The organism is Actimicrobium sp. GrIS 1.19, from assembly GCF_035984655.1.
GTDB lineage: Bacteria > Pseudomonadota > Gammaproteobacteria > Burkholderiales > Burkholderiaceae_D > Actimicrobium.
Genome location: NZ_JAXCHT010000001.1, coordinates 1 through 56447, shown reverse-complemented (window position 1 = coordinate 56447; position 56447 = coordinate 1). Strand labels below are relative to the sequence as shown.

Sequence of the window (56447 nt, the reverse complement as noted above, 5' to 3'; positions counted from 1 at the left end):
CATCACCACCGGTTCCGGTGTGCCGATCCTGCGTGCCTTGCAAACCAGCCGGGATACCCTGTCCAACGTGGCCATGCGCGAGCAGGTCGAGGAAGCGGCCAACAACGTGCGCGAAGGTGTTGGTTTGGCGCGCGCGTTGTCGGCCCGCAAGCACTTTCCGCCGATGCTGATCCACATGATCCGGGCCGGCGAGATTACCGGCGAATTGCCGGCCATGCTGGAGCGCGCTTCCAACGCGCAGGAACAGGATCTGGAGCGACGTGCGCTGACCATGGCAGGCTTGCTGGAACCCGCGCTCATTCTGGCAATGGGGGTGGTGGTATTACTGATCGTGCTGGCGGTGCTCATGCCGATCATCGAAATCAATCAACTAGTGCGATAACCATGTCAATCAACAGAGCAGGAAAAACCCCATGAAGCGCCGGCTACCGTTAATTGTCAGTGTTCTGCTGTTCATTGCGTTGTGCGCGTCGGCGACCTATTGGACGCTGCAATTGATGACCCCGCCGCAGCGTCCCGTGGCCCCGGTGTCGCAAGCGATCAAGACGGATGTGTCACTCGATGTCGCGGCCGGCCTGTTCGGCGGACGGATGGCCAAAGTGGCGCTGGCCAGCAACTACCAGTTGCGCGGCGTGGTGGTTGCGGGGAATGCCGCCGAAAGCGTCGCCATTCTCGGCGCCGACGGCAAGCCCACGCAGGCCAGTCGGGTCAACGCCGAAGTCATGCCCGGCGTGATCGTCAAAGAGGTGCACGGCCAATACGTTCTGCTGTCCGAAGGCGGGATGATCAAGCGTGTCGAGCTGCAGGAGATCGCCAAGTCAACGATGCAGTTGCAGCCCTCGGCCGTACCGCCGCAACTGTCGCAGCCGCCAGCGCGGATGGAAGTCGTACCACAGGCGCCGCTGCCGGCGCGTGTCGCCCCGTCACAGCCGACCACCATGGTCTTGCCTGGTCAGGCACCGATGGCGCCGATACCGCCGAGTGAAGTGAATGGCCAGCCACTGATGAATCCGCAGCTGGCCAACCAGCCGCCGCCAAATCAGCAGCCACAGAATCAACCCGTCCCGAATCAACAACCGCCGATTCAGCAACCCCAGAATCAGCAGCTGCCGACACAGGCGCCACCGCCACGCCAGAATTAAAGGACGTAGCGCGACAAGTCTTCGTCAATCGCGAGTGCACCCAGACGTTCGTCGACATACGCGGCGTTGATCTTGACGGTGACGCCCCCGCGGTCGCCAGCATCGAATGACATGTCTTCGAGCAGTTTCTCCATCACCGTGTACAGGCGCCTCGCGCCAATATTTTCTGTTTTTTCATTGACCGAATGCGCTATCTCGGCCAGTCGCCGGATGCCGTCGTCGGCGAACTCGATGACCAGGTTCTCGGTCGCCAGCAGGGCCTGGTACTGCTTGGTCAGGCAGGCATCCGTGCCGGTCAGGATGCGTTCGAAATCGGCAATCGACAGCGACTCCAGCTCGACCCGGATCGGAAATCGCCCTTGCAACTCGGGGATCAGGTCCGATGGCTTGGCCAGATGAAAGGCGCCGGAGGCAATGAACAGGATGTGATCGGTGCGAATCATTCCGTAGCGCGTGTTGACGGTCGTGCCTTCGACCAGTGGCAACAAATCGCGCTGCACGCCGGCCCGCGATACGTCGGCCCCACCCATGTCGGAGCGGGTCGCAATCTTGTCGATTTCGTCGAGGAATACAATGCCGTTTTGTTCGACATTGGCGATGGCTTTTTGCTTTAGCTCATCTTCGTTGAGCAACTTGCCAGCTTCTTCCTCGATCAGCAGCTTCAGGGCGTCCTTGATCTTCACCTTGCGCGGTTTCTTGCGGGTGCCGCTCACGCCCGAAAACATCGATTTGATCTGCTCGGTCATTTCTTCCATGCCGGGAGGGGCCATGATTTCCATCTGGGGCCCGGCTTCGGCGAGTTCGATTTCAATCTCGCGGTCGTCCAGCACGCCCTCGCGCAGCCGCTTGCGGAAGGTCTGCCGCGCAGTGCCTCCCGCCCCCGGTTCGCCGTCCGGCGTTGCCGTGGCATTCGGATGAAACCCGAAATCCCGCGCCGGCGGCACCGGAATATCGATGATCCGGTCTTCGGCGGCATCTTCGGCGCTGGCGCGCACCTTGCGCATTTCCAGTTCGCGCGTTTGTTTGATCCCGATATCGATCAGATCACGGATGATGGTGTCGACGTCGCGTCCGACGTAGCCGACCTCGGTGAATTTGGTGGCCTCGATCTTGATGAACGGCGCATCGGCCAGCCTGGCAAGACGCCGCGCTATTTCGGTTTTTCCGACGCCCGTGGGCCCGATCATCAGGATATTTTTGGGCGTGATCTCGTGGCGCAGCGGCTCGGCAACCTGCTGACGACGCCAACGATTGCGCAAGGCAATCGCCACCGCCCGCTTGGCCTTGTCCTGCCCGACGACATGCTTGTCAAGTTCAATGACGATTTCTTGCGGAGTCATGTTCATGGTTGGTCCAGAAGTGAAGAAGAGCGCGAGTTACTCAAGCGTCTCGATGGTGTGGGAGAGATTCGTGTAAATGCACAGCTCGCCGGCGATGGTCAGGGACTTTTTGACGATGTCGAAGGGCGACAGCTGCGTATTTTCGGCCAGCGCCTTGGCGGCAGATTGTGCGAAAGCACCGCCCGATCCGATCGCCCCAATGCCGTCTTCCGGTTCGAGCACGTCGCCATTGCCGGTGATGACCAGCGTTGCGTCGCGATCGGCGACCAGCAACATGGCTTCGAGGCGACGCAGCATGCGGTCGGTACGCCAGTTCTTGGCCAGTTCGATGGAGGCGCGCATCAAATTGCCCTGATGCTTTTCCAGTTTTGCTTCGAACAGTTCAATGAGCGTGAACGCGTCAGCTGTTCCGCCGGCAAACCCGGCCAGAACCTTGCCATTGTGGAGCTTGCGGACTTTGCGGGCGGTGCCCTTCATCACAATATTGCCGAGTGTGACCTGTCCGTCGCCACCGAGCGCGACCAGATTGCCGCGCCGTACCGAAAGTATGGTCGTGCCGTGAAATTGCTCCATGGATGCGTCTCCCAATTCGATGGTGGCGACGCTGGCAACGATTTGCCTGCGTCGCACTACGAATAACTGAAATGGGGTTGGCCGCCGCGAATGCAAGCAGGGCGCCGGGAGATGTGCTTATTGCTTGCGAGGAAGAATGCGGGCGATCTCGCGCAGTCCCATGACATTGAACAAGGCAGTGACAAGCTGATTGACGTTGTGCAACTCGATAACGCGATCGTCACCGATTAGCGGGGCCAGGCCGCTGAGCAATTGACCGGCCGCACTGAAATCAACCCGGGTCAGACGTGAGCAGTCAATGATCGCCGGATTATGTTGCTTCGCGAAGCGCGTAATTTCGTCAATCAGACCGGTTTTTCCATCGACCACGGATGGCATCGAAAACACGTTGGGCGGTGGCGCTTGATCGAAGTCCGTGTCGATGACACTCGTCACGGTTGACTTCGGCATGATGAACGCGGGAGGGGAGACTTCGAACGTGACGCAATAGTCGATGCTGGCCTCTTCGAAATCCTGCTGGCGATTCAGGAGTTGCAGAATTTCGAGCAACAGCAACCAGGGCGCTTCCGTTTCATCACGGCGACCGACTTCGAGGGTCGCACGGACCTTCGTGGCAAATTCGCTTGCACTGATGAGCATCAAGTCGCAACCGGATCGTTGCAGCTTTTTCAGGGCCGTCAACATCAAGGCGCAGCCTTCGGGCGTCACCTCGCCGATGCGTGAAAATTCGAGTCGCAGGAGCGGATTCGTTTCACCGAGCTTTTGCGCGCGGTCGAGCTGTTTTTGAATCGATTCGTCAAGCTTGCCAGAGAAAGCGACAGTCGTGCCTGCGCCAGCGGTGTTGCCCCGGGGGTCGTTGGCGCCGTCCTGCGTTGGCGTTACCCAGGTCGGCGGCGAGGTTTCGAACTTTGCGGCGTACCGTAAGGCGAGATTCTCGAAAGAGAGCTGTTTGTCGGTGATCTGGTACAGATCGAACAGCATCCACCAGGCGGTGACGGTGGATTCGCCGAGGTCGCCATCGTCGATGGCGCCCAGCAGCATCGCCTCGACCATTTCATTTTGATCGTTGGCGAACAGGATCGCCGCTTCATCGATGACAGGCGCGGTTTCGGTCGCCGGAATGGCTGCATCCTTGGGGTTGTAATCGCCGCCAAGCATGAAATCGGTCGACATGCCCATCGCAGGCAATGTCGCCAGAAAGGCATCGCCGGGTTCGGTTGTCGTGGTGGATTTTGCAGCCTTGGAAGGCTGGGGTGTAGCGCCGCGGCCTGGCACCGACGGCGATCCGGCTATCGACTGTGGCCGGGACAATTCGGATGACATTTCCGATTCGATCTTGTCGATCTTCAGGGCAGTTTCGCGTGCGGCATCGCGTTGGACGATCTGGGAACTTGCTGTGCGCTCCGCATTGGCCGCAGTGTTACTGCGGGCGGGGCGATCTTCAGGGCGCCGACGGGGCGCATCAATTTCCGACAGAGGCGCGTCCTCTCGTCGATCTTTCTTGCCAAGAAACGAAAAAATCCCCACGGTTTTCCTGAAAGTTGAATGCCAGGCTGTGATCAGCGAATGCTGAACACATATCCAGCAGCCTGTCTCGGCCACGATATCACATTGCACGCAGGCATTTATTTTATCGCCCCTGCGTGTCGCCCAAACTTCGCATCGGCATGGCGTGGCGCCTGGTTCAAATGGCGCTTGTCAGTCCAGCGCTATGACATGCCCTACCGTAAGCCGGTTCAGTCGCCGTACAACTTTTGTTTCAATTCGCGTCGTTGCTGGGCTTCCAGCGACAGCGTTGCAGTTGGTCGTGCCAACAAACGGGGAATGCCGATCGGTTCACCGGTTTCTTCGCACCAGCCATACTCACCGCCATCGATGCTCGCAATCGACTGTTGTACTTTCTTGAGCAACTTGCGTTCACGGTCGCGGGTACGCAGTTCAAGCGCATGTTCTTCTTCGATGGTTGCGCGATCGGCGGGATCCGGGACCAGTACTGTTTCACGCAAATGCTCAGTGGTTTCGCCAGCATTTTTCAGCAGATCTTTTTCAAGTTGCTGCAAACGGGCTTTGAAAAAAGCCAGTTGCGCCTCGTTCATGTAGTCCTTCTCGGACATCTTGAGAAGCTGGGCTTCGGTCAAGATTGCTCCGTCAGCAGGCACAGATGTGTTGGTTTTCGGTGTTTTAGTTGCCACTTCGATTACTTTCGAGACTGCAGTGCGATGAATTTTATCCTCAAATCCGCCACTGGCGTTGTTGCTGCTCAGTGATGTGCGGGTTCGTGGTGCTTTGGGACTGGCGGCGGACGGTGGCGTGCTTGCGCATTTCGCGCCGGTGCCGGGTTTTCCGCCAGTCTTCGTACCGCTGGCGCTGCTTGGTCTGGAATCCGGCGCGGTGCTGTACACGTCCCCCAGACTTTTTTGGTTCCTGCCAACTGCTTGTTTCTCCAGCCTGGCGACACATTCGCCCGATGCATTCTCAGACCCTGCCGCGACCGGCGCGGCATGCGATGTCTTGGAGCCTGATTTTACAGCCGGAGTTTCAGCTTTAGCCTTTTTCGCGGATTTCGTAACGGTTGCGTTCATGGCCCTTGTCCTGAAAGAATGCCGACGCATTGCTTCAAACGGCTTTTACAGCGCCACTGCCCGGCTAATGATGGCAAATATGCTAGCTTTGGCCTAAATTTTCCACACGTAGTTTATACCAAACATTGTTCGAGGCCGCGAATAAAAATGTCCTCGGGTAAATTCGAGCCAATAAATACCAATTTGCTTTCGCGCTTTTCGTCGGCGCCCCACCTTGCACCAATGTCGCTGCCCATCATTTGGTGAACACCCTGGAAGACCACCTTGCGCTCGGCGCCGTCCATTGCGATGACGCCCTTGTACCGCAACATGCGTGGTCCATACACCTGGACGATCCCGCCGAGGAAGTCATCGAGACGGGCGGTGTCAAAACTGCGCCCGCTCCTGAATACAAATGCCTTGATGTCGTCATCGTGGTGCGAATGGTGATGATCATGGCTGGCATGGCCTGGCGGACATTCATGGCCGTGCGGTTCCGCCTCGTCTGCCTGCAGAAAGGCGGGGTCAATGTCGAGTTTGTCGTTGAGGTGAAATCCGCGAATATCGAGGATTTCAGCAATTGGCGCCTTGCCGAATGCCACGTCGCCAATGGCGGCGCGCGGGTTGATGCGTTTGATTCGGGACGTCAGAGCGAGCCGCTCCAGCTCGGAAATCAGGTCGATCTTCGAGATCAGTATGCGATCGGCAAATCCAACCTGACGTTGTGCCACCTCATGGGCATCGAGCTGCTGCATGGCGTGCTTGGCGTCGACCACGGTAATGACCGCATCCAAAACGTAGTGGCTGGCAACTGCATCGTCGACAAAGAAAGTTTGTGCCACCGGGCCAGGGTTCGCCAGGCCAGTGGTCTCAATGACCAGATGGTCGAACACGATCTCTCCGGCATCGCGACGGCGGGCAAGCTCGGTCAGGCCAACGATCAGATCGCCACGGACGCTGCAACAAATGCAGCCGTTGTTCATTTCAATGATTTGTTCGGTACTGTCCTGCACCAGAATTTCGTTATCGATATTTTCCGGGCCGAATTCATTTTCAATGACGGCGATGCGAAAACCATGGGGCTCTTGAAGAATTCTGTTGAGCAGAGTGGTTTTTCCAGCTCCAAGGAAGCCAGTCAGGATAGTGGTTGGAATGCGTGCCATGTTGGATCGTGTGGTGACATTGTGAAGTGAAGTTGCCCAGTGAAGTAGCGCTGTAGGTTGAGGTGATTCGTCTTTCTTCAATGGCTGGACGCGGCGGCTATTTTTTTGCGCGGGGATGGGCCGCGTCATACACCTGCGCCAGGCGTTGAAAATCGAGCGAGGTGTAGATTTGGGTAGAGGTGATCGATGCATGGCCAAGCATTTCCTGCACCGCGCGCAAATCGCCGGATGATTGCAGGACATGCGATGCGAATGAATGACGCAGCACATGAGGATGAACGTTTGAGGGGATGCCGATCAGCAGCGCGCGGGCTTTCAGGCGCAGCTGGACCAGCCGCACCGAGATCCTGGTACCGCGTGCGCTCAGGAACAAGGCGTGCGGGTCCGCGGGCTGCAGCGACAGGCGCACCGCGATCCAGTCCCGTAATGCTGCAACTGCAGCTTGCCCCACCGGTACGGTGCGCATCTTGTTTCCCTTGCCGGTAACCGTGACCTCGCCCGCATCGAGGTCAACCCATCCTGTCGAGACATGACTTGCGGTCTTCGCGTAGCGCACGTCGAGGCTGGTCATCTCGGAAACGCGCAGTCCACTTGAGTACAGCAGCTCAAACATGGCGCGATCGCAAGCGAGTCGCGGCGAGTCGTCGAGGGTGTCGCTCGTGGTTTGGGTAACCAGACGCACCGCATCGTCTGTCGATAAAGCTTTCGGCAATGGCTTGCCTTGCTTTGGGGCCTTGATGCCGGCGACGGGATTGCTGGTAATGACTGCGTGCTCGCCGAGCCAGCCAAAAAAGCCGCGCCATGCAGATAACTTGCGCGCAATTGACCGGGGATTGAGGTCGCGGGAATGCATTTGTGACGCGAAACGCCGCAGCTGAAGGTGTGTCAATTCGGCGAGCCGGGGCGTCGGGTCGAGTGCTGCAGCAAATTTTGCGAGGTCCTGCAGGTCGCGACGGTAACTGCCAATAGTCGCTGTCGAGAGGTGTCGCAGATTGCCTAACTGGGCAAGATACGCGTCAATATGGCAGTCCTGCTCATTCGGCGTCACGGAAGTAATCCCGGATTATGCTAGCAGACAAGTCAGCGCTGCGCTGGAGGTCTGTCCAATATTGGCCAGAAAATCCGTTGCCATGTCGGGCCGAAAACGCTCGGGGTCGGGTGAGCCAAGCACCAGCATGCCGAACACCCCGGTGGCGCCAGGCACCCGTAGCGATAGCATTGCAATCGACTGCACATGCGTTGGATCGTCGAGCCAGGATGCGGCTTCAAAGTCGTCATTTCTGCCGCAAAATGGCGCATCGAGGCCGCAAGCAAACAGGCGTGCATCGTCGGATACCGGTGCGGCAAACCATGTATGAGAAAAATCGGGTGCGACGTTCCACATCCGTAACGTCGCGTTGGGCACGGCGAAGAATTTCTTCATTCCGTCGACCAGCACGTGCGGCAAGTCGACGTCGTTCCTGCCCAACAGCAAGGACCGCGTCCATTCCTGAAACTTATCCGCAATGGAATGGTTTTCCTGGGCCAGTCGCATCAAGTCTGCAAGTCGCATTTCCAGCGCATTGACCTTGTGTCGCAGGACTTCCATTTGGCGTTCCTGCAACGACAATGTGCGCCCGCCCAATGCGCTGCTTAGTTTGATCTTGCCAAGCAGTTCAGCATGCTCTTCAAAAAACTTTGGCGTGTCTGCAAGGTATTGCGCGATCGCGCTGGAATCGAGTGTGCGTGTCATGGGTAAGGTCGCGTTCATTGATAAATCACAGGATTGCAAATGTTTCCGGCTTTGTGTGAAGCCGGCGTCCATTGCGTGGAGATGAATATTACCCGACAAAGGCGGTCATTCTTTGGATTAAAGACACTGCGGCGGCAATTTTCTCCGCAGTGTTCGTCCATCCGGGGGCAGGGAAAAGTCTAGAACACGTGACGCACGCCGAGGTTGAACGCCTTGTCGCCCGACCCGGTCTCGATAGCACTTCCGACAGTAAAGGCGGCGCCGTTTTTATTGTCGATTCGAGCGTACGACGTGTAGAAGTTGGTGCGCTTCGATAGCGCATAGGTGTAACCGATTGCCAGCTGATGCGCGTCCTGATTGGCGGCGGACTTGTCATCCTTGCGTATGTAAGACGCCATCACCGTGCTCGGGCCGAATGGCACACTGACGCCCGCCAGCCAGTCGCGGCTGTCGATCGTGGAGAAGCCGGTGTTGCGGTTATAGGCAAAGCTGGCTTTGACGACCTTGAAATCATAGGTTGCTCCGACAATGGTGTTTTTTGCCGTGCCCGACGCGATCGCGTCTTCGCTCCGGTGATGTCCAAGGCGCACGTACAACGGTCCTGCTGCGTAGCCGAACGAAGTACCAATTTGTCGATTTGCATGCGAACTGCCGGCAACCTCCCCGAAGCCATAGGCGAGGTCCGCCGAGAATCCGGCCAGCTCTGGGGTCGCGTAAATGATCGTATTGTTCATGCGCGTCGGGCTGGCGACCAGATTCTGCGAATCGCCTGCCAAGCCGGTGCCGAACGGATCAATCGTGGTCAATACCAGATAGTGCGGCGTGTATTGGCGCCCCATGGTTACTGCTCCAAAGTTGCCGTTCAGGCCGACATAGGACTGACGTGCGAAGGCCGTATTGCCCTGGTTGAAGCCGCCCGTATCGACGGCGATACCTGTTTCAAGAACGAATTTTGCGGAGAGTCCGCCGCCGAGATCCTCGGTGCCGCGAAACCCAAGGCGTGAACCGGATTGCACGCCACTGGTCAGTTTGGTCACGCTCCCTGCCGGGCCGCCGCGCTCGGACACTATCCCCGCGTCAACGATGCCATAGGCAGTAATCGAGGTCTGCGCCTTTGCGGTGCCGGTTAGCGCTACTGCCACCGCAAATGGAATGAGCGGGATAAGGGTGTTTTTCATTGCCAGATTTCCTTGAAAGTAGATGTCTTGTTGAGAATCCGCCGCTTCGAAAAATCGGGAAGCGCGATGCGGATGGGACGAACAATAAGCCCGGTCCAGTCCCTTCGTGAACGGTTTTGTCCTGCCCGGGCGCGTGGTTTTGATGCGCGATCCGACAGACTTATTCGTGTTGTTTTTATGTCACCTGGACGGGACATGTTCTCCCTGGGGATCGATCTGCCATCGCTTGGAAAAGTGTTTCTGCAACAGAAAATCTTGCTTCTTTTTGTAAGTTTTGGTGATAAGCTTCAGAAAAAATAGCGACAAAAAATTGCAAAAACGTTGTTAAAAAATCTGTAAATGCAAGGATGTTAGACAAGGTTGATATTGATCAGGGCCTGATGCCTGTTCGTGATGAATCCTCGCACTGGGCACTAAACATTCAACACTCTCAATTTCAAAAATATGGCCAATCGGGAAGAACTGTTAGTTATCCGCGCCGCACGTGCGGGCGAAGCATCGGCGCAACTTGCGCTTGGGAAGCGCTATTTGTTCGGCGGCGCGGGATTGCCAAAAAGTGAGCCGACGGCGCTCTATTGGCTCGACCGCGCCGCGCAACAGGATGAGGATGAGGCGTGGATTTTAATCGGCAGTCACATTCAATTTGAGGCCGCCGCTCGATCGGCGCAACCGGCTTCCCTGTGTCGATGGTACGAACGTGCCTTCGACGCCGGGATATTGCAGGCAGGTTTGGTGCTGGCAAAGCTGGTGTTGATCCAGACGGCCAGCAGCACGACCGCCGTATTGCGCAGAAAGGCCTGGCTGGCACTGGAGGCGGTTGCGCATGCGGGAATAGGCGAGGCGCAGTGGTTGATGGCGCAACTGATTGATCAATCTCAGGAGCGTGAAACAGGCGCCGGCCGGCAGTCGGTGGCATTGGTTGCCCGCGAGATGGGGTTTTCGTCGCAGTCCAGACTGTCAGCCACTGATCAGACCGAACGTGTCGTGATGGAATGGACACAACGTGCTGCCGACGGCGGTGTCAGAAGTGCGCAGCACGCACTCGCCGAGCATGCATGGCAGGCAGGCGATCACGATACCTTCCTGCAATGGGCGATTCCGTTGGCGCGTCAGGTCGTCACCCGTCGTCTGGCAAATTCCAGCGACGAGAATGCTTGCGCACTTTCAAGCGAAGAAGTTTCATTGCTGGCGCGCTGTGCTGCAACCATGCCCGCGCGTAGCCACTTCGACAGCATCGAGTTTGAGCGCTTCCTTGAAGCTGCGGCCGAAGGCGGCGACACCCCGTCCGCACTCTCGCTCGGATTGTGGTTCGCCCGGCTCAACCCGGCGGGCATGCGTACGAGCGGGGTCCGTGCCTTGGCAAACTATAAAAAGGCATTGCGATGGTTGAATTTGGCCGGAGAGCATGGATTGTCCGAGGCCTGGTATGCAATTTCGCGTATTTATCTGCGCGCTGAATTTTCGCAGCGCAATCTGTCCGATGCACATTTCTACGTGCAAAAGGCGGCTGAATCAGGGCATGCAATTTCCCAGCTTGAACTTGGCATGGCGGCATGGCGCGCGCGCCGGGATGAGCCGATCCGGGATGTCGAGGCTGCATATTGGTTGCAACGTGCTGCGGCCCAGAACCAGCCGGAAGCGATAAGACTTGTGCAAAAGCTGTCGGCGCCAGCGGGACCGGTCGGGTGGGCCGCCGAAGCGCGCAGTAAATTGACCCGGGAACAAGCAAATTCATACCCGCTTCTGGTCGCGCGGCTTGAACTGGCGGAAGCCTTCGGGCTCACCCGAGCTGAGACACTGCTCCTGAACGTGAGCGCGGCCGATTGCGGGCACTGTCTGTTGATTGATATTCGCGACATCCATCCGCGAAGCAGGCGTAGATTGACTCTGATTCAGACCAACGAACAACGCCATTTGCTGCAACGAATCGTCCGCCTGTTTGAGGATGTGGATTGTGGCCCACAGGGTCCGGAAGGAAACTATCGCCAGCGCTTGTATCGATTGCGCAGGCTCTTAAAGCACTGACGCAACAGAGATGGCTTGAGCAGGCTTCTTGAAAGATCTCAATCTGGTGTGATCGTGGCGGGAGTGCGGCTACAGCGTGATTTCGCCGTCGAATACGCTTACGGCCGGGCCAGTCAGCATGACGTGCGACGAGCCTCCGCTCCAGGATACTGTCAAATTGCCCCCGCGCGCCTCGACCAGAACTGGCGACGTCAGTTGGTCGCGTCGTATGCCTGCGACCACTGCCGCGCAGGAGCCTGTGCCACACGCAAGGGTTTCGCCCGCGCCACGCTCAAAAACCCGTAGCCGAATGTGGTGGCGATCAACGATCTCCATAAAGCCGGCGTTCACGCGCTTGGGAAAACGCGGGTGGTGTTCGATCGCAGGGCCATCCACCGACACGTTCGCTTCTTCCACACTGGGAACGATTTGCACCGCGTGCGGATTGCCCATCGAAACCACGGAGATGAAAATGGACCTGTCGCCGAGGGGCAGTGGCCATAGTGATTCATTGGCCTCCGGCAGCGAGATCAGGCCTGCCGCATTGAATGGGACACGCTCTGGCATAAATTCCGGCGGCCCCATATCAACCGTAATCTCACCACTGGCTTCAAGGCGCGGTTCAATGATGCCGCTCATCGTCGTAACGCGAATGGCTGTCTTTGCGGTCAGGCCCTTCTCCGTGACGAAGCGCACAAATGCGCGCGCGCCGTTCCCGCACTGCTCGACTTCGCCGCCATCGGCATTGAAGATACGGTACCGAAAATCAATGCCCGCCTGATCGGATGGCTCAACGATCAGGATTTGATCGGCGCCAATACCAAACCGTCGGTCCGCGATTTTGCGACACACCTCGGAGGACAGATCGATTTTCTGGTGGATGGCATCGATGACGACGAAGTCATTGCCGGCACCCTGCATTTTCGTGAATTTGATTTTCATTGGTCGATTATATAAGGGCATCGTGCTTGTCCAGACAATGGCCATGCGACAGCCTCATCCTGGCAAGTCAGTCGCCATTTGCGGCGCGCTTCGCATACAGCCCAGGCTCGCCTGCGGGGCGTGTCTTGAACCTCTTGTGAGTCCAGAAGTATTCGTCGGGCGTCTCGCGGACGCGGGCCTCGATGAACGCATTCATGGTCCGGGTCGCTTCGAGAATGTCGTCTCCGGGATAATTTTCCCACGCCGGGTAGAAGGTCACCTTCCAGCCGCGATAATTGGGTAAAAATGTGGCGACAACGGGGATCACCTTTGCACCGGTGCTTGCCGCGATGCGTGCGGGAGCGGTTAGCGTTGCTGCGGAAACGCCGAAAAACGGAACGAATTCGGCGTCGCGCGCGCCGAAATCCATATCCGGCAGCATGAAGAAAGGCAGCGGTTCACGCATTGCGCGCATGATGGGCTTGATCCCCTCCCCGCGCGAAAATAATTTTATCGGACGAAAGCGCGAGCGCCCCTTGAGCAGCGCGTCATTGAATGTCCGGTTTTGCTGGCGCGTATAGATCGAGCACAGCGACGACTCAAGCAGAACCGCTACGCCAGCAACGTCAAGACAAACAAAATGCGGGCATAGAAGGATGGTTGGCCCCGCCTGAATTAACTCCATGGGCACGCGTGGCTCGACAACAATCAGGCGTTTCAGGCGTGCCTCCGACGCCCACCACAACAGGCTGCGTTCGAGCACGGCACGTGCATATCCCTGAAAATGTTTTTTTGCGATGCGAAGGCGCTGCGCCTCATCCAGCTCCGGAAGACACAGGCGCAAATTAATCAAGGTAATGCGACGGCGGCTTCGCACCAGGATGAACAACACACTTCCCGTGACCTCGCCAAGTCTGCCGAGCAAGGGCAGTGGCAGCCAGTGCAATAACCACATCAAACCAAGCACCAGTCTCACGTCATATCCTCGGCCGAACCATCTGATGAGGCGCCATGCGGCGACTTGTACCGGTTATAGCTCCAGAAGTATTGCGCCGGGCAGCGTGCGATCAATTGCTCCATCGCCGCATTGATTGCACGCGCCTGCTGCTGCGGATCGTCGGTCAACTCTTGCTCGAACGCCGCGAAGCGAATCACGAACCCCGCGCCATGCGGCTTGCGCTGCGCGTACGACAGGATCAGCGGCGCCCCGGTCATCCGGGACAACTTCGCAGGCAGGGTCATGGTGTAAGCCTTCATGCCAAAAAAATCGGCCCATACCCCCTCGCCCTGGTGCGGCACCTGATCCGGCAGCAAACCAATTGCACCGCCCGATTTCAGCGTCTTCAGCAAGCTTCGAACGCCTCGCAGATTGGCGGGAGCAAGGTTCAAATTGGGGCGGCGACGTGCACCCTCGATCAGTGGTTTGAGCGCCTCCTTGCGGGGCGGTCGGTACAGGGCAGTCAACGGCATGCGGGCTGCGATCGCCTGGGCAATGATCTCGAAGCAGCCAAGATGGGGTGTCAAAAAAATAACGCCGCGGCCCTTGTCGATCATTGCTTGCGCTATATGCCAATCTTCGACTTGTGCGGTGGCGAGGACCCGGTCCGGCGGGGCACACCAGATAAACGGCAGTTCGAAGATATTCTTGCCCGCCTCCTCGATGGCAGTCGGGAGCACTTCGATAAAGCCGGCACGCTCGATATTGTCGTGCAATCGACGTCGATAGCCCGCTGAAAAACGATACACCACGCGACCGAAAAACGCGCCGAGCACGTGCATTGCCGACAGCGGCAGGATGGAGAGCAGACGGAAAAGAGTGACGAGTATAAAGGCGGGGAACAATGATTTTGCTGAATTATTTCAAGAGGCGTAAAATATCACGGAAGCAGCACCCGCCGAGTTAACACAGACAACTTGCGAGGCGGTCTATAAATTTCGCTAAAGCGTCGCAGGCTCATTGGATTGGCCGCGACAGGGTCATCGTCACCGCAATCACAGGAGCCACCATGGCACATGAATATCTTTTTACCTCCGAATCCGTCTCGGAAGGCCACCCCGATAAAGTCGCTGATCAGATCTCGGACGCGATTCTCGATGCAGTTCTGGCCATTGATCCCCAAGCCCGCGTCGCCGCCGAAACCTTGTGCAATACCGGTCTCGTCGTGCTGGCCGGCGAAATAACAACCCACGCAAACATTGACTACATTGGCGTCGCGCGCGACACCATCAAACGTATCGGTTACGACAATGCCGACTACGGCATCGATTACAAGAGTTGCGCTGTCATGGTCTGCTACGACAAGCAGTCGCCGGATATCGCACAGGGTGTGAACGAAGGCAGCGGTCTCGACCTCGACCAGGGCGCCGGTGACCAGGGCCTGATGTTCGGTTACGCATGCGACGAAACGCCTGAACTGATGCCGGCAGCGATTTATTATGCGCACCGCATCGTCGAGCGGCAGTCGCAATTGCGCAAGGATGGCCGTTTGCCATGGTTGCGTCCGGACGCGAAATCGCAAGTAACGCTGCGCTACGTCGACGGCAAGCCAGTGGGTATCGATACGGTTGTGTTGTCGACACAGCATGCTCCCGAAATGGAGCACAAGGCGATCGAAGAAGCCGTCATCGAAATGATCATCAAGCCGGTGGTCCCGCAAGCGTGGTTAAAAAATACACGGTATCTCGTCAATCCAACAGGGCGCTTCGTAATTGGTGGTCCGCAAGGCGATTGTGGGTTGACTGGGCGCAAAATTATCGTGGACACTTATGGTGGCGCCGCACCGCATGGCGGGGGCGCGTTTTCGGGCAAGGATCCCTCGAAGGTTGACCGTTCTGCGGCGTATGCCGGTCGTTATGTGGCGAAGAATATTGTCGCTGCCGGACTGGCCACGCGATGCCAGATTCAGGTGTCATATGCAATCGGCATCGCACGACCAACTTCGGTGATGGTAACCACCTTCGGCACAGGCGTGATCAGCGATGAAAAACTGGCTGAGCTGGTGCGGGAACATTTCGATCTGCGCCCGAAAGGCATCGTACAAATGCTGGACCTGTTGCGCCCAATCTATCTGAAGACCGCTTCATACGGCCACTTTGGCCGCGAGGAGCCAGAATTCACCTGGGAGCGCACCGATAAAGTGGCGGCACTGCGGGCAACGGCAGGTCTTTGATCGATGTCGGTGCCGACCGGTGCCGAGATCAACCTGAAGCTGCCTGAACGCAGTTACTGTCCGTGGAAAAATAGTGCTCTCGTCATTCACCAAAGTCGTGGTCGTTACCGGTCTGTACGTATCCGCGAACGTGTTTGCTGCGACAGCGCCCATTCGATCTGGCGCCGTGCAATCTACTGCCCATCAGGCGGGGTGGTGCGGGAAGCTCGCGGCACGTTTGCCCGGGATTTCCGCCGCGGCCTGTAATGCCAGCAACTTGAGTCCGTCTGGCGCGGTCTCCACTAACGGATTTCCACTGCTGACGCGTCACATTCAGGGAGCGCCCGCCAAAGACGGCCGCAAGCCCTTGCGCGTGTTGCTGTTGGGCGGGATACATGGCGACGAGTTGACCGCATCGGCTATCGTTTTCAAGTGGATGCAACAGGTTCAGACGCCGCTTGCCCAGGAGTTCGTCTGGGAGGTCGTCCCCGTCGTCAATCCGGACGGACTGCTCGCCGAAAAGCCCAGCCGCGTGAATGCCCGGGGTGTCGACCTCAATCGCAATTTTCCGACGCCCGACTGGAAAAAAGAGGCGCCGCGTTATTGGGAAAAAGTCACTGCCAGCGATCCGCGCCGCTTTCCTGGTACCGGCCCGCTATCGGAGCCCGAGACACGCTGGCTGAATGCCGAAATCGCTCGCTTCAAGCCGAACGTGATCGTGTCGGTCCATGCGCCGTTCGGCGTGCTTGACTTTGACGGCCCGGCGCCTGAACCGGAGCATTTCGGCCGACTCCAGTTCAACCGGGTTGGTGTTTATCCTGGCTCCCTCGGCAACTATGGCGGCCGTAACCAGAATATCCCCGTCATCACCATTGAATTGCCGAATGCGTTGGCCATGCCGCCAGAGGCCGAAATTCAACGAATCTGGCAAGACATGCTGAGCTGGATGAAGCACAACGTGCATCGACCGGAGTCCGCGCCGGATCGACGCAACGCGGCGCGCATTGCCAGCACTCGCTAATGCATTTTAAATTGACGCGGCGCACGCTGTTGGTCGGGTTCAGGCTATAATCCGCACTCCAAGGAGCGTTGCAGCCCGATTGCGAGAGCATTCGGCGCCAGGCTTGGAGGCAACACACAGCAACTGCGCTCACGTTTCTTTTTTTCTAACGAAAGGAGGGCGTGATGAACGCCGCAGTAATAACCCCTCAAGCAATCCCCGTAACTTCCCTGCCAAACGATTATCTGGTAGCCGACCTCAGTCTCGCCGATTGGGGCCGCAAGGAAATCCGCATCGCGGAAACTGAAATGCCCGGCCTGATGGCCATCCGCGAAGAGTTTTCCGCTGCCCAGCCGCTCAAGGGCGCACGCATTACCGGATCAATCCACATGACGATCCAGACTGCCGTGTTGATCCAGACGCTCGAAGCCCTTGGTGCGCAAGTGCGCTGGGCGTCCTGCAACATCTATTCAACCCAGGACCATGCGGCAGCCGCAATTGCCGCCGATGGCACCCCGGTATTTGCCTTCAAGGGCGAAACGCTGGATGAATACTGGGAATTTACCCACCGGATCTTCGAATGGCCAGCCACGGCTGCCGGTGCCCAGTACTCCAACATGATTCTCGACGACGGTGGCGATGCAACCCTGTTGCTGCATCTCGGTACCCGCGCCGAGCAAGATGCGTCCGTACTGGACAATCCGACCTCGGAAGAAGAAATCTGCCTGTACAACGCGATCAAGAAGCGTCTTGCAACGAAGCCGGGTTGGTATTCGGCCCGCCTGGCCGAGGTCAAGGGCGTGACCGAAGAAACGACCACGGGCGTGCACCGTCTGTATCAGATGTTCAAGGATGGCAAGTTGGCATTCCCCGCGATTAACGTCAATGACTCCGTTACCAAGTCAAAATTCGACAATCTGTACGGTTGCCGCGAATCGCTGGTCGATGGCATCAAGCGCGCTACCGACGTGATGATCGCCGGTAAGGTCGCAGTGGTCGCCGGTTATGGCGATGTGGGCAAAGGTTCGGCTCAGGCACTGCGCGCCTTGTCGGCGCAAGTCTGGATCACCGAAATCGACCCGATCTGCGCCTTGCAGGCAGCCATGGAAGGCTATCGCGTCGTGACGATGGACTACGCGGCAGAACACGCTGATATCTTCGTTACCGCAACGGGCAATTATCATGTGATTACGCACGCGCACATGGCAAAAATGAAGAACCAGGCAATCGTCTGCAATATCGGCCATTTCGACAACGAAATCGAAGTCGCTGCATTGAAACAGTACACGTGGGAAAACATCAAGCCACAAGTCGACCATATCATTTTCCCGGACGGCAAACGCATCATCCTGCTGGCCGAAGGTCGTCTGGTCAACCTGGGTTGCGGAACGGGTCACCCATCCTATGTGATGAGCTCGTCGTTTGCCAATCAGGTGATTGCGCAGATCGAATTGTTCTGCAACACGAAGAACTATCCGATTGGCGTGTACACGTTGCCGAAGCACCTCGATGAAAAAGTTGCGCGCCTGCAGTTGCGCACCTTGAACGCAAAACTCACCGAGTTGACACCGGAACAAGCCAGCTACATCGGCGTGCAACAAACCGGACCGTACAAGCCCGAGCACTACCGGTACTAAAGCTTGTTCGCTGTTGTTTGACAGACCGTTTCGTGTCGGCCAGCCGGCCGGAGCGAAGCGGTCTTTTTTCTGGATCGGAACCTTTCATGCGTCTTCTCATCACGTGGATCATCAATGCGGTCGCGCTCCTGGCGCTGCCTTATTTCATGCAATCGGTGCGGGTCGAGAGCTTCGGCACGGCGCTTGTCGCCGCGCTGGTGCTCGGGCTCGTCAACACCCTGATTCGGCCGCTGCTGCTGCTGCTGACCTTGCCGGTCACGGTCCTGACGCTGGGTTTGTTCATCTTCGTGGTCAACGGCTTGATGTTCTGGGCAGTGGCCAACCTGGTCGGCGGCTTTCGGGTCGAGGGCTTTGGCTCGGCGATTCTGGCGGCGATCCTGTACAGCATCCTGTCATGGGTCTTGTCCTCTTTGCTGCTCGATAAATAATGTCCCATTCCGATTTCAGCATTGAGTTTTATCCGCCCAAAACAGCCGAGGGTGCAGAGAAATTGCGCGTCACGCGCGTGCGACTGGCGGCGCTCAATCCAAAGTATTTTTCCGTGACATTTGGCGCCGGTGGCAGTACCCAGCAAGGTACGCTCGATACGGTGCTGGAAATTCGGCGCGAAGGGCATCAGGCCGCGCCGCATATTTCCTGCCTCGGCAGTTCGCGCGATCGATTGCGCGCCGCGCTCGACGAATACCGCAGCAACGGCATCCGTCGACTGGTGGCGTTGCGCGGCGATCTGCCGAGCGGTTATGGCGCGGTCGATTTTTCGTCCGGCGAATTTCGCTATGCCAACGAGTTGGTCGAATTCATCCGTGCCGAATCCGGCGACTGGTTTCATATCGAAGTGGCGGCCTACCCGGAAATGCACCCTCAGGCCAAGTCGCCACTTGATGATGTGCAAAGCTTCGCACGCAAGGTGCAGGCTGGCGCCGACGGCGCCATCACCCAATATTTCTACAACGCCGATGCCTACTTTCGCTTTGTCGATGAAGCGCGCAAGCTCGGCGTGCAAGTGCCGATCGCGGCCGGGGTGATGCCTATTACGAATACCATGCAGTTGCTGCGGTTCTCAGAGATGTGCGGCGCTGAAATCCCGCGTTGGGTGCGTCTGAAATTACTCAGTTACGGCGACGATATCGAGTCGATTCGTGCCTTTGGGCTCGATGTTGTTACCGCCTTGTGCGAACGACTGCTGGCCGGTGGTGCGCCAGGCCTGCACTTCTATTCGCTCAATCAGGCGGCGCCGACCATGGCGATCTGCCAGCGCCTCAAACTGCAGGGCTAATACCGGCCGCTTTCGGTAATCACTGCCTGCAGCGGGATATCGTGCGGCTCGGCGTCGAATTCGACCCTGGCGCAATCGAAGGCAATGCCAAGCGTGGCAGCCGCGGGCATTGCTGCCAGCGTGCGATCGTACAGTCCGCCGCCGTAGCCCAGTCGGACCCGTTGCGCATTGACCCCCAGGCAAGGAATCAGAATCAGATCGGGCGTCACGTTGCGCACCGGATCGGCCGGGATGGCGACGCCGAACTGGTCGCGCGTCATCGGCTGGCCCGGCGTCCACGCGACGAATGTCAGTGGTGCATCGGTCGACGTGACCAGTGGCAATGCCAGCGTCACACCGCGTCGCGCCAGTTCCTGCCATGTCGCACGCAGATCGGGTTCGCCACGAATTGGCCAGAACGTTGCCACAACGTCGGCGCTGCAATCCCGCAGCTGTCGGCCAATTGCCTCCGTGGCATCGCGGCGCTGGTTTGGCGACAACCCATTGCGGGTTGCCAGCAAGGTGTTGCGCAAGATTGCCTTGCGACGTGCCAACTGCGCTGCAAGCCGCGCGGATTCACATGCTATGCTTGAATCAGAGTGTGTCATGGCAGTTCAAATTGGTGAAAAGGTCGACCCGTAATGTTCTCGAAGAAATGGATTGTCGGCATGATGTTTGCCGTCGCCGCGGTGGTATTGTGCGAACCCGCCGCACTGGCCCAGAAACGCCCTTCCAGTTTCGTCAATGACGATGATGTGTTTCTCGCCCTGCGCGACGCATCCCGTCGCGATGACGCCGCCGCTGCCGCCGAACTGGCCGATCGGCTGCCCAATTATGCCATCCCTTCCTACGTTGACTATTTTCGTCTGAAGCCCCGTATCAGCATCGCGCCGGAGGGCGAAGTGCGCGACTTTTTGCGGCGTTACGAGGGTACCGCGATTGCCGACCGGTTACGCAACGACTGGTTGCTTGAGCTGGGACGCCGCGGCGATTTCGTCACCTTCGACGAGCAATATCCGCAATTCGCACTCGACGATGATCTGCAATTGAAATGCTATGCGCTGGTGTCGCGCATCAACAAGGGCGTGCAGGTCGCTGCGGCGGCGCGCACGCTGCTGGTGTCCCCCAAAGACTATGGCAATGCCTGCATGACACTGATTGCCACGCTGGTGCAGAGCGGCCAGTTTTCAACCGAAGACGTGTGGGCCCAGTTGCGCCTGGCAGCCGAAACCAATCAGGTCATTGTTGCGCGCCGGCTGGCCAATCTGGCGGGCGCCAGCGACAGCCAGGTCGTGCAGGCGATCGAAAAAGGTCCATTGGTGCTGGCGCAACGGGTGCCGGACAATCCGACCGCGCACCAGCTTTTCATCATCGCGGCTGGTCGCGTCGCCCGCACCAGCCCGGAACAGGCCGCCAGCGCCGTGAGCAATGTCGAGGCGCGCCTCACGCCGGCCGAGCGGGCGCTCGCGTGGGCACAGATCGCGCTGCAGGCATCGCTCAAGCTGATGCCCGAAGCGACCGCGCAATACTGGAGTCGCACCGACGGCGTGGCGTTGTCGGCCGAGGGGTATCAATGGCGCGCGCGCATGGCGTTACGCAACGGCGACTGGAAGCTGGTCCGCCAGGCCATCGATGCGATGCCGCCAGCGATGGCCGCCGAACCCACCTGGGTGTATTGGCGCGGCCGCGCGCTCAAGGCCGCTGGCGACGGCGAGGAGTCGCAACGACTGTTTCAGTCGATTTCCGACCAGACCAATTTCTACGGCCAGCTGGCGCTCGAAGAACAGGGCGAACAGATCAGCATTCCGGTTGCCGGCGTACCGCTGGCAGCAACCGAAATCAGTGCGATGGCCGGCAATCAGGGCTTGCGCCGCGCCCTGAAATTTTTTGATCTGAACCTGCGCTTTGAAGCCGTGCGGGAATGGAACTGGGAATTGCGCCGGATGAGCGAGCGCGAGCATCTTGCCGCCGCCGAATTCGCGCGGCAGAACGATATCCTCGACCGCATGGTGAATACCTCCGACCGCACCAGAACAGAACGTGATTTCACACAGCGCTTTCCTTCGCCGTTCCGCGATTACATGGTTGCCCGAACCACGGCGCTGGGCCTGGACATGGCATGGGTGTACGGCTTGATCCGGCAGGAATCCCGCTTCATCATGAATGCGCGTTCACACGTCGGTGCGACCGGGTTGATGCAACTGATGCCGGGCACGGCGCGCTTCGTCGCTGCCAAAATCGGCATGGCCAATTTCAATCCAAGTCAGGTCAACGATGTCGGCACCAATCTCGAGCTGGGCGCAAATTATCTGAACATGGTGCTGCGCGATCTGGATGGTTCGCAGGCGCTGGCGACGGCTGCCTATAACGCCGGACCGGGCCGGCCACGCAGCTGGCGCGCCAGCTTGACGCGCACGGTCGAAGGAGCTGTTTTCGCTGAAACGATTCCTTTTGCGGAAACCCGTGGCTACGTCAAGAACGTGCTGTCGAATGCGACGTACTATGCTGCCCTGTTCGAGAACAAGCCACAGTCCCTGAAGGCGCGCCTCGGTACCGTCGCGCCAAAAGGATTCACACCCACTGAACTGCCTTGATGACGAGGACTGACTTGACCCCGATGCGCATGACTCACCCGACCGTGCTGGTACTTGGCGGTACCGGTTTTATTGGCTCCCGAATCATTGCGCAACTGGTTGCGCAAGGACATCGGGTTATCGTGCCGACGCGGCGTTACCAGCGGGCCCGACATCTCGCGATGTTGCCGACCGTTGATATCGCCGTCGCCGATATCCATGACGATGCCGACCTGGCCACGCTGGTGCGACGCGCCGACGCCGTGATCAATCTGGTCGGCGTGTTGCATTCGCGCCCGGCCGAAGGTGATGCCCCGTACGGGCCGGATTTTGCGCGAGCCCATGTCGATTTGCCGAAACGGGTAGTGGCGGCATGCGTTGCCTTCGGGGCAGATCGCTATCTGCACATGAGCGCGCTGGGCGCGAGCGCCGATGCGCCGTCAATGTATCTGCGTTCGAAGGCCGCCGGCGAGGCTGCGGCGCTGTCGACCGGCACCCTGGCGGTCACCGTGTTTCGGCCATCGGTGGTGTTTGGCGAAGGCGACGCATTCCTGAACATGTTCGCGCGCCTGCAACGCTGGTTTCCGCTGTTGCCGCTGGGCGGCGCGGATGCCCGCTTTCAGCCGGTGTATGTCGGCGATGTGGCGCAGGCGTTCGTCAATGCGCTGGACAATCAGGAGACGGTCGGGAAGACCTACGAACTGGCCGGGCCGCGCGTCTATCGCTTGCGTGATCTGGTCAGGCTGGCCGGGCAATACGCCGGTCATGCGCGTCCGGTCATTGGCTTGCCGGAACCGTTGGCGCGCCTGCAGGCGCTGATGCTGGAATTTGCCCCCGGCGGACCGGTCATGAGTCGCGATAATCTTGATTCGATGAAGCGCGACAATATCGCCAGCGGGCCGATGTCGCCGGAACTGGGCGTGACGCCCACCGCGCTGGAAATCATCGCACCGCAGTACCTGGCGACGGCCGACAGAGGCAGTCATTTTGACCAGTACCGCGTCAGAGCCAAACGCTGAAGTCCTGCCTATTTAACCCGGAGCGGAACCACCATGCAAGCCACCGAACTTGACCCGACCTTGTCGCAAACGCTGGAAGATGCCGGCAAGACGCCGCTGACGCTGGTCATTGCCAATAAACGCTATTCCTCCTGGTCGATGCGGCCGTGGCTGGTACTGAAAGCCTTTGGGATCGCCTTCAAGGAGATTCGGATCGGGCTTGGCCGCGATGACACCTCGCTGCAGATTTCGATGTATTCGGCGGCCGGACGCGTGCCGGTGCTGCTGGCCGGCGAGATCGCGGTGTGGGATTCGCTGGCGATTTGCGAATATCTGGCCGAACAGTTTCCCGAAAAATCGATGTGGCCCAGCGATGTCGCGGCGCGGGCGATGGCACGCTGCATTTGCGCCGAGATGCACTCCGGCTTCACCGGCATGCGCAGTGCGATGTGGATGAATATCGGTGCAGATTTTCGGGGCAAGGGACATACCGTCGAAGCCCAGAGCGATATCGGCCGCATCAGCGAAATCTGGGAAACCTGCCTGGCCCATTTTGGCCATCATCAATTTTTGTTCGGCGAATTTTCCATCGCCGATGCGTACTTCGCGCCGGTGGTCACGCGCATGCAGACCTATGGCGTATCGCTGGCGCCGGCGTTGCAGGCGTATGTGGAACGCGTCACCGCGCATCCGGCCGTAGCGCAATGGATCAGCGAGGCGATTGCCGAGCCGGAGCGGGTTGAAAGATATGACGTCTACCCGGACCCTCCGGCGCGCTGAACAGTGACCATGAGGATTTATACGGTCGGTGGCGCGGTGCGTGATGCGTTGCTGGGATTGCCGGTCAAGGATCGCGATTATGTAGTGGTCGGAGCCACGCCCGATGAGATGGTGGCGCAGGGTTTCACGCCGGTCGGCAAGGATTTTCCGGTGTTTCTTCATCCGCAGACGCACGCCGAGTATGCGCTGGCCCGCACCGAGCGCAAAACCGCGCCGGGCTACAAGGGCTTTGTGTTCCACGCGGCCACCGACGTGACGCTGGAACAGGATTTGGCGCGGCGCGACCTGACCATCAATGCCATTGCGCAGGACGAGTCCGGCGCGCTGACGGATCCATTCGATGGGCGTGGTGACCTTGAGCGCAAGCTGTTTCGACACGTGTCGGAGGCATTCGCGGAAGATCCGGTGCGCATTCTGCGGGTGGCGCGCTTCGCCGCCCGCTTTGCCGGATTTGTGGTGGCGCCGGAGACCAATGCGCTGATGCAGCGCATGGTGGCCGCCGGTGAAGTCGATGCGCTGGTGCCGGAACGGGTCTGGCAGGAACTGGCACGCGGATTGATGGAGGCGCAACCCTCGCGCATGTTCGCTGTGCTGCGCGACTGCGGCGCGTTGGCCCGCCTCCTGCCGGAGCTTGACTGTCTGTGGGGCGTGCCGCAGCCTGCCAAATATCACCCGGAAATCGACACCGGCGTGCATGTCATGATGGTCCTCGATTACGCGGCGCAGCAAGATCTTTCGCTGCCAATCCGGCTGGCGGCACTGTTGCACGATCTCGGCAAAGGCACCACGCCGGCGGCCGAATGGCCCGCCCATGATGGTCACGAAGGGCGCAGCGTGAAGCTGGTCGAACGGATCGCCGAGCGCCTGAAAATCCCGAATGACTGTCGCGACCTGGCAGTGATGGTCGCGCGCGAGCACGGCAATGTCGGGCGTGCGCTGGAATTGCGTGCAGCCACCATCGTCAATCTGATCGAACGCTGCGACGGCTTGCGCAAGCCGCAACGATTCATGGACATGCTGCGCGCGGCCGAATGCGACCACCGCGGTCGCACCGGTTTCGACGCTGTCCCGTTTCCGCAGGCCGCCTGGCTGGCCGCTGCCCTGCGCACCGTTCAGGCAGTGAATGCCGGCGAGATTGCGCTGCGTCTGCAGGATCAGCCGACTCGTATCCCTGATGCCATTCGCGCAGCGCGGGTGTCGGCCCTGGATGCGCTCCTGCATGGTCGTTCCAGCAAGGTTTTTGACCCAAAGTAAGCGATGTTTTTCGGGTGGATTTAACACTCGGTATCAATGGTGGCGAAATTGCGACGCTTCAGCGGTGCGTTGCAGCGAAATAGCATTCGGCGTTCTGGCAGGGATCGTATTCATGGCCTACAATGCATTGGTGCGCTGCACAACAGCGCCCGCTATTTTCATAGGAAGTGCCATGAATCTCACCGCGACCGAACCCTCGGTTTCAAACGCCGGCAACAACGCTGGTGCACCAGGCTCACAGGAACATCAGGACTTGCGCGCCAGCGTGCGCGTCAAGGAACTGTCCGAACGTGATCGTCGGCGCATGTTGATGCACTTCCTCGCGTTAGCCGATAGTGACCGCTTGCTGCGCTTCGGCAGCGCACTGCCGGATGAGCTGATTACCAAATATGTGCAGAAGATCGATTTCGCGCGCGACACGCTGTTTGGTGTCTACGACAACGCGCTCAAGCTGATTGCAGTCGGACATCTTGGCTTCTCGTCGCGCGACGCATTGCCGATGCATGCCGATGTGACCAACAAGGAGCGCGTGGCCGAATTCGGTGTATCGGTTTCCTCCAGCGCCCGCAATATGGGGATAGGCACGAAATTGTTCGAACGCGCTGCCACGCATTGTCGCAACGCCGATGTCGATACCCTGTACATGCACTGCCTCTCTTCCAATCAGACCATGATGCGCATTGCGCGCAAGGCTGGCATGGAAATCGAGCGCTCCCATGGCGAAGCCGATGCGTATCTTAAATTGCTCCCGGCCAGCGCAACCAGTGTCATGCGCGAAGCCGTCGATGAGCAGGTGGCGCAACTCGATTACACGCTCAAGGCCAACACCCGTGCCGCCGTCAGATGGCTGGGCAATTTCCCCGGATTCAAATAATTCCTAAACCAGCGGCAATGCCGTCGTGTCCTTGATGCGTTGCAGTGCAAAGCTTGACTTTACGTCAAGCACTGCTGGATGGCGCAACAGCGTTTCCATCATGAAGCGCGAAAAATGTTCCATGTCCTCGACGTGCACGCGCAGCAAATAGTCCATCTCGCCGGTCATTGCGTAGCACGCCACGACTTCCTGCCAGTGGTCGACGGAACCGGCGAAATCGGCGCGCGGTGATTTCGATCCCGGCGCGTCGCCATGTTTTTCCAGCCGCACATTCACATACGCCAGCAGGCCAAGGCCGATTTTTTCGGGGGCGAGCAAGGCCACGTACTGTCGAATCACGCCGGCGTCTTCCAGTCGCTTGATGCGTCGCAAACACGGCGATGGGGACAGGCTGACCCGCTCGGCTACCTCCTGATTCGACAGGCGTCCATCGGTCTGCAAAATGGCGAGGATCTTGCGATCGGTCTTGTCCAGTTCAATTTTCGGCATAAATCACCTTTTCGTTCGCGGTTCCCGCAATCTTATTGCTGTATTGCGTGAGGATAGGGATTTATTTGCAATTTTCTGCGGCCTGCTCACGCCTATACTCTCTCGATAATTTACCGACAGGAGACAGCATGGACTTCCAACCTTGGGATAACCCGATGGGCACCGACGGCTTCGAATTCATCGAGTACGCTGCGCCCGATCCGCAAGCGCTGGGCGCGCTGTTCGAGCAAATGGGTTTTTCGGCCATCGCGCGCCACCGCCACAAGGATGTCACGCTGTACCGGCAAGGCGAAATCAACTTCATCATCAATGGCGAGCAGGATTCCTTTGCACAGCGCTTTGCGCGCCAGCATGGTCCATCGATTTGCGCGATTGCCTTCCGCGTCGATGATGCCGCCTTTGCCTACAAACGCGCGCTGGAGCTGGGTGCCTGGGGGTTCGATAACAAGACCGGACCGATGGAATTGAACATCCCTGCGATCAAGGGGATCGGTGATTCGCTGATTTATTTTGTCGATCGCTGGCGCGGAAAATCCGCCGCCAAAGGTGTGCAACCTGGCGCCATTGGCGACATCAGTATTTACGATGTCGACTTCATTGCCATCCCCGGCGCGGTCGCCAATCCGGTCGGCAACGGCTTGACGTACATTGATCACCTGACCCACAACGTGCATCGCGGCCGCATGAAGGAATGGGCCGAATTCTACGAGAACCTGTTCGGTTTCCGCGAAGTGCGCTATTTCGACATCGAAGGCAAACTCACCGGCCTGAAATCGAAGGCGATGACTTCGCCGTGCGGCAAGATTCGCATCCCGATCAACGAATCGTCGGACGACAAATCGCAGATCGCCGAATACCTGGACCTGTATCACGGCGAAGGCATCCAACACATCGCGCTCGGTACCGACGATATCTACGGCACGATCGAACGCATGAAAGCCACGGTGGCGTTCCAGAGCACCATCGCCACGTATTACGATCTGATCGACCGCCGCTTGCCTGGCCATGGCGAAAACGTCGATGAACTGCGCCGCCTGAACATTCTGGTAGATGGCACCAGCAGCGCGACCGAACGCGAGTTGCTGCTGCAGATTTTCACGCAGACTGTGATCGGCCCGATCTTCTTCGAAATCATTCAGCGCAAGGGCGACCAGGGCTTCGGCGAGGGTAACTTCCGTGCCCTGTTCGAGTCGATCGAGCTCGACCAGATCCGCCGTGGCGTGCTGAAGGACGACAGGGCGGTGCTGTGATGGGCGCGATGGAAAGTCCGGCCGGACAAGCTGAATTTCTGAAAACGCTGGAAGAGAAATCCAGCGGTGGCAAACTGCGCGGCGACTATTCGCGTGCCGATGCGCAGTATGTCGTCAAGCAGCAGTGGGACGGCTACACCGACGCGCAGCATGAATTGTGGCGGCGCCTGTACGAGCGGCAGGCCCGCCTGCTGCCCGGCCTGGCCTGCGAGGTGTTCATCGACAGCCTGAAAAAAATGGATGCCTCGCGCGGGATTCCCGATCTGGAGAAGATCTCGGCGCAACTGGTGCAAGCCACCGGCTGGACCCTGGTCGCGGTACCGGGGCTGGTCCCTGACCTGACGTTCTTCGAGCATCTGGCCAATTGCCGTTTTCCGGTCACGGTCTGGTTGCGCGAGCCGGAAGAGTTCGACTACATCGTCGAGCCGGATATCTTTCATGATTTCTTTGGTCATGTGCCGCTGTTGTTCAACCCGATCTTTGCCAACCACATGCAGGAGTATGGCAAGGGCGGGCTGAAAGCCATGACGCTCGATGGCTTGACCGAGCTGGGACGGCTGTACTGGTACACCGTCGAATTCGGCCTGATGCATACGCCGCAGGGACTGCGCGCCTATGGCGCCGGCATCCTGTCGTCGGGCGGAGAAATCGTCCATTGCCTGACCAGCCCCGAACCGCATCGGCTCCCATTCAATGTCGAACGCGTCATGCGCACCCGCTACAAGATCGACTCGTATCAGGAAACCTATTTCGTCATCGACAGCTTTGAACAACTGTTCACCGATACCGCGCCGGACTTCACGCCAATCTACGCCCGTCTGCACAGCGTCGATGCCCTGCCGGCGAATGCCTTGCTGGCCGGTGAAACGGATCTGCCGCTGTAACGCGAACGTGTAAAATGCCCTGACGGAAACCCGTGTGCCCACGAAGCGCGCTGGTGTTCCATGACCCCAATCGAATGCGACGATAACGCATCCACCGCACCACCCAAGAATACAATTTTTGGCACGGAGACAAGCATGAACGCACCCCTGAAACCAGATCAGTCGCTGGCACCCGAACAGCCGTCCGGCGCCATTTCACTCGACGACAAATACACGCTGGAGCGCGGACGCGCGTTCATCACCGGCACACAGGCGATGATCCGGTTGCCGATGTTGCAGCGCCAGCGCGATGTGCGCGCCGGCCTCAATACCGCCGGCTTTATCACCGGCTACCGCGGTTCGCCGCTGGGCAGCGTCGACATGACCGCCGCCAAGGCCAAGAAGCATCTCGACGCGCACCACGTGAAATTCCATCCGGGCATGAACGAAGACCTCGCCGCGACCAGTGTCTGGGGCACGCAGCAGGTCAATCTGTTTCCGGGCGCGCAGTACGACGGCGTGTTCGGCATGTGGTACGGAAAGGGGCCGGGCGTTGATCGCTGCGGCGACGTGTTCAAGCATGCCAACATGGCCGGTACCTCGAAGCACGGTGGTGTGCTGGTGCTGGCAGGGGACGATCATGCGGCCAAATCCTCGACCACCGCGCATCAGAGCGAACACATCCTCAATGCCTGCGGGATCCCGGTGCTGTATCCGTCGTCGGTGCAGGAATATCTCGATTACGGTCTGCATGGCTGGGCGATGAGCCGTTACACCGGCTTGTGGGTGTCCATGAAATGCGTGACCGATATTGTCGAGTCCGGCGCCTCGGTCGACCTGGATCCGGAGCGCGTGCAGATCGTCATCCCGACCGATCTGGACCTGCCCGCCGATGGCCTGAATATCCGCTGGCCGGATGCCGTGCTGGATCAGGAAGCACGGATGAACAACTTCAAGTGGTATGCCGCGTTGGCCTACGCGCGCGCCAACAAGCTCAACAAGATCATCTGGGACAGCCCGCATGCGCGCATCGGCATCGTCACCGCCGGCAAGTCGTATCTCGACACCCGCCAGGCGCTGGCCGATCTGGGCATTGATGAAACCGTCGCACGCGATATCGGCATCCGGCTGTTCAAGGTCGGCATGACCTGGCCGCTCGAAGCGCAGGGCGTGCGCGAATTCGCGCAGGGACTGGAAGAAATTCTGGTGGTCGAGGAAAAGCGTCAGGTCATCGAATATCAGTTGAAGGAAGAGCTGTACAACTGGCGTGATGACGTGCGGCCACGCGTGGTCGGCAAGTTTGACGACACCGGCGAGTGGAGCATGACGCCCGGCAAAGGTCATGGCGACTGGCTGCTGCCGGCGACCTACGAGCTCAACCCCGCGCAGATTGCCCGCGCAATTGCGACCCGTATCTCGAAATACTTCGCCGGCCATCCGGTCGAGCAGCGCGTCAAGGAACGCATCGCCTATCTGGAGGCGAAGGAATCGATCCTGAAGGTTGCCACCAAAGCCGACCCGGCCAAGGACCGCATTCCGCATTTCTGTTCCGGCTGTCCGCATAACACCTCGACCAAGGTGCCCGAAGGCAGCCGCGCGCTGGCCGGCATCGGTTGTCACTACATGGTGCTGTGGATGGATCGCGAGACCTCGACCTTCACGCACATGGGCGCCGAAGGCACCACCTGGATCGGTCATGCGCCGTTCACCAGCGAACAGCATGTGTTCACCAATCTGGGCGACGGCACGTACTACCATTCCGGCCTGCTGGCGATTCGCGCGTCGGTCGCCGCCAAGGTCAACATGACCTACAAGATTCTGTACAACGATGCGGTCGCCATGACCGGCGGCCAGACCGTGGACGGTCCGATCGACCCTGCCATGATTTCACGCCAGATTGCGGCCGAAGGCGTCACGCCAATCATTGTCGTCACCGACGAACCCGACAAATATCCGGCCGGCTATCCGTGGGCCGAAGGCGTTACGGTGCGGCATCGCAGCGAGCTCGATGCCGTGCAGCGCGAACTGCGCGAGTGCAAGGGCATCTCGGCGATGATTTACGACCAGACCTGCGCCTCCGAAAAACGGCGTCGGCGGAAGCGCAACGAGTATCCGGACCCGGCCAAACGCGCCGTCATCAACGAGGCCGTATGCGAAGGTTGCGGGGATTGCAGCGTGCAATCGAACTGCTTGTCGGTCGAGCCGCTGGAAACCGAATTCGGCCGCAAGCGCCAGATCAATCAATCGTCCTGCAACAAGGATTTTTCCTGCGTGACCGGGTTCTGCCCGAGTTTCGTGACCGTCGAAGGCGGCAAGCTGAAGAAGCCAAAGAAAGTCGCTGCGGCCGATCCGAAAGTGCCGGCGATGGTGCTGCCGCATCCGCTGCTGCCGACCACCGCCACGCCGTACGGCATTCTGGTGGCCGGTATCGGCGGCACCGGCGTGGTCACCGTCGGCCAGATCCTTGCGATGGCGGCGCACGTCGAGGGCAAAGGCTGTTCGGTGCTCGACATGAGCGGCCTGGCGCAAAAAGGCGGTCCGGTGATGTCGCATGTGCGGCTGGCCGATTCGCCCGACGACATTCATTCGACCCGCGTCGGCACCGGCGCCTCGGATCTGGTGATCGGTTGCGACGTGATCGTGGCCGCCAGTCGCGATGCGTTGTCACGCATGGGCGAGGGGCGTACCTTCGCGGCGATCAATTCGACCAGCACGCCGACGGCGGCCTTCGTCAAGAACCCCGACTGGCAGTATCCGGGCGCAGCGGCAGAAGCCGAGCTGCGCACGGCCTGCGGCGCCGAGCGGGTCGATTTCATCGATGCCGGCAAGATCGCCACTGCGCTCATGGGCGACAACATCGCCACCAACATGTTCATGCTGGGCTACGCGTGGCAAAAGGGCTGGGTGCCACTGACGGAGGCGGCGCTGATGAAAGCCATCGAACTCAATGGCGTGTCGATCGATTTCAACAAGCAGTCATTCGTGTGGGGCCGCACGGCGGCGCACGATCTGGCCGCAGTCGAAAAGATCGCCAGGGTTGGCGACAGTCCGGCCCAAATCATCGAGTTCAAGCGTGCGCCAAATCTGGAGGACGTCATCGCCCGCCGGGTGGCTTTCCTGACCGACTACCAAAATGCCGGCTATGCGTTGCAGTATCGTGAATTCGTCGAGCAGGTACGGCGTGCCGAAACGGCCGTGGCAGATGCTGCCAAGCCGTTGCGGCTCACCGAGGCGGTGGCGAAGTATCTGTTCAAGGTGATGGCCTACAAGGACGAGTACGAAGTCGCGCGCCTGTACACCAATCGTGCGTTCAGTGACAAGATCGCCGGCATGTTCGAAGGCGATTACAAGATCAAATTCCACCTCGCGCCGCCGCTGCTGGCAAAGAAGGACGCGAAAGGTCATCTGATCAAGCAGGAGTTTGGCGGCTGGATGATGAAAGCGTTTGCGGTGCTGGCGAAATTCAAGGGTTTGCGCGGCACGCCGCTGGATGTCTTCGGTTATACCGACGAACGCAAGATGGAGCGCAATCTGATCGTCACGTATCGTCAAACGATTGCGACGCTGTTGCCAACGCTAACGCCGGACAATCTGGCTGCGGTGACTGCGATTGCCAGCATCCCGGAAGATATCCGCGGCTACGGGCACGTCAAGGAGCGCCATTTTGCAGCAGCCAAGGCAAAAGAGCAGGCACTGCTGGCAGGCCTTCATGCACCGGTAATTACGGAGCTGGCGCGCGGCAAGCATGCGGCATAGGGCGTGATCGACAAACGCGGACGACTGTCGCTCGGCCCGGCTGAGAGATAGTTGTCCGCGCAATGTGGACAGACCCCAGGCCGGGATGATGCATCCGGCCTGTTCACGGCGCTGCGCGCCCGTCCGTTTTGTCAGGGGATGGTACGCAGCGCAGCGATCGTTGCTGCATCCATCTCGATGACCACCGACGTGTAGTTGTCAATCGGCGCAAGCACGGCTTCGCGCGGTCCGAATTTCCATTCATCGCTGGCATAAAAGGCATCCTGGCTGCGGGTGCGGTGCGCCAGGCTGTCATACGCGCGCAGCAGATAATAGCTGTCGCTATCATGTGGTGACGGTCCGCAGGCGACGACATCGACCTGCCATTTTCTCAGCAACGGTAACGACTGCGTGAGCATCAGTTGATGGAATTCATCGCGCGTGCCGCATTCGAGATTGTAGGCACGGATCTCGACAAACCTAGACATCGGCATGGCCCCGCTGGACGTATTGCGCATAGCCGTTTGCGCGCAGCAGGCAGGCCGGACAGGTGTCGCAACCGAAGCCCCAGTCGTGCAGGAGGCCGCGCTCGCCGAGATAGCAGGTGTGGGTGTCGGCACGAATCAAATCCACCAGCTCGGCGCCGCCGAACGACTCGGCCAGTGCCCAGGTGTCGGCCTTGTCGAGCCACATCAGCGGCGTCTCGACCTTCAGGCGCGTTGCCATGCCCAGGTTGAGCATGACCTGCAACGCCTTCATCGTATCGTCGCGACAATCCGGATAGCCGGAAAAATCCGTTTCGCACATGCCGCCGACCAGGACATCCAGTCCGCGCCGGTAGGCCAGCGTTGCCGCGACTGTCATGAACAGCAGATTGCGACCTGGCACGAAGGTGTTCGGCAAGCCATTTTCGAGCATCTTGATCTCGACGTTCTGCGTCAGCGCGGTGTCGGAAATGTTGGCGATTAGCGAGAGGTCAATCACGTGGTCCTCGCCGAGCTTGCGGTCCCAGTCGGGCGACAGCGCTCGCACCTTGCGCAGCACGCCGGGTCGCACGGTCATTTCGATGGCGTGGCGTTGCCGGTAGTCGAAGCCAATGGTTTCGACCCGTGCGTAATGCTCCAGCGCCCATGCGACGCATGTGGTGGAGTCCTGGCCGCCGCTGAAGAGGACGAGTGCGCCGGTAGAAATGGTCATGGAAGGGGGTCCTTGTTGCGTGGCACCTGATCAGTGCCGGAATTGGCATCTCTGGCAAGGGATTATAAGGCGACGCCCCGCGGTATCGCGCAGCAATTGTGCGGCGCACCCGCCGGCAACGGTGTCCGATCCCGCCGCGCAGGAGGTTGTCAGCCATTGCCGTCACGCCGGTCCAGTGGCGACACAATAGCGCCGCGGGTTTCGTCCGGCGCCCGCAGGTAGATCATGGTCGTCGCCACGTCGGCATGGCCGAGTAGTGTTTGCACCGTGCGCAGGTCGACGCCGGCCTCAAGAAGATGCGCGGCAAAGGTATGCCGCAAGACGTGCTTGGAGGCGGACTTGGTCAGCCCGGCGGCGAGAAAGGCGCGCTTGATTGCCCGGTGCACGCCTTGCTCGTACAGGTGATGGCGTCGCAGTATGCCGCTGCGGGGATCGATTGATTCGCGCTCTGCCGGAAATAGCCAGAACCATTCCCATTGTGTTCCCGCCTGGGGGTCCCTGGCTGCCACGGCATGCGGCAGCATGACGCCGTTGCGTTGATGGTTACGATCTTCCTCATAAGCGTGCCGGGCAGAGGTGATTTGCTGGCGCAATGGCTGTGTCAGCGCCGCCGGCAGCAATGTCACGCGATCCCGCTCACCCTTGCCATGACGTACGACGATCGCGCTGCTTTCGAAATCAATATCCCGGATACGCAGTTGCGCGCACTCAATCAGGCGCATGCCGGCGCCGTACAGCAGCCTGGCAAACAGGGCATTGAGCCCCTGCATGTTGGCGAATACGCGATCGATTTCCGATGGCGTCAACACCGTAGGCGGTTGTGAAAGCCGGGGCGGAGGCGGAGTGACAGCGATCAGGCCCGGGTCAAGCTGCAATACTTGCGTGTACAGGAACCGCAGGGCCCGCACTACCTGGTTCCTGGCCGCACCGGTCATCTGGCGCTTGTCCGCAAGATGCGCAAGGAACGCGCCGATCTCGGGTCCGCCCAACTCCTTCGGGTGGCGCGGATGATGAAAGCGCATGAACAGTTTTGTCCAGTAGATACACTCCCGCTCGGTTCGCGGGCTGCAGGCGCCATTGCGCATGCATTGTTTGATCTGTTCAAGCAATGGTGGCGGAATGATGCGGTTGGGGCGGGAGAAGTCTGTCACGGTCAGCTGGCACTGTTTATATGTACAGTATCTTGTCAGTTGAAACGGTGATGCAGGTTGCGATGTATCAAGTGGACACGCATTTCGCGCGTGCTGGCATTGTGCGTAATGCTTGATTTGCCACAACGGATCCGTTGGCGATTTGCAATTCCGGTCGACGGTTAACGGTGGTAATCTTCGTCGTAATTTGTCGCCTTCCCGACGCGCCCGCCGTTTGCGCGAACTCATTGCCCTGCCCCGTACGAAAGTGATTCTTCAGTGACCGAGCCTGCTGCCCCCGATGCAAACCGGCGCGAACATGAGCGCAAGCTGTTTCGCAGCAAGGGCCATCTGATCCTGTTCGGTGAGGCGGTGCGCGAAGTGCGTACCTTCGACCTGAGCATCGCCGGCGTGGGCGTCATTGCAAGCAGCAATCTCCAGCCGGAAACGCCGTGTCTGGTTCGGCTTGTCATCCCGGTCAAGACCGGCGGCAGCAATCTGTTCGAAATCCCCGCCCGCGTCATCCATGCCGTCTTCAGCAGCGGTGAAGACGGTTTCAAGGTCGGCCTGCGATTCGTCAGCCTGACTCCCGAGATCGCCCAGGCAATCTTGCGTTACCTGAATTCCTGACGTCATTCAGTCGGCCGAATCATCACCCCACCAACGGAGCATGCAATGGACCTGATCGACGCAATTGCCAAGGACAAGGAATTCCGGAACAAATTTGCGGCCGCCATCGCTGCCAAAGTCCAGCTCGATGCGGCAACCATTGCCAAGACAGATCGCTGCGTCCTGGGCAACTGGCTGCACGGGGAAGCCACCAGGACGTGCATGTTTCTCAAGTCCTACAAGCCGTGCCTTGAAGCACATGCCGCCTTCCATGTGCAGGCGGCCAAAGTGGTGCGCGAAATCAATGGCGCGGAATACGTCGATGCGCAGGCGATGCTGGCCGGAAGCGGAGCATTCGCGAAATCGTTCGGGGTGCTTGAGGCCGCCGTCCTGCTGCTGAAAAAAGAAGCGAAAATGTAATGGCCGATGCGCGTTTGACGACGCCCGCCGGACTGCCGCCGCGCCGCAGGCTGCCGGCGCGATTTGCGGCGATTGTCACGCCGGCGATTCTGTCGGTCTTCATGACCTGCATCGTGTCGCTGGTGAGTACCCTGCAGGCGATTGGCCCGGGCGCGGGATTCACCGGAAAATGGCTGACGGCGTGGGGTATTTCCTGGCTGGTTGCCTTCCCAACACTGATGATCGCGCTGCCGCTGGTGCGCCGCCTCACCGCCGCATTGGTCGACCAACGCTAAGGCTTTTGGCGGCCTGCTGGCAGCAACCATTCGCCGGCATTCGGGGTTAGACTCTGCGCACTTCAATTTGCATTTGCGTGCCATGCGTGTTCGCCGCCATCTCAACAACATCTCTGTCAATCTGGCGTTCTGGTTTTGCCTGTCGTCCATCCTGCTGACCTGCATCCTTTCCGAGATCATCGGCCGCGTGGCAAGTGATTCCGTCAATGTCCAGTTGCGCGAAAAGCTTGCCGACATCGCCTTCCAGACCACCGACAAACTCGATCAGGGCCTGTTCGAACGTTACCGCGAGGTGCAACTAATGGCCAGCCGATACCGTGTCGGCGAACCCGCGATGTCGCTGGCGACGATGCAGTCGATGATCGATCAGGCGCAAGATACCTACAGCGACTATGCGTGGATCGGCGTGGCCAATGTGAATGGCACGGTGATCGCCTCGACCAAGGGTATTCTGGCCGGCGCCAACGTCGCTGCGCGTCCATGGTTTTCCAACGCGATGCGGGGCGCATCGAATGTGATGGACTTGCACGAAGCGAAAATGCTGGCCACCAAACTCGCTCCCGCCCCATCTGGCGAGCCGCTGCGCTTCGTCGATGTCGCGTTTCCGCTGGTCGCCCCGAATGGTGCGCTTGAGGGCGTTCTGGGCGCGCACCTGTCGTGGGAATGGGCGCGCAAAATCGAACAATCGGTGATTACGCCGTCGATGCGCCGCAGCCACATCGAGGCCATGATTCTCGACAGTAGTGGCAAGGTGTTGCTTGGCCCGCCATCCGTGCAGGGCAGTACGCTGCGTCTGCCCGGTTTGGCGGCGGTCGAACGGGCTGGCGTGAGCTCGGCCGTCGAGCACTGGCCAGACCAGCGTGATTATCTGGTCGGCTACAGCAAATCGCGCGGCCACCCACCCTTTCCCGGCTTTGGCTGGACCGTACTGGTGCGCCAGGACGCCGTCGAAGCGTTTGCGCCGGTGCGCCTGATCCAGCAGAAGGTGTTGTGGACAGGTGGCTTGATCGCGCTCCTGTTTTCCCTGATCGGGATCGTCAATGCCCGTCGCATTTCGCGCCCGCTGGTGACACTGGCGCGTGAGGTGCTGCGCTTTCGCACGGGCGAAACGACGCGTCTGGAAGTGCCGGCCGGCGCCTATCGCGAGATCACCGAGCTGTCGATCTCCTTCATCGTGCTGGTGCGCGACCTGGAACAGAACGAGGCCGCCCTGCAAGGGCTGAACGCGTCGCTGGAGCAGCGGGTGTCCCGGCGCACCGCCGAGCTGGCCGCCAGCGAGGACCGGTTGCGGCAGATTCTGGAGCATTCGCATGATGCGTTCATTGCCATCGGCGGCCAGGGCGAGGTCACCGACTGGAACCGCGAGGCCGAGCAGACCTTTGGCTGGAGCGCCACCGAAGCGGCAGGGCGCAATCTGGCAGAACTGATCATTCCGCCGGCGATGCGCGGCGCGCATGCGGCGGGCTTTGCACAGTTCCTGCAGACCGGACAGGGACCGGCGCTGAATACCCGCATCGAGGTGGTTGGGATGCACCGCGACGGACACGCGATTCCGATCGAAATCTCGATCGCCGGTTTTCATAATGGCAGCGGCTACGTCGCCAACGCCTTCCTGCGCGATATCACCGAGCGCAAGGCCGCCGAACAAACCATCCGTGACAGCGAGCAGCGCCTGCAAGCGATTACCGACCACTTGCCGGTCCTGATTTCGTACATCGATCAGCAGCATGTGTTTCGCTTTGCCAATGCCAATTTCAAGGCATGGCTGGGCCTGGAGCCAGACCTTGTCCTCGGCCAGCATTGCCGCGCGATTCTGGGCGAGGCCTTGTACGAACAGCGCCGGCCGAACATCGAACGGGCGCTGCGTGGCGAGCAGATCACGTTCGACATTGCCTCGACGGTGCTGGGCGTCGAACGTCACATGCACACGATCTATGTTCCTGCGGTCAACAGCAACGGCGTGATCGGCGGCATCTATACGCTCACGTCGGATGTGTCCGAACTCAAGGCGGCTGAACAACGCATGGCCGTGCTGGCCCGTCACGACACCCTGACCGGTTTGCCGAATCGCTATCAGCTGGATGAAAAGCTGTTCGAGGCGGTGCGCCGCTGCCAGCGTTCCGGCCTGTCGATGGCAGTGATGTTTCTCGATATCGATCACTTCAAACAAATCAACGATACCCGCGGCCACGCGAGCGGCGATGCGGTGCTGCAGGAATTTGGCCGCCGCCTGCAAAAGAGTGTGCGTGTCACCGATACCGTGGCGCGGTTGGCGGGCGATGAATTCATTGTCGTGCTCGAAGGCCTGCACACCGCACAGGAAGCCGAGGCGGTGGCCGGCAAGATGCTGCACAGCGTCGCGGCGCCCGTGGAGGTTGGCGACACGCCGTTACACATCACAACCAGCATCGGCATTGCCTACACCGATGGCAGTTATCTGAATCCGGCCGACCTGATGGCGCACGCCGATGCCGCCCTGTACGAGGCCAAGGCGCAGGGGCGCAACCGCTATTTCTGCGCCTATCTGTCCGACAGCCGGACCGCGCTGCCGGTGGGATAGACGAAAAAAAGACGCCGGTGCATGCCGGCGTCTTTCTGGTTGCTGCAGGCGATCCGAACGGATCGTGCTGCGTCGGAGCAATTACTTCGGCATCAACACGGTGTCGATCACATTGATGACGCCATTCGATTGCACCACATCGTAGGTGCTGATGCTGGCCGTATTGCCACTGTCGTCCATGACGACGATGTTGTGCATGCCGTTCATGGCGAAGCTCAGCTTGCCGCCGCTGGCCGTGATCAGTTGCGCCTTGCCGCCGTCTTTTTTGATCAACTGGTCGAGTGCCTTGAAGTCATATTTGCCGGGCACCACGTGATAGGTCAGGATCTTGGTCAGCGTGGCCTTGTTTTCCGGCTTGACGAGGGTCTCGACGGTGCCGGGCGGCAGCTTGTTGAAGGCCGCGTTGGTGGGTGCGAAGACGGTGAACGGGCCTTTGCCCTTGAGCGTCTCGACCAGGCCGGCGGCCTTGACTGCGGCCACCAGCGTGGTGTGGTCGGCCGAATTGACGGCGTTGTCGACGATATCTTTGGTGGGCATCATGGCCTGGCCGCCGACCATGATGTCGGCCGCGAGGGCGACATTGGCAACCAGAATGGCCGCCGAGAGAACCAGTGCATGTTTGATTTTGCGCATCATATTTCCTTTGAGTTGGGAGGGTTGTAGCCGATTGCCCAACTAAATACGGCGCCGCCCGCCAATCGGATTCAGGGATTGTGTTTTCCTCCGGTTTTCTACACACTTGCATGCATTAAATTGACATGTGATCGAACCACCCTGACATCGACGAAACCCCAATGAGACCCTGAACATCATGCCTGGACATCACGCCATTCTCGCCCTTGATATCGCCGGTAATCCCTTTGCCTGGCTCTCGCCGCAGGAAGCGGTGCACTATTACGCGGTCAACAAGGTGGCGTGGGAGCTGGGGGATGAGGCGATGCTGTTTCGGGGCGGATATTCGAAGGGCGGGGTCCAGTCACTGCTGGAAATCAAGCCGATCATCGCGGTAGCCGGCAGCGAAATCATGGCGAAAATGCTCAAGCCACTGCCGCTGGGCGACAACAACGACCTGCTCTTCAAGCGCGATCACTACACCTGTGCGTTCTGTGCCCAGCGCTTTCAGCGGCAACAGTTGTCGCGCGACCATGTCGTGCCGCGCTCGCGTGGCGGCGCCGACAGCTGGACCAACTGCGTGACCGCCTGCCGCAAGTGCAATGGCGAAAAGGGCTCCCGGCTGGTGGCCAATTTCCGACCGCTGGTGTACGTGCCTTACGCGGTGTGCCGGTTCGAACACTTCCTGTTGTCCGGCCGTCATGTGCTGGCCGACCAGCACGACTATCTGGCGGCGTCGCTGCCCAAGCACAGCCGGATGCTGTAGACCATTTCCACAGAGAGACCGGATGCGCCGAATTACGATCTCCGTCGAAGAATCGCTGGCCGAACAGTTTGACAAGCTGATCGAAACGCGCGGCTACGCCAATCGATCCGAAGCCTTTCGCGACCTGCTGCGCAACCACATTGAGTCCGAGCGCAAATCGCACGGCGGCGCATTGCATTGCATCGCCACCGTCAGTTACATCTACAACCATCACGAACGCGAACTGTCGAGCCGGCTGGCCTCGGCGCAGCACGATCACCACGACCTGTGCGTGACCACCACGCATGTCCATCTCGACCACGACAATTGTCTGGAAACCGTGGTCCTGCGCGGCCGCGTCAATGCCGTCAGCGCCTTTGCCGACAGCCTGGTTGCGCAGAGCGGCGTACGGCACGGGAATATCCATATCGTGCCGGTGCAGCGCGAGGCGGCGACTGGTGGCCGGCATCCGCATGTGCATCTGATGCCGCGGACCTAGAACGTCGTATTCAGCGTCACCCGGTACGAACGCGATTCAATCGGATGAAAGTGCACGTCGTTGACACCCCCGGCGGCCTCGCCCGGCAGGCGCGAGGCGTAGTAATAATCAATCGCGGCATCGCGCCGGTTGGTCAGGTTATATCCTTCAAGTTCGATTTTCGTGCTCGGGCTGAGTTTGATGCCGACGCGGCCGTTGAGTGTGACAGTGCTGGCCGAGCGCACCGAATCGTCTTCGATCAACGGGCGCGGCCCGAAGTAACGCAGCTGCAGCGCGCCGAAGTATGGGCCCAGGTTATCGACCGCCAGCGCCAGCGAGGCGACGCCCTCGACCGCGCCTGGCACGCGTTGTCCAACCAGGTCGACATCGCGAAAACGCGCGCGCGCAAACGCCACATCGGCATCGATGGTCAGCCAGCGCGTGGCGCGGTAGTAGTTCGAGAATTCGAAGCCGGTGCGGCGCGTCGCGCGTCCGGCTTCGGTGGTGCCGGCGTCGCCGGCGAAGGTCAGTTCGGAATCGAAATCGAGCCGGTAGAACGACAGCGCGCTTTGCAGGCCTGGCACGATTTCCGATCGCAGACCCACTTCCAGTCCGCGTGATCGCACCAGCGGCGGCACGCGGCGTGCCGCTGCGCCAGTCTTCGGATCGACGCTGATGGTGGCGCCGCGCGCGTCATTGCTGTGAAAGCCGCTGCCGATGTTGAAGTAATACTCGGTCTTGTCCCAGGGGCCGAACACCAGATTGAGTTTCGGGCTGATTGTGTGATCGTTGGCAGTGCCGGAATTTTCCGGCGTGACTTTGCTGTTCACATCGAACCGGTAAAAGTCGGAACGCAGGCCGGCGATGGTGCGGAACCTGTCGGTCCAGCGCGTCGTGTTCTCAAAGAATGCACTCGCGCTGGTTTCGACGATATGGTCGTCGCGCGTGGTCGACAGGCGCCGCTGCGCGCGTGTGCTGTCGAGGCCGTTGTGGATATTGTCGTTCTGGAACTGCAGGCCGACCCGGCTTTCCGCTTCGCGCCCGAGCCATTGAGTGCGCCATGTGTGGGCAGCGTTGATGGCCGTGGTGATGCGTCGATCCGGCTGCGAGAACTGGTCGCCGTTGATCGGGTCATCGAGAAAATACGTGAAATTGGAATACAGGTCGAGCCGGTTGTTGATCGCATAGGCATTGATGGTGGTCGAACTTGTCTCACTGTTGCGATGCCACTCGCCCGACAGGCTGTATCGGTGCGCGCTGCCGCCATCGGTCTGATCGATCGCATCGAAGCGGCCGACGCTGCCATCGACGACGGCACGCTGCGGGATTTGATCCGTCGAATGCCAGCTGCCGTGATACGCCATGGCGCCGAGATTGAACCCGCTGGCGGCGCTGCCTTCGCTATAGCGCAGCACGCCGTTGACCTTGCGGTAATCGTCGCCGACGCGGAACGGACCGTCATTGTGAAACAGCTCCAGCGCATACAACAGGTGAACATTGCCGAACGCCGGTGAATTGGCCAGCAGTGCCCGGCGATAGCCGCTGCCGCCCACGCCGATGCTGGCCAGTCCCTCTGGCAGGACATCGGCATAGCGCACGCTCACCGCGCCAGCGGAGGCGAAGTCGCCTTCCTCGGCGTAATACGGCCCCTTGCGGTATTCGAGACGGGTGGCCAGCTCCGGAATCATGAAATTCAGGTCGGTCCAGCCCTGGCCGTGCGCGTGGCTGCGCTGATTGATCAGCATGCCGTCGACTGTCGTACGCAGGTCGGTGCCGTGATCCAGATTGAAGCCGCGCAGATAGAACTGATTGGCCTTGCCCTCGCCGCTGTGCTGGCTGACGATCAAGCCCGGCGTGGCCTCCAGCAGTTCACCGGGACGGTACACGGTGCGCGCTTCCAGCTGCTTTCGGGTGACCACGCCGGCATTGGCCGACTCGGCGATGCCAATTTGGCTCAGGCGTGAGCTTTCGACGATTACCTGTTCCAGCGTGGCCTCCTGCTGAGCCTGCGCATTGCTGCTGGTGGCAATCACGCCGGCGAGCGCGATGGTCAGCAGCGGGTGGCGCATTGACAGGTGGCGGAGCGGGGGAGTTGTGCGCATGATGGTTCGGGCAGGTTGGATTGGCGACGGTGCGCGTGTAAGACGAATAAATAATTCATCTTACAAGATACGCGCGCACGCCTGCCCCGGATTCAGCCCGTTTCACAGCGAGTGTTTCGGCAACGACACAGACTGCTGTATCAGGCGCCGTCCGGCTTGCCGATTTTTTCCAGCGTCTGCTCGATGAAATCCCCGTCAGCGTCGGTAAAGCGCAGTCGCACCGGATACCATTCCAGCGATGGCGCCAGCCAGATGTCGAGCTGCTGGCCCTTTGAGTCCGGCGGCGTCGCACGGGTGATATGGATGGTGCGCTGGACCCCGAGCGGCGTCGTCAGGGTTTCGGCGCGCGCCACCTTGAAGGTCCACGGCTCGGCATCGCGGGCGCCGGCGACAAACAATTCCCAGACCGACTCCGGCTTGAATGCCGCCGCATTGGCGCGCGCAATGGCGATCAATTGCCAGATGGCGCTGCTGCGGTCCTGTTCGCCACCAAGTAGCGGAAAGGTCGGTGCGGCGGCATCGGCAAAGTTGATCGTCATGCCGGTGCGGTTGAAGGTGGTGGTGGTGGCTTCCTTGCGCCAGCGCTTTTCGGTAAACGCGGCGGGCGCCAGGCCGAAGGCATCGATCGTGCCGTTGCTCCTGGCTTCATTGATCTTGCCGACCAGCGCGGAGCGGGTTTCGGTGGCGATGGCGTATTTGTCGCCGCCGTTGAGCCACTTCAGGGTGGACTCGCCACTGAGTGCCAGTCCGCTCTGCTGGGCCCGCACCGAGTAGCGCAGGTCAGCCGATGGCGGCAACTTGAAGGTGCGTTTTGGGGCGGCATGCTGGGCGCTGGCCGACAGGCAGCTGGCCAGCAGCACCGCAGCAACGGTGAGGGTGCGTAACGAGGTAAAAGACATGAGACTCCGTTCGTGAATGGAAAGTTATTGGGCCGCCAGCGGCGTGATGGATGACATCGACATGTCGAGGTAATCGCCATTGGTCTCGGTTTGGCGCAACTTGACCGGATACCATTGCCGCGACGGCGCCAGCCAGATATCGACCTGGGTGTCGTAGGAGCCCGGCCGCGGCATGCGCAGCAAGTGCCAGGCCGTCAGGTTGTCGCCGCCGGCGTGGATCTGCTCTTCGCCGACCACGCGGATGCGCCAGGTTTCGGCGTCGCGCACGCCGGCAACGAAGATGTCGAATTCGCTGTCGGTGCTGAACTGGCTGGGGTCGCCACGACCGATGGCAGCCAGTTGCCAGATGATGCTGGCGCGATCCTGTTCACCGCCGGCACGCGGGTACGACGCGGTCGACGCCGAGAAGCTGATGCGCCCGGCCTCGCGCTGAAAATGGGTATTCGTTTCGGCCTTGCGGAAGCGCTTCTCGCTGTATCGCAGCGGCGTAATGCCATCCTGCTCGATGCTGCCGACGCTGCGAAAGGTCAGCACGGAAAAGAAGAGCACGCCGGCTTCGCCATCGATTACGTAGTTGTCGCCGCTGCTGCGGAATCCGATCTTGCCGCTGCCATAGACCAGCTTGCCATTGCGCAGCGCCTCGACGTCGTACTTCAGTTCCGCGGATGGTGGCGCCTGGGTTTTCAGCACGCGGGGTGGCGGCGCTTGTGGCGTTTCCGGCGCTGGCTCGGGCACCGGTTCCGGCGTCGGCGTTGGCTCCGCCATGGCCACCCCAGGTGCGCCCTGCGGTTCGGACTCGACGGGTTGTGCCGGCGCCGGCGGCGCGGCCGATTGCGCCACCGCAGGGCGCGGCGCGCGCGGCTGGCGCGGCACCGGCTTCGGCTTCGGCGCGGCCGGTTTTGGCGGCGGAGGTGGCGGCGCAGGCACGGCTGGCGGCTCCAGTGTCGTCAGCAGCACCGTCTCGGTTTTCTGATGCGGCCCGGCCGGACCAAGGCGGCCGGTGGCCCAGTCGAGCAGCAGCAAATGCAGCAGCAGCGACGCGATCAGCACCGCCAGCGGACGGAGCCAGCGTCTGCTTGAGTTGTCAGGGCGTGCCGGTGTAATCATGCCCGCAGTGTAAACGCTGCCGGCGCGGTCGTGCTCGCGGCGTAACAGGGTGAATCAATTGACCGCGAATGGCGTGCTCCATTTGACCGTCTGTTTGTCGCGGTTCTCTGCTAACCTGTACTTTCACTCTTGGGGAGATTCGCATGAACAAGCCTACGATGCCGGGTGCAGTCACCGACACCCTCGAATTCATGAAAAATCTGTGGGGCGGCTCATCGATGGCCGGCATGAACTTGCCCGGCATGGTGATGCCAACCCTGTCGCTGGAAGAAATCGACAAGCAGATTGCCGATCTGAAAGCTGTCGAGAGCTGGTTGACGCTGAACATGAACATGCTGCACGGAACCATCAAGGCACTCGAAGTCCAGAGTGCGACGATTTCTGCGCTGCAGTCGATGAGCGCCAACTTCACCGCGGCCATGCAGCCGACCGAGTCAAAGACGGCCGACAGTCAGGCCGCGTTCAAGTCACGCTTTGCGCAGCCTGCCGAGGTCAAGCCGGAACCCGAACCAAAGCCCGCCAGCGAGCCGGCAGCGAGCGCGGCGGAGCCAGCCCCAGAGATACCGCCGATGGTCAACCCGGCCGCGTGGTGGAGTCTGCTGCAGGAGCAGTTCAACCAGGCCGTCGCCAGCGCCATTCCGGTGCCACAGCCGGCCACGGCGAGCGCCGCCAAGCCGGCCGCCAACGCCTCTGCCAAACCGAAAAAAGCTGCAGCACCGGCCAAACGCAAGACCGTGCGCAAGGCTGCCGCCCCGGTAAAAAACGGCACGCCCTGAGCCGGCCGCCTAGCCTGGCCGCGCGGGCGCTGCGGCCTGGGTCAGTCGCAGGCTTGGCGCGACCAGCACGGCCAGCACGCTGAACGCCACCGCCAGATAGCCAACCAGATTGTAATGTTCGATCTGGCCGGTGGGCGAGCGGTGGATGATCAGCCCGGCCACCAGCGACGCCAGTCCGGCGAACGCCATCTGAACCGACGACACCAGGCTCATGAAGGTGCCGCGCACTTGTGGCGCTGCGACCGCGCTGATCATCGCCATGGCCGGCACCATGCGTCCCGGCACGAGGATGAAAAAGATCGTCGAGTTGATCAGCACCAGCCACCACGCGATCGGCACCAGATGCGTGGTGATCAGGATGGGCACCAGCGAGATCAGGGCGACGCGGCGGAAGATGATCATCTTGCCGTGCTGGTCGGCCATGCGGCCAATCATTTGCGAGGTGAAGAAGGTCGCCGCGCCACCGCACAGATAGACCAGCGTGATGAACGACTCCGGCAGTCCGACGTTGCTGGTCATGTACAGCGCGATGTAGGGAATGACGGTAAAGCCCCCCATCATCATCATCGCCATGAAGGCGAATGCCTTCAGATGTTCGGGATCCTTGGCGACAACAAATATCTGCCGGAAAATCGAGCCCTCGCGCGGCCGGTTCATGTGACCGGTCAGGTTGGGCAGGAGCTTGTAGCCGATCACAAAGATGATCGACGACAACGCAACAATGAAGAAGAACGGTGCACGCCAACCCAGCGCCGGAATGTGATTGGCCAGCACCAGCCCGAGTGGAACGCCGGCCACGGTCGACAGCGAAAATGCCGCCATCACGGTACCCATCGCCTTGCCACGCCGCTCGAACGGAATCACATCGGCCACCATGGTGCTGACCATCGCACCAAGAATGCCGCCGAACGCACCGGCCATCGCGCGCGCAATCAATAGTTGCGGAAACGTCTGTGCCAGGCCGCAGCACAACGTCGCCAGCATGAACAGCACATACAGCGTCAGCATCAATTTGCGACGATCGAAGCGGTCGATATAGGTGGCCGCGAGCAATCCCGAGATCGCCGCCGTAAAGGTATACGACGACAACAACAGCCCGAACTGATGGGTGTCGATATGCAAGACCCGGATCAGTTGCGGACCGAGCGGCATCATGATCATGAAGTCGAGGATGTGGGTGAACTGGATGCCTGCGACGGTGAGCAGGAACAGCCATTCATTGCGCGGCAACAGGCGGGTGGGAGCGTGGGTCAAGGGGTGGCGCACAGGTTGGGAAGAGAGCGCAGATGGTAGCAGCAGCGCGGTCTTTTTGCTGGCCGGGTTGTTCAGCGGCGAGGGCCGCGCGGCATTACGCCGCGTCAGCCCTGCCCGGCCCGTTTCAACAGCCGCATCAGGCTGCCCAGCACGGGCAGTTTTTCATACAGCTCTTCGGCCGCGTCCCAGTAGTCGCGATGCAGGGTGACTGCGCCGGCGGCATCGAAACGCAAGTGCGTGGCGCCGTGAATGCATTGCTCGTCGCGCGAAAAACGCTTCATGCGGAACAGGAAATCCCAGGTCAGAAAGGCCTGGTCGTCTTGCAGCACCTGCGTCGTGATGACGAAGCGCGGCGCCTCCACCTGCACGAACATGTGGGAGAAAATCCGCTCGATGGCGGGCACGCCGTGCACCGCGTTGAACGGGTCCTTGAAGCTGGCATCGACGCTGTAGATCTGCGCCAGCTGGGTGCTTGAGGCAGGCGTCAGCGTTTCAAAGAATGTCACGACGCGTTGCAGATCGGCAGCGTGCTTCATAGACCGGTAACCTTGCGAATCAATGGGAAGTACCAGCGATACGGCAACAGTCGTGCCAGTCGCAGCAGGTTGGTAAAGCGCTTCGGAAAATGAATGTGGAACTGCCCCGCCTCGAGACCGGATACCAGGTTCGTGGCGGCGGTCTCGGCACTGATCAGGGCCGGCATCGTGAACGTGTTGCCGGCTGTCAGCGGCGTTTTCACAAAACCGGGATTGATCAGATACACCGCCACGCCGCGTGGATGCAGGTCGAGGTACAGCGACTCGGCCAGATTGATCAGCGCCGCTTTGGTCGGGCCGTAGACCAGCGCCATCGGCAGTCCGGTGAAGCCGGCCACGGATGCCACGATGCCGATCCCGCCGCTACCCCGCGCCAACAGATCGGGCAGCACGGCAGCAAGACAATTGAAGACGCCGCGCAGGTTCAGATCGATCAGCTGGTTGGCCTTGTCCAGATCAAAACTGTCGGCACGCATTTCGTTGTAGCCGCCAGCCACTACCAGCACCAGATCAATGCCTTGCCATTGACGCAGGATCTGCTCATGGGCGGCGACCACCGTGGCATGGTCCGTGATGTCCAGTGGCACGGCCATTGCCGACGCGCGGCCAGCGGCAATGGCCTGCAGTGGCGCGAGATGGCGCGACGACAGCGCCACCCGCGCCCCCTTCTCGAGCAGCTGGCGCGCAGTTTCGGCGCCGATCCCGGTCGAGGCGCCGATTACCCAGACACGCTGACCGGTCCAGTCGCGGATCGCCGGATTCATCATGGCCGTTTGGTGAAGGACAGCGTCACATCACCGACGTGAAAGCCATACTTCGACATGGCTGCGCGATTGAGCATCACGCGCTGGTCCATCAGATACATCCAGTCTTCCATATCAACGTTGATGATCTTGCCGTCGACCGGCAGCGCCAGCACGTATTTCCAGCGCAGCGCGTTGCCTGCCACTACACCCTCGGCCTGGCCGATCACATCCGCCGCGGTGCCGGTATAGGTTGATGCGCCCGTTTTGGTGAGGGTCCAGATGCGCCTCTGGCGGGTGCCATCGGAGTAGGTGAAGTCTTCGTCAAGGGTGCCGACATCGCCCTTCCAGCTGCAGACGATGACCACGGCAAAGCGTTTGACGACAGCGCCGGAGCGGTCCTGGAACATGCCCTGCGCATCCAGCGTGCCGTTGAAATACTGCTGCAGGTCGAGGGCCGGCTTCTGGTCGGCATAGCGGCTTGGCTCGACCGCGCTGCAACCGGCCAGAATGGCCAGCGCGGCGGCGAGGATAAGTTTCAGAAAATGCATGGTGGTCTCCCGGTTTTAAATGTGGTGCAGCGGCGCGCGCCACAACAGCGCCGCAGCAATCAGTTTCAGTGCGCACGGCACCAGCGCATACGCCACGCTCAGTGCCGCGGCTCCGGCCGCATCCTGCACGCCGGGCACGTAGCCAAGTCGTGCCAGCAGCGGCAGCGAGACGCCGGCGGCCAGCGCCAGATTCATTTTGGTAGCCCAGCTCCAGGCGCCGAAATACACGCCCTCGCGCCGGCCGCTGTCGCCGGCCTTGCCAATGACGGCGGCCAGCAGCGCCGGCGGCAGCGCCAGATCGGCGCCCAGTGCGATGCCGGACAGCGCGCAGATCACACCAAACGCGACTCCGTCACCGCTGTGCAGGCCATAGGCCCAGACGAACGCGGCGACCGCCAGCAACATTGCGCCGAGCCAGGCACGCGCTTCGCCGAAGCGCTTTGCCAAGGCCACCCACAGCGGCATCGAGGCGGCGGCGGCGACGAAATACAGCACCAGGAACAGGCCCGCGTATTGGGCAAGTTGCAGTCGGTCGCTGGCAAAAAACAGAAACAGCGTGGCCGGGATTGCTGCCGCAATGCCGTTGACCAGAAAGACCGCGAACAGCCAGCGAAACAACCGGTTGCGAAACGGGTGCAGGAGCTCCGGCAGCAGCGTCGCCGACCAGCCGGTTTGCACCGGCGCAGACCGGCCCGGCAGCGGCGCCGAACGCGCCAGCAACAGCACCGCAACGGCGAGCAGCAGCAGGAATGCCAGCGTCAATCCCCACGGTCCCGCGACCGCAGGCAGGGCCGCGGCAATGACCACGCCAACCAGTCCGAAACCTTCGCGCGCGGCGGTCAGGCGGCTGCGCTGCGACTGCTGCTGGGTCAGCGCGGCGCCCCAGCCCTGATGGCTGATCGTGGCCAGGCTGAAGCCGACATACACCACCAGCAGCGCGGCCAGGAACCAGCCGATCACCGCGTGGCCCGACAAATCCGGCGGATGGAACAGCGCGATGAATCCGAGCGCCAGCAGCGGCACTGCGCCCAGCACGAAGCGGCGATACGCATCGGCGTGGCGACTGCGGTCGATCCACAAACCCAGCGCCGGATCGAGAAAGGCGTCGAACACGCGCGCCAGCAGCAGGACGATGCCGATCAGTGTCAGTGACAAGCCAAAGCGGGTCGCATACAGCTGCGGCACATAGACGTACACCGGCAATGCCACCATCGCCAGCGGCATGCCGAACAGGCCATAGGCCAGCAAGTCGGTGCGCGACAGCGCTGGCTGCGGGTGCCTCATTGGCGCGCCGGCGCGTCAGGCAAGAGCGCCTTGCGCAGATGCGGCGCAGTGGTCTTCGGGTCCAGCCAGATCGCGAAAAAGCCGCGCGCAAAGGCCGGATCGGCAATCTCGCCCAGGCGTTTGCCATCGAGATAAAAACGCGCCCCAAGGCCGGGCAGGAAGACGCCGGTGATGTGCGTTCCGGCCTGCACATCGGGGAACAGCGCGGCCATTTTCTCCAGCCATTCGGCGCGTTGCTGGGCGCTGCCAATTTGCAGCTTGTCGAGTTGATCGCGACTCGATTCGGCAATTTTCCTGCCGTTCAGTGCGCGCGCGTACTGCAGGTCCAGCGCCAGCGGCGCGGCCTCGGGTTGGGCGGCATCGTAGCCGCGCTTGCCGACCCACAGTTGGGCGTCGTAGATGTGCAAGCCGAACCAGCGGAAGGTGCCTTCGCCGGACAATCGCGCAGCCGGAATTTCCATCTCGATGTGGGCTGGCGCGGCCAGTGCCGACACCGCCAGCAGCAATCCGGACAGCAATCCGAGCAAGCGCAGGGGCAGCCGCGCAATCATGTTTTTTCGAGCGTGAACTGGGCCACGTCGATGCTGCCGGCGCGAAAGCCACCTTCGGAATAGGCCAGGTAGAACTCCCAGGTGCGCAGGAAGCGGTCGTCGAAACCCTGCGCCCTGACGCTCGGCATTTGCTCGTTGAAGGCGCTGCGCCATTCGGCCAGGGTGCGGGCGTAATCGAGCCCGAACTTGTACTCGTTGACGACCCGCAAGCCATGCTGCGCGGCGCGTTCGCGGAACACCTTGGGCGACGGCAGCATGCCGCCCGGGAAGATGGTTTGCTGGATGAAGTCGGTGCCCTTGCGGTAGCGTTCAAACAGCGCATCGTCGATCACGATGCTCTGGATGCAGGCGCGGCCGCCCGGCTTCAGATTGCGCGCGATGCAGTCGAAGTAGCTCGGCCAGTAGGCCTCGCCCACCGCCTCGAACATTTCGATCGAGGCGATGCCATCGAACGCGCCGCGGGTGTCGCGGTAGTCCTGCAGCAGCAATTCGACCTGATCGACCACGCCGGCCTCGGCCAGGCGCTGGCGCGCGAACTGCAACTGCTCGGTCGACAGGGTCAGGCCGGTGACGCGCGCGCCGTCTTCGCGCGCGGCGATCTCGGCAAAGCCGCCCCAGCCGCAGCCGATTTCGAGGATGCGGGCGTTGCTGCCGAGTTGCAGTTCGTCGAGGATGCGACGGTACTTGGCGCGCTGGCCGTCCTGCAACGAGCCGACATGGCCGTCGGCAAACAGCGCGCTCGAATAGGTCATCGATGGGTCCAGCCAGAGCTGGTAGAAGTCGTTGCCGATGTCGTAGTGCGCGTGAATGTTCTTGCGGCTGCCGGATTTCGAATTGCGGTTGAACAGATGCTTGATCCGGTACAGCAGGCTGCCCCACCAGGTGCCGTAAATCAGCGACTCGAACGCTTGCCGGTTGCGGATGAACACTTCAACCAGCAGCGGCAGGTTGTCGGTGCGCCATTGGCCGTTGACGAAGGTCTCCGCCACGCCGATGTCGCCCGACTTCAAGGCGGCCTGGCAGACTTCCCAGTTGTGCCAGGTCATCGTCGCGGGCGTCGAGGCATCGCCAAACCGGGCAGCCTGGCCGTCTGGAAATTCCACCACGATGGCGCCGTGGGTGATTCGACGCAGCAGTTGCACCACAAAGCGTGCCTGTGGCGGAAAGTCGGCGGTCGACAATTGGTCGTGCGGTGCATCAAAGGAACAGGTAGTGGTATTCATCGACTGAGCGGCTCGGAAGGTGGCAGGGGTTTGGAGATAAAAGGCACGCGTTTGACAAACAGTTTCAGTGCCTGCCAGTGAATCCGCACGACGACGCCGATCGTCATCAGCGGATAGGTAAAAAAGGCAGTCGCGACCGCGGTGTTTGATAACTTCGCTGCGGAACCGGAGATGCTGGTCAGCAGCAGCGGACCGCTGGCGTCGTCATGGTCGATGCAGGCCAGGGTGCGCTCGCTGGCGCCGCGCAAGGAGCGCATGAAGCGGAACCGGTAGCCGCCTTCGATCTTGCAAAATGGCGATACATGGAACTGCTTGCGCGCGCGCAGTTCGACGCCGTTGCCGATGGCGGCGCCGGTGTCGAGCAGGTAGCAGTGCTTCTCGCCGAAGGTGTTGCGCACTTCGCACACGACTGCCCGCAGTGTGCCGTCAATGCGATGGCAGAACCAGAACGCAACCGGGTTGAAGACATAGCCGAGCACCCGCGGGAACGCCTGCAACCAGATTTCGCCGTCGGCGTCGGTGATGCCTTCGGCGCGCAGCAGCCCGTCGATCCAGGGCAGCAGGGCTTGCTTGCCGTCGCCATGATCGCGATCGTGGAAGGACAACAGGTTGAAGCGATTGCGTGAGAACAGGCGCGGACCAAATGCCCCGGCGCCGAGTGTGCGCAGCGGCAGCCGCAAAAAATAGACGCCGTAGTCGAAGGCATTGGTGGTCGGTCGCAGGCGTCGGTGCCGCACTGTGCCAAAGCACAGTTGCGGCGCGACGACGGCGTTGTCGGTGCGGGTTTCCATGTCAGGCGGTGATGGCTTGCCGCGCGGCGATGGCGGCGATGGATTGCGCGACCTGCTGGCCGGATTTCAAGCCGTCTTCATGGAATCCGTACCCGGTCCAGGCGCCGGCGAACCAGGTGTTCTTGCGCCCCTGGATCGTTTTCAGCTGGGTTTGCGCAAGAATGGCGGGCGCATCGAAAACCGGATGGGCGTAGTCGAACTGGCCAAGGATGCTGGCCGGGTCGGGTTGGTCGATCGGGTTGAGCGAGACGATCACCGGGGTCTTGAAGGGCAGCGGTTGCAACTGGTTGATCAGGTAGTGCACGCAGACTTTCGGCGTGGCCGCATTGGCGCTCTGGTAATTCCACGCCGACCAGGTTTTGCGGTTCTTTGGCAGGCAGCTGGCATCGGTATGCAGTACCGCGCGATTGGGTTCGTAGCGCACGCTGCCGAGGATCAGGCGCTCGGTCGGGCTGGCGTCCTTGAGCAGTGACAGGCTCTGATCGCTGTGACTGGCCAGCACCACGTGATCGAACAGTTGCACGTTGTCGTCGGTCTCGACGGCGATTTGTGCCCCGCGCGAAATCGACCTGACCGGCGTGTGCAGCGCCTTCTTGTCGATGCCGGCCAGCAGCTTGTCGACATACTGGCGCGCGCCGCCCTGCACGGTTTGCCATTGCGGCCGGTCATTGACCTGCAACAGCCCATGGTTGTGACAAAAGCGCACGAACGTGGAAAACGGAAAGGCGAGCATCTGGTCGGTCGGACAGGACCAGATGCAGCCAGCCATCGGCAACAGATACCATGCGCGGAACTGCTCGCTGTAATTGTTCTGATCGAGAAAAGCCCCCAGCGACACGGTGCTGCCTAGATCCTCGCCCGACAGCGCCATCGCAGTGGCTTGCTGATTGAAGCGCAAGATATCGCGCAACATCAGCAAAAAGCGCGGGCTGAGCAGGTTGCGGCGCTGCGCGAAGACGGCGTCGAGATTGCCGCCGGCCCATTCAAGATTGCGCTTGCCGAGTGGCAGCTTGACCGAAAACGACATGTCGGTCGTCACCGTCTTGACCTGCAATTCACGGAACAGCTCGACGAGGTGCGGATAGGTCTTGTGATTGAACACCAGAAAACCGGTGTCGACGCCATACGTGTGACCTTCCATCGTCACGTCGACCGTGTGCGTATGTCCGCCAAAATAATCGTTGGCTTCGAACAGGGTCACGTCCTGACCCGCCTGCGACAGCCGGTAGGCACACGAGAGACCGGCGATACCGGCTCCGACAACAGCGATTTTCATGAATGCAGCTCCCGCCAGGATGGTTGATGCAAGCTGATACGCCCGGCTTGTTCGAATGGATTCAGCGCAGGCATCATGGCTTCTGGCTTAATGCCTTTTCGATGGCGGCTACGAACGCCGGGTTTTCCGGCTCGACCTCGCTGGGGAAACTCTGCACCAGCGTGCCGCTGCGATCAATGAGGTACTTGTGAAAATTCCATTTCGGCGGTTTGCCGGTCGCCTTGAGCAGGGCTGCATACAGGGGATTCGGGTTCGGACCGGACACCACTGACTTGGCGAACATGGGAAATTTCACGCCATACGTGTTGAAGCAAAACTCGGCGATCTCCTTGCCCGAGCCGGGTTCCTGCTTGCCAAAATCGTTCGACGGAAAGCCCAGCACGACCAGGCCGCGGGATTGATATTTCGCATGCAGTGTCTCCAGTCCCTGGTACTGGCTGGTAAAGCCGCAATAACTGGCCGTGTTGACCACCAATGTGACGCGGCCCGCATACTGGCAAAGATTTTGTGGTGCTTCGTCCTGCAAGCGATTGAACTGCTGCTGCAACAATGCCGGGCAGGACGGCGACTGCGCCATCGCACTGTGATGCCATCCCGTCAGGACCGCCGCGCAAACCAGCGTTGCAGTCAAAAGTTGCTTTAGGTTCATGTTTGTATACTCACTGGTATTATTCTGTACTTCGAAGTCTATACGATTTTTTGCAAACTGCCGCTTTTTCGCAGGACCGGATATTGCGGCTGATCTTACGGGTAAAGGAAAGTCTTATGCAGACCGTTTTCGGTGACTGGTTAATTTCGTGATGCGCCGACTGGTGCTGATTCTGGGCGACCAGCTGTCCCTGGCCAATCCGGCCCTCGACGGATTCGATCCGCAACAGGACGCCATCGTGATGATCGAAGCCGCCAGTGAAGGCATGGCGGTGTGGTCGCACAAGGCGCGTATCGTGTTGTTTCTTTCTGCGATGCGGCATTTCGCTCTGGAAATCGGCGCACGCGGCTGGCCGTTTATTTATCTGAAGCTGGACGATCCGCTGGCCGGCGACTTCGCAACGCGGCTGCAGCTGGTGCTGGCCGAGCATCAGCCGCTCGCGCTGGTCGTTGCCGAGCCCGGCGAATGGCGCATGGAGCAGATTCTGCGCGACACCTGCACGGCGACCGAGACACCGCTGCGGATACTCGATGACACGCATTTCCTGTGCAGCCGTATCGAGTTTGCGGTCTGGGCCAAGGCGAAAAAAGAGTTGCGCATGGAATTTTTTTATCGGGTCATGCGCAAGAAACATGGCGTTTTGATGGATGACGGCCAGCCTGCCGGCGGTGAGTGGAACTACGATGCCGAAAATCGGAGCGGCTTTCCGAAGCGCACCGGACCCGGCGCGATCCCGGCGCCGGCGCACTGCTTGCCGGATGCGCTGACGCGGGAAGTGATCGCATTGGTGGAAGCGGAGTTTTCCGATCATCCCGGGTCAACCGCCGATTTCATCTGGCCGGTTGACCGGGCCCAGGCACTGGTTGCGCTGGAACGCTTCATCGAGACCCGGCTGGTCGGTTTCGGCGCCTGGCAGGATGCGATGTGGACTGACACGCCATTTGGCTGGCACGCCCTGCTGTCGACCAGTCTGAACCTGCACTTGCTGTCGCCGGCGGAAGTCATTGGCGCGGCCGAAACGGCCTATCGCGACGGACGCGTCGCGCTTGCCAGCGCCGAAGGCTTCATTCGGCAAATTCTTGGCTGGCGTGAGTTCATCCGGGGCGTGTACTGGCTTGATATGCCCGCCATGAAACAGGCCAATCATTATGATCACCAGCGCCCGCTGCCGGCTTTCTACTGGACCGGCCAGACCGGCATGGCATGCATCAAGGCCGCGGTCATGCAAACGCTGCAGTTCGGTTATGCCCATCATATCCAGCGTCTGATGGTGACCGGAAACTTCGCCTTGCTGGCCCAACTCGCGCCGCGCGAAGTCACCGACTGGTACCTCGCAGTGTACGTCGATGCGGTCGAATGGGTGGAGCTGCCGAACACCGCCGGCATGGCACTGCATGCACTGGGCAAGCGGTTCACCAGCAAGCCGTACATTGCCAGCGGCGCCTACATTCACCGGCAGAGCAACTACTGCCAGGGTTGCAAATATGATCCGGCGCAACGGACCGGACCGGCGGCCTGTCCCTTCACGACGTTGTACTGGAATTTCCTCGATCAGCACGAAGCCGAATTGGCGGGTAACCCGCGCACCGCATTGATGGCGAAAAATGTCACGCGATTGTCACCCGATGAACGCGCAAGTATCCGTACACTGGCGGCGCAAATGCTGTCTGCGCCAGACGCACTGTGAACGCTGGCGCACAGACCCGGGATGAAAGTTCATGCTGTCATGATGGGCAACTGCACGGCGTTGGTGCACTTCAGGATTAAAAAGTGGTTGATGGTAGGATGCGGCCACAATTTTACTGATTCGAACCGATGCCAAACAAGCACAACGCCGACCGCCGTCATCACATCCCGAAGATGTCATTCAAGGTTCAAAACTGGCCGGACTATGAGGCCGGTTTACGGCGACGCGGCAGCTTGACGTTGTGGATAGAAGAGGCGGTACTGGATCGGTGGCAAAGCGTCGGGCCGCTCGGTCAGGCACGCTATATGGAGATCGCCATCGAGACGAGTTTGATGCTGCGCGCAGCCTTCAAAATGGCGCTTCGGCAAACCGAAGGATTGATGAGTTCGGTGTTGGCGTTGATGAACCTGACGATCACAGCGCCGGGGCGTTGGTGCACTTCAGGATTAAAAAGTGGTTGATGGTAGGATGCGGCCACAATTTTACTGATTCGAACCGATGCCAAACAAGCACAACGCCGA

Annotated in this window: 55 protein-coding genes, 1 pseudogene and 1 riboswitch (1 of these 57 running past the window's edge); of the genes and pseudogenes, 26 read left to right on the top strand and 30 right to left on the bottom strand. The window is 60.3% G+C overall.

Annotated features, from left to right (window positions below; genetic code table 11):
• Together gspF and RCH09_RS00275 are read left to right on the top strand one after the other, a co-directional pair.
• Positions 1–382, top strand: partial view of a type II secretion system inner membrane protein GspF gene (gene gspF / locus RCH09_RS00280; protein WP_326939004.1) — the 3' end only. The gene continues 839 nt to the left of window position 1, outside the view; 382 of the gene's 1221 nt are visible here — the last part of the coding sequence; its start codon lies off the left edge, out of view; its stop codon occupies positions 380–382.
• A 31-nt stretch (positions 383–413) separates the two neighbouring features.
• On the top strand, positions 414–1142 hold the full coding sequence (locus RCH09_RS00275) for a type II secretion system protein N (RefSeq protein ID WP_326939003.1): 729 nt from the start codon (positions 414–416) through the stop codon (positions 1140–1142).
• On the opposite strand, the gene hslU is transcribed toward RCH09_RS00275, so the two are convergent.
• The 8 genes from hslU to RCH09_RS00235 all read right to left on the bottom strand — a co-directional run bounded on the left by hslU (position 1139) and on the right by RCH09_RS00235 (position 9689).
• Complete coding sequence (gene hslU / locus RCH09_RS00270; protein WP_326939002.1) at positions 1139–2488, bottom strand: ATP-dependent protease ATPase subunit HslU; 1350 nt, start codon at positions 2486–2488, stop codon at positions 1139–1141. The genes RCH09_RS00275 and hslU overlap by 4 nt on opposite strands.
• 30 nt (positions 2489–2518) lie before the next feature.
• Positions 2519–3055 carry an ATP-dependent protease subunit HslV gene (gene hslV / locus RCH09_RS00265; protein ID WP_326939294.1) on the bottom strand — a complete coding sequence of 179 codons (537 nt, stop codon included), beginning with the start codon at positions 3053–3055 and terminating at the stop codon, positions 2519–2521.
• A gap of 117 nt (positions 3056–3172) precedes the next feature.
• Complete coding sequence (locus RCH09_RS00260) at positions 3173–4378, bottom strand: STAS domain-containing protein (RefSeq protein WP_326939001.1); 1206 nt, start codon at positions 4376–4378, stop codon at positions 3173–3175.
• Between the two features lie 413 nt (positions 4379–4791).
• A complete protein-coding gene (dksA, locus tag RCH09_RS00255) occupies positions 4792–5196 on the bottom strand; it encodes an RNA polymerase-binding protein DksA (protein ID WP_326939293.1) in 405 nt (134 codons plus the stop codon).
• A 554-nt stretch (positions 5197–5750) separates the two neighbouring features.
• Positions 5751–6779, bottom strand: coding sequence for a CobW family GTP-binding protein (locus tag RCH09_RS00250; protein WP_326939000.1), 1029 nt, complete (start codon positions 6777–6779; stop codon positions 5751–5753).
• 97 nt (positions 6780–6876) lie between these two features.
• Complete coding sequence (locus tag RCH09_RS00245) at positions 6877–7827, bottom strand: tyrosine recombinase XerC (protein WP_326938999.1); 951 nt, start codon at positions 7825–7827, stop codon at positions 6877–6879.
• Positions 7828–7842: 15 nt separating this feature from the next.
• Positions 7843–8511, bottom strand: a complete 669-nt coding sequence (locus tag RCH09_RS00240) for a DUF484 family protein (RefSeq protein WP_326938998.1) — start codon at positions 8509–8511, stop codon at positions 7843–7845.
• A gap of 179 nt (positions 8512–8690) precedes the next feature.
• A complete protein-coding gene (locus tag RCH09_RS00235) occupies positions 8691–9689 on the bottom strand; it encodes a porin (protein ID WP_326938997.1) in 999 nt (332 codons plus the stop codon).
• A gap of 12 nt (positions 9690–9701) precedes the next feature.
• Between RCH09_RS00235 and RCH09_RS00230 the strand changes: the two genes are divergently transcribed.
• Both RCH09_RS00230 and RCH09_RS00225 read left to right on the top strand, forming a co-directional pair.
• The gene (locus RCH09_RS00230; RefSeq protein ID WP_326938996.1) at positions 9702–9989 is read left to right on the top strand and encodes a hypothetical protein; all 288 of its coding nucleotides are present in this window, start codon (positions 9702–9704) and stop codon (positions 9987–9989) included.
• Positions 9990–10133: 144 nt separating this feature from the next.
• Positions 10134–11714, top strand: a complete 1581-nt coding sequence (locus RCH09_RS00225) for a tetratricopeptide repeat protein (RefSeq protein ID WP_326938995.1) — start codon at positions 10134–10136, stop codon at positions 11712–11714.
• A 69-nt stretch (positions 11715–11783) separates the two neighbouring features.
• Here the strand turns inward: RCH09_RS00225 and dapF are convergent, their stop codons facing one another.
• The 3 genes from dapF to RCH09_RS00210 all read right to left on the bottom strand — a co-directional run bounded on the left by dapF (position 11784) and on the right by RCH09_RS00210 (position 14441).
• Complete coding sequence (gene dapF / locus RCH09_RS00220; RefSeq protein ID WP_326938994.1) at positions 11784–12635, bottom strand: diaminopimelate epimerase; 852 nt, start codon at positions 12633–12635, stop codon at positions 11784–11786.
• Positions 12636–12702: 67 nt separating this feature from the next.
• Complete coding sequence (locus tag RCH09_RS00215) at positions 12703–13590, bottom strand: LpxL/LpxP family acyltransferase (protein WP_326938993.1); 888 nt, start codon at positions 13588–13590, stop codon at positions 12703–12705.
• Positions 13587–14441: a lysophospholipid acyltransferase family protein gene (locus RCH09_RS00210; RefSeq protein WP_326939292.1), complete on the bottom strand. Its 855-nt coding sequence runs from the start codon at positions 14439–14441 to the stop codon at positions 13587–13589. The genes RCH09_RS00215 and RCH09_RS00210 overlap by 4 nt, the downstream gene beginning before the upstream one ends.
• Before the next feature lie 179 nt (positions 14442–14620).
• Between RCH09_RS00210 and metK the strand changes: the two genes are divergently transcribed.
• The 5 genes from metK (at position 14621) to metF (ending at position 19676) form a co-directional block, all read left to right on the top strand.
• Complete coding sequence (metK, locus tag RCH09_RS00205) at positions 14621–15784, top strand: methionine adenosyltransferase (RefSeq protein WP_326938992.1); 1164 nt, start codon at positions 14621–14623, stop codon at positions 15782–15784.
• Between the two features lie 73 nt (positions 15785–15857).
• Complete coding sequence (locus tag RCH09_RS00200) at positions 15858–16784, top strand: M14 family zinc carboxypeptidase (RefSeq protein WP_326938991.1); 927 nt, start codon at positions 15858–15860, stop codon at positions 16782–16784.
• Between the two features lie 54 nt (positions 16785–16838).
• Positions 16839–16922, top strand: a riboswitch (S-adenosyl-L-homocysteine riboswitch).
• A 26-nt stretch (positions 16923–16948) separates the two neighbouring features.
• Positions 16949–18400: an adenosylhomocysteinase gene (gene ahcY / locus RCH09_RS00195; RefSeq protein WP_326938990.1), complete on the top strand. Its 1452-nt coding sequence runs from the start codon at positions 16949–16951 to the stop codon at positions 18398–18400.
• An 86-nt stretch (positions 18401–18486) separates the two neighbouring features.
• Complete coding sequence (locus tag RCH09_RS00190; protein WP_326938989.1) at positions 18487–18828, top strand: phage holin family protein; 342 nt, start codon at positions 18487–18489, stop codon at positions 18826–18828.
• Positions 18828–19676 (top strand): methylenetetrahydrofolate reductase [NAD(P)H], encoded by an 849-nt coding sequence (metF, locus tag RCH09_RS00185; RefSeq protein ID WP_326938988.1) that lies wholly within the window; start codon positions 18828–18830, stop codon positions 19674–19676. The genes RCH09_RS00190 and metF overlap by 1 nt, the downstream gene beginning before the upstream one ends.
• Here metF and RCH09_RS00180 read toward each other — a convergent pair.
• Positions 19673–20263 carry a 5-formyltetrahydrofolate cyclo-ligase gene (locus RCH09_RS00180; protein WP_326938987.1) on the bottom strand — a complete coding sequence of 197 codons (591 nt, stop codon included), beginning with the start codon at positions 20261–20263 and terminating at the stop codon, positions 19673–19675. The genes metF and RCH09_RS00180 overlap by 4 nt on opposite strands.
• A gap of 33 nt (positions 20264–20296) precedes the next feature.
• Here RCH09_RS00180 and RCH09_RS00175 point away from each other — a divergent pair, with 33 nt between their 5' ends.
• The 5 genes from RCH09_RS00175 (at position 20297) to RCH09_RS00155 (ending at position 26134) form a co-directional block, all read left to right on the top strand.
• Positions 20297–22249 carry a lytic transglycosylase domain-containing protein gene (locus RCH09_RS00175; protein ID WP_326938986.1) on the top strand — a complete coding sequence of 651 codons (1953 nt, stop codon included), beginning with the start codon at positions 20297–20299 and terminating at the stop codon, positions 22247–22249.
• 29 nt (positions 22250–22278) lie between these two features.
• Entirely contained in the window at positions 22279–23247 is a 969-nt protein-coding gene (locus tag RCH09_RS00170; RefSeq protein WP_326938985.1) for a complex I NDUFA9 subunit family protein, read from the top strand.
• A gap of 33 nt (positions 23248–23280) precedes the next feature.
• A complete protein-coding gene (locus RCH09_RS00165) occupies positions 23281–24006 on the top strand; it encodes a glutathione S-transferase family protein (protein WP_326938984.1) in 726 nt (241 codons plus the stop codon).
• Positions 24007–24015: 9 nt separating this feature from the next.
• Positions 24016–25260, top strand: a complete 1245-nt coding sequence (locus RCH09_RS00160; RefSeq protein WP_326938983.1) for a multifunctional CCA addition/repair protein — start codon at positions 24016–24018, stop codon at positions 25258–25260.
• Positions 25261–25432: 172 nt separating this feature from the next.
• Complete coding sequence (locus RCH09_RS00155) at positions 25433–26134, top strand: GNAT family N-acetyltransferase (RefSeq protein ID WP_326938982.1); 702 nt, start codon at positions 25433–25435, stop codon at positions 26132–26134.
• A gap of 3 nt (positions 26135–26137) precedes the next feature.
• Here RCH09_RS00155 and RCH09_RS00150 read toward each other — a convergent pair whose 3' ends face one another.
• Positions 26138–26623, bottom strand: coding sequence for an Lrp/AsnC family transcriptional regulator (locus tag RCH09_RS00150; protein ID WP_326938981.1), 486 nt, complete (start codon positions 26621–26623; stop codon positions 26138–26140).
• A gap of 128 nt (positions 26624–26751) precedes the next feature.
• Between RCH09_RS00150 and hppD the strand changes: the two genes are divergently transcribed.
• The 3 genes from hppD (at position 26752) to RCH09_RS00135 (ending at position 32492) form a co-directional block, all read left to right on the top strand.
• The gene (gene hppD, locus RCH09_RS00145) at positions 26752–27873 is read left to right on the top strand and encodes a 4-hydroxyphenylpyruvate dioxygenase (RefSeq protein WP_326938980.1); all 1122 of its coding nucleotides are present in this window, start codon (positions 26752–26754) and stop codon (positions 27871–27873) included.
• Positions 27873–28757, top strand: coding sequence for a phenylalanine 4-monooxygenase (gene phhA / locus RCH09_RS00140; RefSeq protein ID WP_442784981.1), 885 nt, complete (start codon positions 27873–27875; stop codon positions 28755–28757). Before hppD ends, phhA begins: the two co-directional genes overlap by 1 nt.
• Positions 28758–28892: 135 nt before the next feature.
• Positions 28893–32492, top strand: coding sequence for an indolepyruvate ferredoxin oxidoreductase family protein (locus tag RCH09_RS00135; RefSeq protein ID WP_326938978.1), 3600 nt, complete (start codon positions 28893–28895; stop codon positions 32490–32492).
• A 131-nt stretch (positions 32493–32623) separates the two neighbouring features.
• Here RCH09_RS00135 and RCH09_RS00130 read toward each other — a convergent pair whose 3' ends face one another.
• From RCH09_RS00130 to RCH09_RS00120, 3 genes are all read right to left on the bottom strand, one after another.
• A complete protein-coding gene (locus RCH09_RS00130) occupies positions 32624–32959 on the bottom strand; it encodes an NIPSNAP family protein (protein ID WP_326938977.1) in 336 nt (111 codons plus the stop codon).
• Positions 32952–33668, bottom strand: coding sequence for a 7-cyano-7-deazaguanine synthase QueC (gene queC / locus RCH09_RS00125; RefSeq protein ID WP_326938976.1), 717 nt, complete (start codon positions 33666–33668; stop codon positions 32952–32954). Before queC ends, RCH09_RS00130 begins: the two co-directional genes overlap by 8 nt.
• A gap of 149 nt (positions 33669–33817) precedes the next feature.
• Positions 33818–34945 (bottom strand): integron integrase, encoded by a 1128-nt coding sequence (locus tag RCH09_RS00120; RefSeq protein WP_326938975.1) that lies wholly within the window; start codon positions 34943–34945, stop codon positions 33818–33820.
• Between the two features lie 132 nt (positions 34946–35077).
• Between RCH09_RS00120 and RCH09_RS00115 the strand changes: the two genes are divergently transcribed.
• From RCH09_RS00115 to RCH09_RS00100, 4 genes are all read left to right on the top strand, one after another.
• Entirely contained in the window at positions 35078–35428 is a 351-nt protein-coding gene (locus tag RCH09_RS00115; protein WP_326938974.1) for a PilZ domain-containing protein, read from the top strand.
• A 45-nt stretch (positions 35429–35473) separates the two neighbouring features.
• Positions 35474–35827: a CZB domain-containing protein gene (locus RCH09_RS00110; RefSeq protein ID WP_326938973.1), complete on the top strand. Its 354-nt coding sequence runs from the start codon at positions 35474–35476 to the stop codon at positions 35825–35827.
• Complete coding sequence (locus RCH09_RS00105; RefSeq protein ID WP_326938972.1) at positions 35827–36102, top strand: DUF2798 domain-containing protein; 276 nt, start codon at positions 35827–35829, stop codon at positions 36100–36102. The genes RCH09_RS00110 and RCH09_RS00105 overlap by 1 nt, the downstream gene beginning before the upstream one ends.
• 82 nt (positions 36103–36184) lie before the next feature.
• The gene (locus RCH09_RS00100) at positions 36185–38662 is read left to right on the top strand and encodes a diguanylate cyclase domain-containing protein (protein WP_326938971.1); all 2478 of its coding nucleotides are present in this window, start codon (positions 36185–36187) and stop codon (positions 38660–38662) included.
• Positions 38663–38743: 81 nt separating this feature from the next.
• On the opposite strand, the gene RCH09_RS00095 is transcribed toward RCH09_RS00100, so the two are convergent.
• On the bottom strand, positions 38744–39295 hold the full coding sequence (locus tag RCH09_RS00095; protein WP_442784980.1) for a fasciclin domain-containing protein: 552 nt from the start codon (positions 39293–39295) through the stop codon (positions 38744–38746).
• A 178-nt stretch (positions 39296–39473) separates the two neighbouring features.
• Between RCH09_RS00095 and RCH09_RS00090 the strand changes: the two genes are divergently transcribed.
• Both RCH09_RS00090 and nikR read left to right on the top strand, forming a co-directional pair.
• Positions 39474–40040 (top strand): HNH endonuclease, encoded by a 567-nt coding sequence (locus tag RCH09_RS00090; protein ID WP_326938969.1) that lies wholly within the window; start codon positions 39474–39476, stop codon positions 40038–40040.
• A gap of 22 nt (positions 40041–40062) precedes the next feature.
• Positions 40063–40518, top strand: coding sequence for a nickel-responsive transcriptional regulator NikR (gene nikR, locus RCH09_RS00085; RefSeq protein WP_326938968.1), 456 nt, complete (start codon positions 40063–40065; stop codon positions 40516–40518).
• On the opposite strand, the gene RCH09_RS00080 is transcribed toward nikR, so the two are convergent.
• From RCH09_RS00080 to RCH09_RS00070, 3 genes are all read right to left on the bottom strand, one after another.
• Positions 40515–42599, bottom strand: coding sequence for a TonB-dependent receptor (locus RCH09_RS00080; protein WP_326938967.1), 2085 nt, complete (start codon positions 42597–42599; stop codon positions 40515–40517). The genes nikR and RCH09_RS00080 overlap by 4 nt on opposite strands.
• A gap of 140 nt (positions 42600–42739) precedes the next feature.
• Positions 42740–43498 carry a DUF3108 domain-containing protein gene (locus RCH09_RS00075; protein WP_326938966.1) on the bottom strand — a complete coding sequence of 253 codons (759 nt, stop codon included), beginning with the start codon at positions 43496–43498 and terminating at the stop codon, positions 42740–42742.
• A 24-nt stretch (positions 43499–43522) separates the two neighbouring features.
• Positions 43523–44605 (bottom strand): DUF3108 domain-containing protein, encoded by a 1083-nt coding sequence (locus RCH09_RS00070; protein ID WP_326938965.1) that lies wholly within the window; start codon positions 44603–44605, stop codon positions 43523–43525.
• 143 nt (positions 44606–44748) lie between these two features.
• Here RCH09_RS00070 and RCH09_RS00065 point away from each other — a divergent pair, with 143 nt between their 5' ends.
• Positions 44749–45381 carry a PhaM family polyhydroxyalkanoate granule multifunctional regulatory protein gene (locus RCH09_RS00065; RefSeq protein ID WP_326938964.1) on the top strand — a complete coding sequence of 211 codons (633 nt, stop codon included), beginning with the start codon at positions 44749–44751 and terminating at the stop codon, positions 45379–45381.
• A 9-nt stretch (positions 45382–45390) separates the two neighbouring features.
• Here the strand turns inward: RCH09_RS00065 and RCH09_RS00060 are convergent, their stop codons facing one another.
• The 10 genes from RCH09_RS00060 to RCH09_RS00015 form a co-directional block, all read right to left on the bottom strand.
• A complete protein-coding gene (locus RCH09_RS00060; RefSeq protein ID WP_326938963.1) occupies positions 45391–46635 on the bottom strand; it encodes an MFS transporter in 1245 nt (414 codons plus the stop codon).
• A gap of 104 nt (positions 46636–46739) precedes the next feature.
• Positions 46740–47171: a nuclear transport factor 2 family protein gene (locus RCH09_RS00055; RefSeq protein ID WP_326938962.1), complete on the bottom strand. Its 432-nt coding sequence runs from the start codon at positions 47169–47171 to the stop codon at positions 46740–46742.
• On the bottom strand, positions 47168–47935 hold the full coding sequence (locus RCH09_RS00050) for an SDR family NAD(P)-dependent oxidoreductase (protein WP_326938961.1): 768 nt from the start codon (positions 47933–47935) through the stop codon (positions 47168–47170). The genes RCH09_RS00055 and RCH09_RS00050 overlap by 4 nt, the downstream gene beginning before the upstream one ends.
• Complete coding sequence (locus tag RCH09_RS00045; protein WP_326938960.1) at positions 47935–48465, bottom strand: DUF3833 domain-containing protein; 531 nt, start codon at positions 48463–48465, stop codon at positions 47935–47937. Before RCH09_RS00045 ends, RCH09_RS00050 begins: the two co-directional genes overlap by 1 nt.
• 15 nt (positions 48466–48480) lie before the next feature.
• Positions 48481–49749, bottom strand: a complete 1269-nt coding sequence (locus RCH09_RS00040) for an MFS transporter (protein WP_326938959.1) — start codon at positions 49747–49749, stop codon at positions 48481–48483.
• Positions 49746–50300, bottom strand: coding sequence for a chalcone isomerase family protein (locus tag RCH09_RS00035; RefSeq protein WP_326938958.1), 555 nt, complete (start codon positions 50298–50300; stop codon positions 49746–49748). Before RCH09_RS00035 ends, RCH09_RS00040 begins: the two co-directional genes overlap by 4 nt.
• Positions 50297–51523, bottom strand: coding sequence for a cyclopropane-fatty-acyl-phospholipid synthase family protein (locus tag RCH09_RS00030; protein ID WP_326938957.1), 1227 nt, complete (start codon positions 51521–51523; stop codon positions 50297–50299). The genes RCH09_RS00035 and RCH09_RS00030 overlap by 4 nt, the downstream gene beginning before the upstream one ends.
• Positions 51520–52314, bottom strand: coding sequence for a DUF1365 domain-containing protein (locus RCH09_RS00025; RefSeq protein WP_326938956.1), 795 nt, complete (start codon positions 52312–52314; stop codon positions 51520–51522). The genes RCH09_RS00030 and RCH09_RS00025 overlap by 4 nt, the downstream gene beginning before the upstream one ends.
• Position 52315: 1 nt before the next feature.
• Positions 52316–53590: an NAD(P)/FAD-dependent oxidoreductase gene (locus tag RCH09_RS00020; RefSeq protein ID WP_326938955.1), complete on the bottom strand. Its 1275-nt coding sequence runs from the start codon at positions 53588–53590 to the stop codon at positions 52316–52318.
• Between the two features lie 73 nt (positions 53591–53663).
• On the bottom strand, positions 53664–54239 hold the full coding sequence (locus tag RCH09_RS00015; protein ID WP_326938954.1) for a glutathione peroxidase: 576 nt from the start codon (positions 54237–54239) through the stop codon (positions 53664–53666).
• Positions 54240–54390: 151 nt separating this feature from the next.
• On the opposite strand from RCH09_RS00015, the gene RCH09_RS00010 reads away from it, so the two are divergent.
• Together RCH09_RS00010 and RCH09_RS00005 are read left to right on the top strand one after the other, a co-directional pair.
• A complete protein-coding gene (locus RCH09_RS00010) occupies positions 54391–55926 on the top strand; it encodes a cryptochrome/photolyase family protein (protein WP_326939291.1) in 1536 nt (511 codons plus the stop codon).
• A gap of 128 nt (positions 55927–56054) precedes the next feature.
• Positions 56055–56351 (top strand): annotated as a pseudogene (locus RCH09_RS00005) (transposase); the annotation flags it as partial.
• Between the last annotated feature and the right edge of the window lie 96 nt (positions 56352–56447).

Excerpts from the sequence above, each read along its gene's own strand:
- RCH09_RS00150 (WP_326938981.1), bottom strand. The coding sequence starts at position 26,623 with ATGCCGAAAATTGAACTGGACAAGACCGATCGCAAGATCCTCGCCATT.
- RCH09_RS00175 (WP_326938986.1), top strand. The coding sequence starts at position 20,297 with ATGTTCTCGAAGAAATGGATTGTCGGCATGATGTTTGCCGTCGCCGCG.
- RCH09_RS00045 (WP_326938960.1), bottom strand. The coding sequence starts at position 48,465 with ATGCATTTTCTGAAACTTATCCTCGCCGCCGCGCTGGCCATTCTGGCC.
- RCH09_RS00235 (WP_326938997.1), bottom strand. The coding sequence starts at position 9,689 with ATGAAAAACACCCTTATCCCGCTCATTCCATTTGCGGTGGCAGTAGCG.
- RCH09_RS00040 (WP_326938959.1), bottom strand. The coding sequence starts at position 49,749 with ATGAGGCACCCGCAGCCAGCGCTGTCGCGCACCGACTTGCTGGCCTAT.
- RCH09_RS00090 (WP_326938969.1), top strand. The coding sequence starts at position 39,474 with ATGCCTGGACATCACGCCATTCTCGCCCTTGATATCGCCGGTAATCCC.
- RCH09_RS00275 (WP_326939003.1), top strand. The coding sequence starts at position 414 with ATGAAGCGCCGGCTACCGTTAATTGTCAGTGTTCTGCTGTTCATTGCG.
- phhA (WP_442784981.1), top strand. The coding sequence starts at position 27,873 with ATGGGCGCGATGGAAAGTCCGGCCGGACAAGCTGAATTTCTGAAAACG.
- hslU (WP_326939002.1), bottom strand. The coding sequence starts at position 2,488 with ATGAACATGACTCCGCAAGAAATCGTCATTGAACTTGACAAGCATGTC.
- RCH09_RS00020 (WP_326938955.1), bottom strand. The coding sequence starts at position 53,590 with ATGAAAATCGCTGTTGTCGGAGCCGGTATCGCCGGTCTCTCGTGTGCC.
- RCH09_RS00010 (WP_326939291.1), top strand. The coding sequence starts at position 54,391 with ATGCGCCGACTGGTGCTGATTCTGGGCGACCAGCTGTCCCTGGCCAAT.
- RCH09_RS00240 (WP_326938998.1), bottom strand. The coding sequence starts at position 8,511 with ATGACACGCACACTCGATTCCAGCGCGATCGCGCAATACCTTGCAGAC.
- ahcY (WP_326938990.1), top strand. The coding sequence starts at position 16,949 with ATGAACGCCGCAGTAATAACCCCTCAAGCAATCCCCGTAACTTCCCTG.
- RCH09_RS00095 (WP_442784980.1), bottom strand. The coding sequence starts at position 39,295 with ATGCGCAAAATCAAACATGCACTGGTTCTCTCGGCGGCCATTCTGGTT.
- RCH09_RS00030 (WP_326938957.1), bottom strand. The coding sequence starts at position 51,523 with ATGAATACCACTACCTGTTCCTTTGATGCACCGCACGACCAATTGTCG.
- RCH09_RS00100 (WP_326938971.1), top strand. The coding sequence starts at position 36,185 with ATGCGTGTTCGCCGCCATCTCAACAACATCTCTGTCAATCTGGCGTTC.
- RCH09_RS00180 (WP_326938987.1), bottom strand. The coding sequence starts at position 20,263 with ATGACACACTCTGATTCAAGCATAGCATGTGAATCCGCGCGGCTTGCA.
- hppD (WP_326938980.1), top strand. The coding sequence starts at position 26,752 with ATGGACTTCCAACCTTGGGATAACCCGATGGGCACCGACGGCTTCGAA.
- metF (WP_326938988.1), top strand. The coding sequence starts at position 18,828 with ATGTCCCATTCCGATTTCAGCATTGAGTTTTATCCGCCCAAAACAGCC.
- RCH09_RS00070 (WP_326938965.1), bottom strand. The coding sequence starts at position 44,605 with ATGATTACACCGGCACGCCCTGACAACTCAAGCAGACGCTGGCTCCGT.
- RCH09_RS00155 (WP_326938982.1), top strand. The coding sequence starts at position 25,433 with ATGAATCTCACCGCGACCGAACCCTCGGTTTCAAACGCCGGCAACAAC.
- RCH09_RS00055 (WP_326938962.1), bottom strand. The coding sequence starts at position 47,171 with ATGAAGCACGCTGCCGATCTGCAACGCGTCGTGACATTCTTTGAAACG.
- RCH09_RS00170 (WP_326938985.1), top strand. The coding sequence starts at position 22,279 with ATGACTCACCCGACCGTGCTGGTACTTGGCGGTACCGGTTTTATTGGC.
- RCH09_RS00075 (WP_326938966.1), bottom strand. The coding sequence starts at position 43,498 with ATGTCTTTTACCTCGTTACGCACCCTCACCGTTGCTGCGGTGCTGCTG.
- RCH09_RS00260 (WP_326939001.1), bottom strand. The coding sequence starts at position 4,378 with ATGTCATCCGAATTGTCCCGGCCACAGTCGATAGCCGGATCGCCGTCG.
- RCH09_RS00015 (WP_326938954.1), bottom strand. The coding sequence starts at position 54,239 with ATGAACCTAAAGCAACTTTTGACTGCAACGCTGGTTTGCGCGGCGGTC.
- hslV (WP_326939294.1), bottom strand. The coding sequence starts at position 3,055 with ATGGAGCAATTTCACGGCACGACCATACTTTCGGTACGGCGCGGCAAT.
- RCH09_RS00130 (WP_326938977.1), bottom strand. The coding sequence starts at position 32,959 with ATGTCTAGGTTTGTCGAGATCCGTGCCTACAATCTCGAATGCGGCACG.
- RCH09_RS00160 (WP_326938983.1), top strand. The coding sequence starts at position 24,016 with ATGAGGATTTATACGGTCGGTGGCGCGGTGCGTGATGCGTTGCTGGGA.
- RCH09_RS00025 (WP_326938956.1), bottom strand. The coding sequence starts at position 52,314 with ATGGAAACCCGCACCGACAACGCCGTCGTCGCGCCGCAACTGTGCTTT.
- RCH09_RS00165 (WP_326938984.1), top strand. The coding sequence starts at position 23,281 with ATGCAAGCCACCGAACTTGACCCGACCTTGTCGCAAACGCTGGAAGAT.
- nikR (WP_326938968.1), top strand. The coding sequence starts at position 40,063 with ATGCGCCGAATTACGATCTCCGTCGAAGAATCGCTGGCCGAACAGTTT.
- RCH09_RS00050 (WP_326938961.1), bottom strand. The coding sequence starts at position 47,935 with ATGAATCCGGCGATCCGCGACTGGACCGGTCAGCGTGTCTGGGTAATC.
- RCH09_RS00035 (WP_326938958.1), bottom strand. The coding sequence starts at position 50,300 with ATGATTGCGCGGCTGCCCCTGCGCTTGCTCGGATTGCTGTCCGGATTG.
- RCH09_RS00250 (WP_326939000.1), bottom strand. The coding sequence starts at position 6,779 with ATGGCACGCATTCCAACCACTATCCTGACTGGCTTCCTTGGAGCTGGA.
- RCH09_RS00190 (WP_326938989.1), top strand. The coding sequence starts at position 18,487 with ATGCGTCTTCTCATCACGTGGATCATCAATGCGGTCGCGCTCCTGGCG.
- queC (WP_326938976.1), bottom strand. The coding sequence starts at position 33,668 with ATGACCATTTCTACCGGCGCACTCGTCCTCTTCAGCGGCGGCCAGGAC.
- RCH09_RS00065 (WP_326938964.1), top strand. The coding sequence starts at position 44,749 with ATGAACAAGCCTACGATGCCGGGTGCAGTCACCGACACCCTCGAATTC.
- metK (WP_326938992.1), top strand. The coding sequence starts at position 14,621 with ATGGCACATGAATATCTTTTTACCTCCGAATCCGTCTCGGAAGGCCAC.
- RCH09_RS00135 (WP_326938978.1), top strand. The coding sequence starts at position 28,893 with ATGAACGCACCCCTGAAACCAGATCAGTCGCTGGCACCCGAACAGCCG.
- RCH09_RS00225 (WP_326938995.1), top strand. The coding sequence starts at position 10,134 with ATGGCCAATCGGGAAGAACTGTTAGTTATCCGCGCCGCACGTGCGGGC.
- dapF (WP_326938994.1), bottom strand. The coding sequence starts at position 12,635 with ATGAAAATCAAATTCACGAAAATGCAGGGTGCCGGCAATGACTTCGTC.
- RCH09_RS00110 (WP_326938973.1), top strand. The coding sequence starts at position 35,474 with ATGGACCTGATCGACGCAATTGCCAAGGACAAGGAATTCCGGAACAAA.
- RCH09_RS00105 (WP_326938972.1), top strand. The coding sequence starts at position 35,827 with ATGGCCGATGCGCGTTTGACGACGCCCGCCGGACTGCCGCCGCGCCGC.
- RCH09_RS00080 (WP_326938967.1), bottom strand. The coding sequence starts at position 42,599 with ATGCGCACAACTCCCCCGCTCCGCCACCTGTCAATGCGCCACCCGCTG.